A 55,683-nucleotide genomic window follows, 5' to 3' on the forward strand; every position below is an offset into this window, starting at 1 on the left:
ATCACGCCACGCGCAGGCTGCGGTCGCTTGGCCGCGCCGAATGGCTGCAGTTCACCCGCAACCGGCTGCTTGTGTGCACCGGCCTCGTCTTCCCGCTGCTCTTGCCGCTTTTCCTGTGGCTGGTAGGGGACCAGTCGGTCGGCTCGACCGCGGCGGCGTCTGAAGTGTTTGTGCTGTTCGCGCTGAGCTTTGGTGTGTTCTACCCCGCGCTTTCCATGGCGGTCACCAGGCGCGATGAGGGCGTGTTGAAGCGCTTGCGCACTGGGGAGTCCCGCGACTGGGAGGTGCTGACCGCCATCTGCCTCCCGCTTGCCGCGCTCACGCTTGCGCTGATGGTCATTGTGGTGGTGGCGTTTTCCACCATGTCTATGGTGCTCCCGGTCGATCCGCCGGTGTCGCATGTGTGGCCGAAGAACCCGTTGATCATGGTGCCTGCGATGCTGCTTGGCATCGCCACCTCCCACGGGCTGGCCATGCTGACCAGTCGATTTACCGAAAACGCGGAGAGCGCGCAGATCACGTCCATGCCGGTGCTGATGCTCGTGATTTTTTCGCAGACCGGGATCCGTGAGCATCTGCCGGAGGGCATCGCAGGCATCATCGACCGCACACCGTTTGCGCTGACAAGCGACGTCTTCCGCGATGGGTGGGTCGGCGAGGGCTCCTTTGGCTCGCTGTTGGCAGATGCGGCAACGCCGCTACTTCTGCTCACGGTGTGGGCCGCGGTACTGCTCGCGGCGGGGTATCAGCGCACGCGTTGGGACACGCACCGCTAGTGGTGCAAGCGCTGCTACCCTCGGAGCACACTATGACGCACACGCAGCCCCTTCCCGCGGCGAGGAGTTCGGAGTCGGACTACTCGTCGCGGTTCCTCAAGCTCAACCGGTGGTCGCTCATCGGGATGCTGTGGCTTTTCGTTGTGGCATTTTCCTCCATTGTGTTCAAGCGCGCAGGAGGGGTCGGCGCAGAGACTTTCATGGGCGTGGCCGTCGCGGTCGCGGCGTGCCTTGTCGGGGCGATGGTGCTGGAGACCAGGCCGGAGCTTCGTCTTGAGGCGAGCGCCCACGGCGGCCGCTGGCTGCAGTGGGGGCTATCTGCGCACCTTCTCACTTTGGCGGTGTGCGTCGTCGCGTTCCTGTTTGCCCCGGCCCAGTGGAAGGCGGCGTCGGCAATCGCGCTCGGGGCTGTCTTCTTCAGCGTGTTGATTGCTTTCCTGCCGTTCTTGGCCAAGAAGTGGGTGTGGACTGGGCTTGCGCTCGCGGCTGTGTTCGCGCTTGTGAGCGCGTTCGGCTCGGTGGAGACCGCTGCGGTCCTGCTGGCCTATAGCGTCGCGTGCGCGGTGACGGTGCCCTTTACCAAGTGGTTTTCCCGCGCGATGATTGAAACGGAGCGCGCCCGCCGCCTCGAGTCGCAGCTCACCGCCGCGCAGGAGCGTTTGCGCATGTCGCAGGATCTCCACGACACGATGGGGCAGCACCTCGCGGCCCTGACGATCAAGTCACAGCTCGCGCTCGCCCTCGCCGAGCGCGAGGATCCGCGCGTGCCCCAAGAGCTGCGCGAGTTGCACGAGCTCACGCAGCGCGCGGCCTCCGATATGCGCAGCGTGGTCAATAACTACCGCACTCCCGACCTGGCCACCGAGCTGGAGAGCGCGAAGCAGGTGCTCGCCGGTGCTGGTGCTGAAGTTACGGTGACGGGCACCAGCGAGGACGTGCACCCACAGTTGCGCGAGACCGCCGCCTGGTTCGTACGCGAGACCACGACGAATATCCTGCGCCATTCTCAGGCGACGGCCGTGTCGTTCGAGTTCCAACCGCGCACGGTCACGGTGACCAACGACAACCCCCGGCCCGGGGAGGGCGGAGGCACGGGGCTCGAGGGGCTGCGGCGTCGGGCGGCCGAGCACGGGGCGTCGATGAGCGTGGAGCGCAGCGCTGCACGCTTTCGCGTGCGGCTTAAGGTGGACGCATGATTCGGGTCGCATTGGTTGATGACGAAACGCTGGTCGCCGATTCCCTCGCCACGCTCATCGGCCTAGAGGAGGACATCGACGTGGTGCACGTCGCCTACTCGGGCGCAGACTTGCTCGCGTGGTGGGAGGCGCTGCCAGCCGCTGCGCGCCCGGATGTCGTGGTGACCGACCTGCAGCTCGGGGCAGAGCAGTCGGATGGCATCGATCTTGCCTCGCTTATCGACGCCCACGTGGTCGTCGTCACCAGTCACGCAAGGCCCAACGCCGTTCGAAGGGCCCTGGACTCCAAGGTGCTCGGCATGCTGCCCAAGACGGCTGCGGCAGGCGAGCTCGCGGCTGCGGTGCGGGCGGCGTACGCGGGCAAGCGCTACGTCGACCCCGAGCTGGCGGCCGCCACGATTGCCGCCGGCGAATCGCCCTTGACCACGCGCGAGGCCGAGGTGCTCGAGCTCGTGGGCAAGGGCGGCTCGATCGAGGCCATTGCCGCGGCGGCGCACCTGGCGGCCGGCACGACGCGGAACTACATTTCCTCCGCAATTGCGAAAACCGGGGCGGCAAACCGCTTCGAGGCCTACACCATCGCCCGCGAGCGCGGCTGGCTGTAGCTCCTACCGCGGCACGTTGCGCAGCGTCTTGTCCTTGGCATCCACCACGGTGACGCCGTGGATGGAGCGGCCGATGACGAAGGAGCCGACGGAGCCGATGATCCACACGCCCGCGATCGCGAGGATGGCGCGGATGAAATCGTTGATGACGAAGCCGTCGGTCGACCAGCTCATCAGCAGGTTCGCCACGATCAGCAGAGGAAACGCCAGGCAGACGAGCGGGCCGAGCAGGTTCGCTCGCGTCAGCGCGTCCGGGGCACGCAGCTGGAGGGAGGCGGTGGCCACCACGAAGACAGTGGAAATGACCACTAGGACAGCGACGATGATTTCGATGATGCTCATTAGCGACGTCCTCTCGAGATGATGCGGGCCATGGAGATGGTGGGGATCGCGCCGCAGACGAGCGCGGCCAAAATAGCGATCTCGTAGGTGATCATGCTGGGGGTAAACAGCGTCCACACCAGGTAGATGGCGGCCATGGAGTAGAAGATGAGGTCTGCGAGCACAGAGCGCGACAGCTCATCCTTGGTCACAATCAACTTGACCAAACCGGCGAGCAGGCTCACCGCCATGACGACGATGCAGACGGTCATGATGGTCTGAAACATGGGCTAGTCCATCCTTTCGGCAGCGGGCAGGTTCTCCGCGTGCGCGTGATCCAGGTCTGGGTGGAGGTGTTTATATGGTTTCCACAGGACCTTGGAGGCGTCGATAGGCGTGTCCTTGAGCTCGGGCCTTAAGCGCTCCTCCATATCGGCGAGGTCCTCGATCACCTCGAGTGGGTCGTCGCCAAACGCGGCCTGCACGATGAGCAGGTCGCTGCCGTCTTCCGACGCTGCGTGCCGAAAGCCCAGCGAAAGGGTGCCCGGGGTGGCGGTAATCGAGGTAGAAAACCAGAAGCGGTCCCAGTCGGTGCGTACCCGCAGCGGGTAGAAGATCACGCAGGGTCGCATGCCGGTATCCGGCTTGAACGCGGCGATGGTGGCGTCGATGCCTGCGGCGTAGATTTCCTTGATCAGCCAGGCGCTGTAGCCGATGGCGTGGCCGATGCTTGAGAGTGCAGATTGCTTTGCCATGTTAGTTGCGGCCTCCCTGCAGCGAGTCGAGGTCGGGGATGCCGATCGGGTCGGTGCCCAATACGGCGGTGGTGTAGGCGTCGACGTCAAGCAGGCTGTCGACGGCCGAGGTGGAGATGCCCCACAGCTGGCCCGCGAAGATGAACATGAGCAGCGAGCACACCATCAGCGCGGCCGAGGGCAGCAGGAACTTCCAGCGCACGTTGAGCGCGTCCGGGTACTGCTGCATCGGGCGGCCCCAGAAGACTTCCCTCCACACACGCATCATGGACAGCAGCGCACCGAAGGAGGCGACGATGATGGTGGCGATGACCACCCAGGCGCGCCAGTCGTTCGCGCTGGCGGCCGCCATGACGATGGTGACCTTGCCAAAGAGACCGGAAAACGGCGGGAAGCCGACGATGGAGAACGCGCCCGCGGCGAACACGGTCGCCGTGAACGGGTCGCGCCGGGCCAGCCCGGACAGCCGTGCGATAGTGCCCGTGCCGTAGGTTTCCTCGATCGCGCCGGAGTTGAGCACGAGCGCGCCGACGGTAATCATGTGGTGCAGCGTGTAGATCAGGCCCGCGGCCAGGGCGTAGCGCGCATCCGCGCCCGCGTTGGTAAACGCGAGCATGATGAGGATGAACGGCATGCCGTTGACCATCTGGTAGGCCAGCACGCGGCGGATGGTGTACTCGCCCAGGCCGGCGAAGCCGCCGATGAGCATGGAGATCACCATGACCACGATGATCAACGTGTTCCAGCGCGGGTCCATGTCGAAGATGACCACCCAGATGCGGAAGAGCATGTAGACGGCCACCTTGGTGTGCAGGCCCGAGAACAGGCCCATCACGGCGGCGCTGGAGGCCGGGTAGGTCCGCGGCAGCCAGGTGTGCACGGGGAACACGCCGGCCTTGGCAGCAATGGCGATAATGACCAAGCCCATGGCCACGGTCACCGGCCCGTTGCCGGCGGCGGCGCCGCGCAGGGCGGCGATGTTGACGGCGCCCGCAATGCCGTAGAGGTAGCCCACGCCCATCACCAGCAGCGTGGACGCGGCGAGGTTGACCAGCACGAAGGAGCGCGCGGAACGCAAGCGGTTGCGGGTACCCGTCATGGCGATCAGCCCGTAGGAGGGCAGCAGCATGACCTCGATCATGACGAAGAAGTTGAACAGGTCGGCGGTTAACAGCGCGCCCGAGACGCCGGTGATGAGCACCAGCGTCAGCGGCGTGTAGAAGCGAGCCTGCGTCTCGCCTGCGGCGATGGCGAACCAGTTGGCGGTCAGCGCCACGATCATCGTGGTCACGATCATCACGGCCGAGAACTGGTCGGCGGCAAAGGAGATACCCACCCCGCCCTGGTACAGGCCGATGACGTGGGAGATCGTGCCGTGGGTGGCGGTGTAGGTAAACAGCCACACGCCGAGGCCTAGGTTGATGGCCGGGATGAGGATCGCCAGGGCGTCGTTCAGCTTCTTGGCTGGGTTCAGCGCGGTCACTGCCGCGACGATGAGTGGGAGGGCGACAAAAACGGGAAGGATCGCATCAACTGTCATCGGTTCTTCGCCTCCAACTTCTTCGGGTTCAGGCGGGAATTACGCCCGGCAGTGGACAGGGCAGAGGGAGAGAGGTAGTTCGGGTCGAACTTCTCGCCCTTGTGGGACTTGCCCACCTTGCTCGGCACGTCAAAGGTGTCGTCGTTCTTGCCCAGCGAGGCCAGCATGAGCAGGATCGTGGTGGTGGCCATCGCAATCACGATGGCGGTCAGCACGAACGCCTGCGGCAGCGGGTCCGAGAGCTCCTCGTACGGGGTGCGCGAGGGGAAGGCCTCGCCGCGCCACGCGCCCACGCCCGCGGCCAAGAGCGTGAGGTTGGAGGCGTGGCCGAACAGTGACATTCCGAAGACCACGCGCACCATGCCGCGCTGCATCACCAGGTAGACAGCGCCGGCCATCAGTACTGCGATAGTAAGTGCCATGACCATGGGTTACAGCTCCTTTTCCAGCATGTGCTGGGGGTTGTCTGCCGGGTTGAGCGGTGCCGGGTGCGCATCCACGGCGTCCTCCGGCTCCTCCGGGGCGGGCACATTCGGCAGCGGGTTTTCCGGGCCGCTGCGGGTGTAGTCCAGGTTGTCCAGCTCCGTGCCGGGGCGCAGGTAGCCGCCCAGGGCGTTGATGGCCTGGGTGACCATGCCGAGCACGGCGAGGTAGATGCCGAAGTCGAAGATCAGCGAGGTCGTCATGTGCTCCCCGGCGATCTCGCCGTGGATGGCGTACATGAAGCCGCCCTCCAAGAAACCGAGGAAGCCGGAGCCAATCGCGATGATGATGCCCCAGCCCGTCAGCGCGATAGGAGTGAACGGCTTGACCACCTCGGTATCCGCACCGCGGGAGAGGTAGTTCAGGCCGAAGGCCGTGGCCATGACCAGGGCTGCGACGAAGCCGCCGCCCGGTGCGGTGTGGCCGCGGAAGAAGATGAGGACGGACAGCACGACCAAGATCGGCACGACCAGGGCCGCGCCCTTGCGCAGCGGCAGCGAGTTGAACTGCGACTGGCCGAACGGGCGGGGGCGGGTGCCGGCCTCGAACATGTGGCGCGGCATGGACTGGGTTACCGCGGCGATGACCACGGCTGCCATGCCCAGCACGGAGAGCTCGCCGAGGGTATCAAAGCCACGGAACTCGACGATAATCACGGCGACGATGTTGTCGGCGCTGGTCATCTCGCCGCCCTCGGTGAGGTACCACAGGGCCAGGTCGGAACGGTCGTGGCGGCCGAGCAGGCCGTAGACGCCGAAGAAGGTAACGATGCCGGCCAGGACCGCGAAGATACCAGCAAGCGTCTTGCGGCGCGTCGAGGTCTTGGGGAACATGCGCGGCTGGTAGCGCAGCACCACCATGATCACGATCACGGTGAGCGCTTCCACCAGGAACTGGGTGAGCGCCACATCCGGCGCGCCCAGCATGAGCATCTGCAGCGTCATGCCCACACCCACGGTGCCCAAGAGGATGGCGGATGCCAAACGGGAGCGGGTGCATACCATGCCCACCACAGAGCAGGCGATGATGGCGAACGGGATGAGGTCCCACCACACGTCGATACCCTCGGCGCGCGGCGCGAGCGGCATACCGTCGACGCCCTCGGTGCCCAAAAGCGTAGTCAGGCCCAGCGCCACCACGAGGACGAGGACCGGCAAAAGGTGACGCGAGGGGTTGAAGGAGTTGGCCATCTGGCCCATGCCCTTGCCCGCGGTACCGAATCCGGCGACCATGCCCGCCAGCAGGTCGTTGCCGTTGGTGGGCAGCAGCTGCTTGTTCTCCACGGAACCAAAAACGTTGCGGCGCGCGAGTACGACGATGACTGCGCCGAGCACCAGCACGCTCAGCGAGACGATGAGCGGGGCGGTCACGCCGTGCCACAGCGCGAGGTGCGAGTGGTAGCTGGTGTCGCCGGTGATCGTGTGGACGGCGGCGTCGAGCGGGCCGTCAACCGAGCCGAGCACGAAGGGCACGACGAGCGACATCAGACCAGGTACCGCGGCCGGCAGCCAGAGGCTGACGGGGGCTTCGTGGACGTCGCTCATGTCCTTCGGGCCGTCGACAAACGCTCCGAAGACGATCTTGGCGGAGTAAAGGAAGGTCAACAGTGCCGCGAAACCGGCGACGAGCAGTAGCACAGTGCTGTACTCGGTCTCCGCGAAGGCGCCGAGGATGGACTCCTTCGACACGAAGCCGAACAGCGGCGGGATCGCGGCCATCGAGGCAGCCGCGATGAGGGTGGAGGCGAAGGTAAACGGCATCTTGTCCCACAGCTTGCCCAGGCGGCGGATATCGCGCGAGCCCGCCTCGTGGTCGACCACGCCGATGAGCATGAACAGCGAAGACTTAAACAGCGCGTGCGCGAGCGTGTGTGTCAGCGCCGCGGCCAAAGCGAGCGGGGTGCCGATGCCGATAGCGGCCACGATCCAGCCCAGGTGGGAGACCGTGGAGTACGCCGTGAGGTGCTTGAGGTCCGTCTTCGTGATGGCGAACAGCGCACTCATGATCGCCGTGCCAAGCCCCACGACGACCAGCAGCCAGTTCCACGCCGCGACGTCGGCAAAGATCGTGGAGAAGCGCAGCAGCAGGTACACGCCGGCCTTCACCACGGCGGCGGCGTGCAGGAAGGCGGAGACCGGGGTCGCCGCGGCCATCGCCTCGGGCAGCCAGAAGTGGAAGGGGAACTGGGCGGCCTTGGTGAACCCGGAGACCGCCACAAGGATGGCAACGGTGGTGGTCAGGCTGGGGTTTTCCCGCCAGATGTCGGCCGCCAGGACGTCGGTCAAGCGCGTGGAGCCCGCGCTTATCGACGCCACCGCCAACGCCGCCAGCAGCGTCAACCCACCAAAGAACGTGAGGATGAGCGTGCGGTAGGACCCAGCCTCGCCGCCGGAACCCGAGCGCGCGATGAGCATGAAGGAGGCGATGGAGACGAGCTCCCACCCGATGAACAGTAGGACCGTATCGTTGGCCAGCACGAGCAGCAGGACCGACAGCGTAAAGGCCGTCATGATGGTGTAGAAGCTCGTGTTGCCCTGCTTCTTAGGCAGGTAGGCCGCCGAGTATGTCATGACCACTGCGCCGATGACCAGGGCGAGCAGCGCGAAGAAGATGCTGAGTCCGTCGGCGCGGAGCGCGAAGGCGACGGCGCTGCCTTCCCCAAGGATGTCGCGTGCCCAGGTCACCTCCCATTCCAAGGGCGTGCCGTCGGCAATGCCTGGGAACTCTTTCCCGAGCACGATGGCGGCAGCGGCGAGGATGAGCGCGATCGGCAGACCTGCTTTGCGGTCCATGACTCGCACGAGAATGGGCGACAAGATCACTGTCGCCGCAACGAGTGCGAGCACGACAGGGAGTGTCATGGTGAACCCTCTCCAAGTATGTAGGTAGCCAAGTATTCGAAAATCACCTGCCGTGAAAGGCCGCCCCAATCCGGTGCACGTTGGCGCGCCGCTGCCCGCAATTCGTGCGCGCATGCGGTATAGCCCCACAAGACAGCAACAGGTAAAACGGTACCAGGGCTTTTTAAACAACCTGCAACGTGGCGTAAAGGCGCTGGGCTTGCGGTGTGCCTTCACCAGTCACACCAGTTACTTCAGTTACATTATGTTGCATGAATTGGCGATTGACTCGGCTGTGTTGCGCCGCCCTCGTACTCATCTGTGGCGTGTTCCTCCCCCTTGCCCCCGCAAGCACCTGGACCCGCGCCGGCGAAGAGACTACGGGTGCGCCCGCCGTCGCGCCTGGCCCCGACGGGTTGGTCCAGGCCCGCAAGGCCGCCGGTGAGGCCGGGGCGCAAGCCGGCTTCCTCACTCAAGGCACCGGACAGCTTGTCGACGGCGTCTCGCAGCTCGATTCCTCCTCCCAGGAGCTCATCAACGCGATCGCCGCCGCCCAGGCCGGATCGCAGGAGCTGTCCAACGGGATGGTCGAGCTGCAGGCGGGCACGGGGCAATTGGCCAACGGCGCAACCCAGGTCGCGGACGCGATCGGCAGCGTCGCCGAGCAGGTTACTGGCTTCGATGCGGTGCGCGGCCAGGTGGTCTCCACCATCGACCGCACCCTGGAATCCACCAAGGGGTCGAAAGACCCGGACGTCAAAGAGGCTCGCGAGGCACTCCAGGGGCTGCGCGGCCAGGCGGAGACCGCGCAGCTGCCGCCCGAGATGCTCGGCCAGCTCGAAGAGCTGCGTAAGGGCTCGCGCGATGTAGCCAACCAGCTTGCCGTGCCCGGCTACGCTTACCACGACGGTATCTACTCTGCTACCAATGGCGCTGCGGAGCTTGCCAACGGGCTGACCACCTTAAACGAGCAGGCGTCCGGTGCCACGGATGGCGTGACCCAACTGCAGGACGGGGCGGCCAAGATCGACGACATGGCGAACAAGACCTCGGACCAGATCGCCGCCATCCGCAAGGCGCTCCCGGCCGCTACCAATACAGGGAGTGTGCAGCAGGCGGGACAACAGGCGCAGCCGTCTGCCACGTTGGCCCCGGTCGCGGCCATGCTCATTGCGGCACTGGTGCTGCTCGGCGGCACCGCAACGGGGGCAGCCGCGCGACTGAGTCCCTCGCGGCGCTGGTGGATACACGGGTTCGGCGGGCTCTTCGTCGTCGCTGCCGGCGGCGCGCTCGTCGCCGTATTGGGAAGCGGCCTGAGCGCAGCGGTGTACGGGCTGCTTGCCCTCGCACTTGTGGCTGGGGTAGCCGCAAGCGCCGGGCTTGCTGACGTGCTCGGCGGCACCCTCGGCCCGAAGATCGGACTGCCGATCGCGGGCGTGCTGGCGGTCGCCCAAATCGGGCTGGTGGGCTGGCTGTGGCGCACCGCCTCGACCGCGCCGGTGGGCAAGGCGTGGGAGTATGCCGCCGGGGCAACACCGATGCACTGGACGACGGCGAGCTTGTCCGCAGCCGGCAATGGTGGGTCCGTCTCCGCGCTCTGGGCGGGCATTGGCGCAGGTATCGCACTCGCGTTGGTCTGCCTCGCGGGGACGAAGCAGCGCGGCTAAACACTTTCGTACAACGTGTGTTAGGATTTTCTCGCTCATTCCAAGTAATAGGGGCTTGGAAATGAGTGGTCTCCTTTCGCCCCACTGGGGTGAAATGGGTTAGGGATGGGATGGACCCCGCCCGGACGCTTCGCGCGACCGGCGGGGTCCTCTTTTACTTTGCTTCTGCCGAAACAGCGCAAGTTGGAGCTCGATTATCACCGAAAATCCGGGATAAACGATGTCCAACTTGCGCTATCTACGTGGAACGACCGCAAATGTCGAGACCGGGTTGTCGAGTGCCCGTGCAAAAACCAATGAATTCGACCTGCCGGTCTCGACATCTAGCGCGGCCGCGGTCAAGCAGCCCGGCCCGCCCACGCGGACCCCGCAGGCAAACGCAAAACCCCGCCCTGCTGGGCGGGGTTCTACGGAAAGTGGTCGGGATAACAGGATTTGAACCTGCGACCTCCTCGTCCCGAACGAGGCGCGCTACCAAGCTGCGCCATATCCCGGTTGTATCTGCTCTGTTGAGCGGTACCTGGGATACTTTAGCCTAGCGCTTCTGTTTGGCCAAAACGCCTGGCTGGGGCGTTATGCCGCCCGCTCGGTCACCCGCAGCAGCGCGGCGGAAGGCGGGCAGAAGAGACGCACGGGCGCGTACTTGGAGGTGCCCAGCCCGTTGGAGACCTCCATCCACATCTTCCCGTAGCGGTGCAGGCCGGAGGCGCGTGTTCTGTCGATGTCCGCATTGGTGACGATGGCTCGCTCGCCAGGCAGGCAGATCTGCCCGCCGTGGGTGTGGCCGGCCAACGCCAGGTCGTACCCGTCGGCTTCGAATTGGTCGAGGACGCGTCGATAAGGCGCGTGCAGCAGGCCGATGGAGATGTCCGCATCGGGGTTGGGGGCACCCGCGATTTCCTCGTAGCGGTCGAGGTCGTGGTGGGGGTCGTCGACGCCGGCGAGGGCGAGGCGGACGTCGCCAACTTTGAACTCGAGGCGCTGGTGGGTCGCGTCGCGCCATCCGCGCTCGATAAACGCGGCGCGCATGCCCTCCCAGGGCAGGTCGACGTAGGAGGGCTCGCGCTTCTGGTCGAGCAGGTACTTGAAAGGGTTGACCGGCTTCGGTGCCCAGTAGTCGTTGGTGCCGAAGACGAAGGCCCCCGGGCGGTTGAGCAGCGGGCCGAGCGCGTCGAGGACCCAAGGCACACCGCGCAGGTCGGAGAGGTTGTCGCCGGTGTTGATCACCAGGTCCGGCTCGAGCGCGTCGAGGGAGGACACGAACTTAACCTTGCGCTTCGCGCCCGGGATCATGTGCAGGTCGGCGATGTGCAGGATGTCGAAGGAATCCTTCGCGCGCAGCGTGCCGGGGGCGAGTAGTGGTAGCTCGTACTCCTTGAGCTGGAAGTTCGTGGTCTGGGTCGCGCCGTAGGCCAGGGTGCCCAGGCCTGCGGTGCCGAGCCCACCGATGGTCGAGGCAAGTTTCTTCATCGTGTTCACCTGCCTCACCTTAGTGCGCGGCCGCAGGATGGTGGGTGTCTCGCGTATCGTTTGAAGGCATGAGTGCATTGAAAGAACAGATTCGCGCGGACCTGAAGGAAGCCATGAAGGCGAAGGAAAAGGAGCGCACATCCACCATCCGAATGCTGCTGGCCGCGATCCAGACCGCGGAGACCGAGGGGGCGAAGCATGAGGTCACCGACGAGGACATTCAGAAGATCATCGCCCGCGAGGTAAAGAAGCGTCGCGAGTCGGCGGAGATCTACGCGCAGAACGGCCGCGAGGACCTCGCCGAAAACGAGCTCGCGGAAGCGGAAATCCTGAGCGGCTACCAGCCGAAGCAGTTGGATGATGCGGAGCTCGCCGAGCTTGTCGACGCCGCGGTGGAGGCCACCGGCGCCAGCTCCATGGCGCAGATGGGCCAGGTGATGAAGGAAGCCACGGCGAAGGCCGCGGGCCGCGCCGACGGCAAGCGTCTGTCTGAGGCGGTCAAGGCGCGCCTGAGCCAGTAGGGCAAGCGCTAGTTGCCGCCGAGCATGCTGGTGAGGCTGTCGGCGGCGTCGCTCAGCTGGCGCTCAATATCGCCGAGGTCCACCGGGGCCTGCTGGCTCTGCGTCGCGGGCGCTGAGCTGGCGGCGCTGGAGGAGGGGGCGGCTGGCTCGCCGGCGGTCGGCGCGGCTGGGGCACCGGAGCCGTCGGAGGCGTTGAGCGTAATCAGGCTGCCTGGGGGCAGGTTCGGATCCGCAGGAACTGCGGAGACCACGCTGTTGAAGGGGGCACCTCCGCCGGCAACCATTGAGACGGTAACCGTGTACCCCTGGCTCTGGAGGCGGGCGCGGGCGGTGTTGGCGTCTAACCCCACCACCTCGTCAATCGCGGCGCGCTTGGTGCCCCGGTCGAAGCTGCGCGAGGGAGACGGGATGCCCGCTGCTGCCGCTCCGGGTACGCCGTGGGCGGCTTGGAACCACGTGTTTGCCGCCTCATTGCCGCCGAAGAGGTTGCCGTAGCCGCACTGGCGCACAGGCGCGCTGCACAGCGGGGTGGTCTGCGTGCCGTCGTTGAAGATGTAGCTGGCTGCGGCCATGCCGTTGGTAAACCCGAGGAAGGCCGAGGACTGGTGCGATTCGGTCGTGCCAGTCTTCGCGGCCACTGGCGCGGTCCAGCCGTTGGCGGCCGCCGCGTCCTTGGCGGTGCCGCTCTTGGTGTCGTGCGACATGCCCTGGGCAAGTGCGCCCGCGACCTCCGGGTCGATGGCCTGCTCGCAGGCAGGGCGCTCGATGTAGACCTCTTGGCCGTGCTTGTCGCGCACTGACTTAATCGGGTTCGGCTCGCACCAGCGCCCGTTGGACGCCAGCGAGGCGCCCACGTTGGACAACTCGAGCGCGTTGACGGCAGTCGGGCCGAGGACGAAGGCACCCATGTTGTCGTCCTTGGCGGCCTGCGCGATCGAGCGGCCGTCCCCGAAGGAGTTCTCGTCGAGGTAGGAACGCAACCCCAGGCGCACCGCGATATCGACGGTGCGGGGCACGCCTACCTGCTGCACCAGTTCGATGAAAGTGGTGTTGGGGGACTGCGCCAGCGCGTCGCGAAGCGAGAGGCGCGGCTTGTACACGCCCGCGTTTTCCACGCAGTAGGCATCCGGCGGGCAGTTCGCGGCGCCGCCCTTGCCCATGCCGTACACCACGGAGCGGGTCGGGGTTTCAAGCATCGTGTCGAGACCGTAGCCCTGCTCGAGCGCGGCGGCGGCGGTGAAGATCTTGAACACGGAGCCGGCACCGTTGCCCACCATGGATGTCGGCTGCGGCATGATCGTCTGGCTCTGCTCCAGCTCGAGGCCGTAGTAGCGCGAGGACGCCATCGCGAGGATGTCGCGCGAGTCGGTGCCGGGCTTAATCACGTTGATGACCTCGGCCACCCCGTCGGTGTAGGGGCTGACGTTGTTGCGGGCCGCGTTGACCGTTGCCGCCTGCACCTCTGGGTCGAGGGTGGTGGTGATGGTGTACGAGCCGCGCTCGAGCTCTTCCTGCGGAAGCCCCTTGTCTGCGAGGTAGCGCAGGGCGTAGTCGCACATGAATCCGCTGTCCTCGGCGGAGAGGCAGCCGTCGGGAAGGATGCGCGGTGTGTCCACGATGCCCAGGGGTGTGCCGGCCAAACGGTCGGCTTCGGCTTGCTCGAGGTGGCCCTCGGCCGCCATGTTGTTCAAGACGGTGTTGCGGCGCTCAGTGGCCCCTTCCGGGTTGGTGTAGGGGTTCAAGTACTCCACCGACTGAAGAATTCCGATGAGTAACGCGGCCTGCTCCGGCGCGAGCTTTGCCGCCGAAGTGTCGAAGTAGGTGCGGGCCGCGGCCTCAATGCCGTAGGCATGGTTACCAAAGGACACCAGGTTGAGGTAGCGGGTCAGGATCTCGTCCTTCTCCAGCGTCTTGTCCAAGTCGGAGGCCATGCGCATCTCGCGCAGCTTGCGGGGGATGGACTGCTCCGTGGCGGCGCGGGCGGCGTCTTCGTCCTGCGCCTCGACGAGCCACAGGTAGTTCTTCACATACTGCTGGTCAATGGTGGACGCGCCCTGTTCCACGCCGCCGGCGAGCAGGTTGGTCACCATCGCGCGGGCAAAGCCCTGCATGTCCACGCCCTCGTGCTGGTAGAAGCGGCGGTCCTCGGTGGAGACCAGGGCGTTTTTGGCGTGCTGCGAGATCTTTTCGCTGGGCACCTCGTAGCGGCGCTGGTTGTAGATCCATGCCATGGGTGTGCCGTGCGTGTCCGTAATAGTGGTCACGCCGGGTACGTCGCCGCCGGACATGTCGGAGAGGTTTGACTGCATGGTCTCGTCGGTGCGGGCGATGGCCATGCCGCCGAGGCCGGCGATGGGGGCCAGGCACAGCGCGATTGCGATGCCGGCCGCGACGAGCGCGGCAAGCAGCTTTCCGAAGGAACTCAGTGCAGACACGCCTATACCTTAAATGATTGCTTTGCCTCAGGGGAATGAATATCTCCCCCCAAATATGTGATGCATTCGACACGGTTGGGGGTGTGTGAATACACTTACAGGTGCAAAATGCATACAGGGTTTGCAAAGCTTGCTCGGTTATTTGCGCGGCGCGCTTCCGGAAGTGGCTGCATATAAAGGGTGGGCAAATGTGGATCCGCGTGGCGTGCGCGGTATTATAACTTGCACGTCGATGAGAATTATGCACGAACGCTCTCCCGAAAGGAGCCCGATAATGACGACGACACTTGGACGCACCGGCTTGCACAGTGGGATCCGTGCAGCCTCTACGACCTCGCGAAAGAGTGACGCCGCGGGCAACCTTGAGTTTGACCGCGGGGAGTGGGTCACCCAGGCGCACTGCCGCAACGGGGACCCGGACGCGCTGTTTGTCCGCGGTGCGGAACAGCGCAAGGCCGCAGTGATCTGCCGTCGCTGCCCGGTCCAGATGGAGTGCTGCGCTGACGCGCTGGACAACAAGGTCGAGTTCGGCGTGTGGGGTGGCCTCACCGAGCGGCAGCGCCGCGCGGTGCTGCGCAAGAACCCGCACGTGACGGACTGGGCAGAGTACCTGTCCTCCGGAAAGGAAATCGAAGGGCTCTAACGCCCGTACGTCTTGCGGCCCCGCTCAGCTTTCTGAGCGGGGCCGCACTCTTTTCACGGCTTCTCCCGACGGGTGGAAGTGGGGGCGTAAAGAAAACGTAAAAGTTTGGCAGGTGGGGTGTAAATATCGCGCAAAGAACATGCGGAAGCGACGCTGACTAGCCATAACGTGAGTTGTGGCAGGTGCAATCGCACCGGCGCCTGATTCGCAGCACGTATCGGGCAATCGCTTCAACACATGTTCACATGGAGGACTCTTCCTGATGCTGGACCTTTTCGTCATTGTGGTCGTGTTCCTTACGCTCGGCTGCCCCTCCCTGGTTAATGAGATCAGGAGAGGAAAATGATGAGTACCGTAACCGCGACAGTCGGGCTCATCGTTGTCGCACTCCTCGTGGTCTACCTTGTCATTTCGCTCATTGATCCGGAGCGATTCGCATGATGCACGCAATAGCGGCGGTACTGCCGCAATTCCTCGTCCTTGTAGCGCTGCTGGTGCTCGCGTACGTTCCCCTGGGCAATTGGATGGCGCGCAGCTACACATCCGAGCGGGATTGGGCGGTAGAGCGCGGTATTTACGCAATCCTGCGCGTCGACCCCAGCCGGGGGCACAGCAGTAAAAACTATGCGCGTGCACTCCTCGGATTCAGCCTCGCTTCCGTGCTCGCGCTCTACTTAGTCCAGCGGTTGCAAACGGTGCTGCCGAGTTTCGGCAACGCTCGCGACACGGCGGTCGAGCCGTGGATGGCCTTCAACACCGCGGCATCGTTTGTGTCAAACACGAACTGGCAGTCCTACTCCGGCGAAGACACGCTGACCAACGCAACGCAGATGCTTGGCCTGACGGTACAGAACTTCGCCTCCGCAGCCGTTGGCATGTCTGTGGCTGCCGCGCTCATCCGCGGCATTGGCCACCTCGGGTATAGCCGCGACACGGTGGCTGAGCAGTCCGGCCAGCAGCTGATCGGAAACTTCTGGGTGGATTTAACGCGCAGCCTTGTCCGCATCCTGCTGCCGCTATCACTGGTCATTTCCACTGTGCTCATCCTGGGCGGCACGATGCAAACCTTCGGGTCCAATCTGGTGAGCGCGTCCGGCGTCGATATTTCGCGTGCGCCGGTGGCAAGCCAGGAAGCAATCAAGCTTCTCGGCACTAACGGCGGCGGTATCTTTGGTGCGAACTCTGCGCACCCGTTTGAAAACCCCACGGGCTTTACCAACATGGTGGAGATCTTCGCACTGCTCGTGATCTCCTTCAGCTTCATCCGCGCCTACGGTGTCATGCTCAAATCCCACAAGCACGCCTATACCCTCCTTGGGGTGGCCGGTGGTCTGTGGGCAGTGATGGTCATGCTGGTGGCGTGGGCGCAGCACACCGTGGTGGGAGGTGCCGCCACTGCGGCCGGAAGCAACATGGAGGGCATTGAGCAGCGCCTCGGCATCGATGCGTCCGCGCTCTTTGCGGTCTCGACGACAGGGACGTCCACGGGTGCAGTCGACTCGATGCATGACAGTTACTCACCGCTCGGCGGCGGCCTGCTCATCCTCAACATGCTGTTGGGAGAAATCGCGCCGGGTGGCGTCGGTACCGGCCTATACGGCCTGGTGATTGTCGCTGTGCTCGCAGTGTTCATCGGCGGGCTACTGGTCGGCCGCACTCCAGAGTTTATGGGCAACAAGATTGGTCGCCAGGAGATTTCCGCGGTGAGCTTGTACATCCTGACGATGCCGGTACTGGTGCTGGTCGGCGTCGGTGCGTCGGTTGCGCAGCGTGCGCTGGTTGAAGCGTCCGCGACGAACTTTGGCGCGCCGGGCACGCCTGACAACGCCCACGCGCTCTCTGAAGTGCTGTACGCCTTCACCTCGGCGGCAAACAACAACGGCTCCGCCTTCGCAGGGCTGACGGTGACCGAACCGTGGTGGCAGATCTCGCTTGGCGTGGTCATGCTGCTTGGCCGGTTCTTGCCCATCGTGTTCGCGCTGTCGCTGGCCGGCAGCCTTGCGGGGCAGCGTGCCCAAGCAACCACCGCGGGGAGCTTGCCCACGGCTGGCATCACCTTCGCCTTGCTCACGGTTGGCGTCATCGTGCTGGTCGCAGCGCTGACGTTCTTCCCCGTTCTCACCCTGGGTCCCATTTCGGAGGCACTCTCATGACTACCCAAACTTTGACACCCCAAAAGAAGCAGCGCAACGACAACAGCAGTCTCGTGGGACCGGCGTTGCAGGCGCTGCCCCGGAAGATGTCGCCGCTGGAGCAGGCCCGGAACCCGGTGATGTTCGTCGTCTGGGTCGGCGCTGCGCTGACCACGATGTGGTCCATCGCTGCGCCGAGTGTCTACGGCTGGGTGATCACGATTTGGCTGTGGTTTACCATCGCGTTCGCGGCGTTTGCGGAAGCCTACGCCGAGGGGCGCGGCAAGGCCCAGGCTGACAGTTTGCGCTCGGTGCGTGACGACGCCACCGCGAACCTCGTGACCGACAACGGCATCGAAGTCGTCCCGGCGTCGGAGCTAACAAGAGGCGCGATTGTCCGGGTTGAAGCGGGGGAGACCATCCCCGGCGACGGTGATGTGATCGAGGGCGCGGCCACTGTCGATGAATCTGCGATCACTGGTGAGTCTGCCCCGGTTGTGCGCGAGGCGGGCGGCGATCGCTGTGCAGTGACGGGCGGCACCGTCGTGTTGTCCGACTCCATCGTTGTCATGATCACCTCCGAGCCCGGCTCGACCTTCGTGGATACCATGATCGCGCTGGTGGAGGGGGCTGAGCGCAGGAAAACACCCAACGAGATCGCGTTGAGCATCCTGTTGTCTACGCTGACGATCCTTTTCCTCATCGCCGTCACCGCCCTTGCCCCAATGGGTGTTTTTACTGGCGCTGAACTGTCCCCACTCTCACTGATCGCGCTGCTGGTGTGCCTGATCCCCACGACGATTGCGGCACTGCTTTCTGCGGTGGGCATCGCAGGGATGAACCGCCTGGTTCGCCACAACGTGCTCGCCACCTCGGGCCGCGCGGTGGAAGCCGCCGGTGACGTGGCGACCCTGCTGCTAGATAAGACGGGCACCATCACCTACGGAAACCGTCAGGCAACGGGCCTGATCGTGGCGGAAGGCGTCGATGAACTCGAGGCAGCGAACGTCGCGCGCGTGGCTTCGGTCGCAGATGAAACGCCCGAGGGGCGCTCGATTGTCGCATGGCTGACCGAGCACTACGACCTGCCCTCCGGGGCAGGCGAGGAAGAACGCACCGCCGAGGTCATCCCGTTCAGTGCTTCGACTCGCATGTCCGGCCTGGACCTTGCCGGGCGCAAACTGCGCAAGGGTGCAGGAGACGCGGTGCGCCGCTGGGTCACCGAGGCCGGTGGCCAGTGGCCGCAAGAGATTGAGGCGGCAATCACCCAGATCGCGCAGGAAGGCGGGACCCCGTTGCCTGTTGCCGTGGAAGAGGCGGACGAGACTCGGCGGGTGCTGGCAGTGGTGCGCTTGAGCGACGTCGTGAAGCCGGGCATGGCGGAGCGCTTCGCGGAACTGCGCGCAATGGGCATTAAAACGGTGATGGTCACCGGCGATAACCCGCTCACGGCTGCCGCGATCGCACAAGAGGCCGGCGTGGACGACTACATTGCCGAGGCTACCCCGGAGGATAAACTCGCCCGCATTCGGGAAGAGCAGGCACAAGGGCGCATGGTCGCGATGACCGGCGATGGCACGAACGACGCACCGGCGCTCGCGCAGGCCGATGTCGGCGTGGCGATGAATACTGGCACCTCCGCGGCCAAGGAGGCCGCGAACATGGTCGATCTGGATTCGGACCCGACAAAGCTCATCGACGTCGTGCGCATCGGCAAGCAGCTGCTTATCACCCGCGGCGCGCTGACCACCTTCTCTCTGGCCAACGACCTGGCGAAGTACTTCGCCATTCTGCCTGCGCTGTTCTCCGCGCAGCTGCCGCACCTCGAACAGCTCAACGTGATGCACCTGCATTCACCGCAGTCGGCCATCGTCTCTGCAGTGGTGTTTAACGCGCTGATTATCGTCGCGCTGATCCCGCTCGCCTTGAAGGGTGTGTCGTACACCCCCGCTTCAGCGTCCTCGTTACTTCGCCGCAACCTCGGAATCTGGGGGCTGGGCGGCGTGCTCACACCATTCATCGGGATCTGGCTCATTGACCAGGTCGTCGCACTCCTCCCGGGATTGCAGTAGGAAAGGAATAGTCATGCGTATCTATATGCGTAACCTCATCGCCGGTTTTGTGGCAGTACTGCTGTGTACCTTCGCCCTCGGTTTGGCGTACCCGGCGGCGGTGTGGGGAATTTCCCGCATCAAGGCGGATTCGGCGGAGGGGAGCCTGCTCTACCAGGGTGAATGTCTGGCGGGCTCAGCCAAACTTCAAGATGGCGTGAGCGAAGGCCCGTACTTCTTCCCTCGCGCCGAGGGCATGAGCAACTACGGCGCGAGTAGTGCGGTGCTGCAGGAAGAGATAGGCAAGCGTCGGCAAGCAATTGCTCAGCGGGAAGGGGTCGCGGAGGGCGAGGTACCGAGCGACGCGGTGACCGGCTCTGGTTCCGGCGTCGACCCTGGGATCAGCCCCGCGTACGCCGCGCTCCAAGCACCTCGAGTCGCGCGGGAGCAGGGTATGAGTGTCGCGGAGGTCGAGGAGCTGATTGCCACCCACACTGACCTCGCTAGCCTGGGGATTCTTGGCCAGGATGCTGTCAATGTGACCACGCTGAACATGGCGTTGCCCACGCCACCGCCCTGCGCATAAGAGAATTGCCTTATGTCCACGCACTCCACACCCCAGACTCCTAAGCGGGGTCGGCTCAAAATCTATCTTGGCGCTGCGCCCGGCTCGGGCAAGACCTGCGCAATGCTGAGTGAGGCGCACACACTGCTGCGGGGCGGCACTGATGTAGTCGTCGGCATTGTTGAAGATCACGGCCGTGCCTATACGAAGTCGCTGTGCGAGGGCCTCGAGGTCATCCCGCGGCGGCACGTTGGCGCGATCGCCACCGGTGAGTTGGATACCGAGGCAGTGCTTCGGAGGCGACCGAGCATCGCGCTTATCGACGAGTTCGCGCACTCCAATCCCCGCGGCGAAACGCACGCGAAGCGCTGGGAGGATGTGGAGGAGATCTTGGATGCGGGAATCGACGTGATTTCCACCTTGAACATCCAGCACGTAGAAAGCCTCAACGACGTCATCACGCAGATCACGGGCATCGCGCCGCAGGAAACGGTGCCCGATGAGGTGGTTCGCGCCGCCGACGAGATCGAGCTGATTGACGTCTCCCCGCAACTGTTGCGCACGCGCTTGAGCGACGGCCAGGTCTACCACGAGGCGCGCATCGCACCGGCACTAAATAACTACTTTCGCGTCGGTAACCTCACCGCGCTCCGCGAGCTCGCCCTGCTTTGGCTGGCAGATCAGGTCGACGAAGCCCTGGCGGCCTACCGTGCCGAGCAGGAGATCACGGAGACGTGGGAGGCGCGGGAGCGGGTTGTCGTGGCTGTGCAGAATGTTGCGCACGCCGAGCTGCTCATCCGGCGCGGGCGTCGTATTGCCACGAAGTCTTCTGCGGAGCTACACGTGGTGCACGTGGTCTTTGGGGACTCTTTCGCATCCGGTACCTTGTCCGTAGCGGGGTCGGCGCAGCAACTGGCAAAGCTGCAAGCACTGGCCCAGGACGTCGGCGCGCGATTGCACCAGGTCACCGGCGACTCGGTGCCAGAAGCCTTGCTGAATTTTGCACGGAGTGTCAATGCAACGCAGCTGGTGCTGGGGGTCTCCCCCAGGGGACGGTTTGAGCTGCACGGCCCCAGCTCTGTGGTGGATGCGGTGGTGCGCCAGTCCGGCAAGATTGACTGCCACATTGTGAACCTGCCTCCCAAACGAACGCGCAGGGTCACTCAGCTCTTTCGCCCACTGCGCTCGGTTCCGCGCCGCGCGGTGTCGTTGGTGGTGGCGGCTCTTGCCTTCGTCGCGTTGACCGCGCTTCTTGTCGCGGCAGATGGCCAGGCGTTGGGCACCGGCACCTGCGCCGCGTTCTATTTTGCACTCATCCTCCTGGTCAGCCTCGCTGCAGACTTGCTCTCCGCAGTGCTGGTGGCGGTAGCGTCGGGACTGGCGGTGAACTGGTACTTCACCCCGCCCATACATACTTTTGACATTGCAGATCCGGCGAACGCGGTGATCGCCGCTGTCATGGTTGCCACCGCGTTGGCCGTGGGGATCTTGGTTCGGAAGGCCAAGGGGGAGCGCCACAATGCGCTCGTAGCTGCCCGCGACGCGGAGCTCCTCACCGTCTTCTCCCGCGCAGTACTCAACCGCAACGCCGACGTGGCACCAATCGACGCGGTGATGCGGAAAGTCGGTGAAGCGTTTGGGTGCCACCGCGCCGAACTTGTCGACGCCTCAGGCGACAGCCTCGCTGTGTGGTACTCCTCGTCTGCGGCACGGGGATCTCAGAGCACTGGCAGCGGGGAGCGAAAACACACTCGTCTCCCTATTCCGCGTTCGGCCCCGGGTAAAAACATCGAGACGGTCGTTCACAGTGAGGACCAGACTGTCGAGCTGGCTCTGAAGGGCCCGGCGTTGTCGGCGCGCGACCGGACCCTGGTCGCAGTCGTCGCTGGGTATCTCGCGGGTGTGGTGCGCGAGGAACAACTGAGCCAGGAGGCCGCGCGCGTGAACGCGGTGGCGGCGGCAGATGAGCTGCGCCGCGCGCTGTTGTCGAGCGTGAGCCACGATCTGCGCACCCCACTGGCTACGGCGAAGCTCGCGGTCTCTTCGCTGCGTAACTCGGAGGTGGAATTCAGCCCGGAGGATAGGGAGGAGCTGTTGGCGGAAACCGCTGCGAGTATTGACCAGCTCACGCTTCTGGTGACGAACCTGTTGGACCACTCGCGTCTGAGCGCTGGTGCGGTGACGGCTCGTCGTGAAGCGGTGGAGCTCTACGAGGTGGCGCACCGCGCGATTGCTTCTTGCGCGTTTGGACATTCGCGGGCGCAGACGCAGCGCTTTGTGCTCGATGAAAGCTTGCGGGGCATGACCTGCTGCGCCGATGCCGCCCTGCTCGAGCGGGTGCTGGCGAACCTGTTCGATAACGCGCTGCGCTACGCGCCAACGGGGGAGATTCTCCTGAGCGCGGCAGTTGTGGACGATCGAGTAGAGCTGACTTTGTCGGACGAGGGGCCGGGGATTCCGCCCGAGAAACAAAAGGACATGTTCGCGGCGTTCCAGCGCCTCGGCGATACCAACAACGACAGCGGCGTAGGTCTTGGTTTGTCAGTAGTTCGCGGGTTTGTCGAGGCAATGCGCGGTACGATCACCGTCGAAGCCACCCCGGGGGCAACGTTTACCCTAAGTTTCCCGCAGCGGGAGGGAGAAAGCGATGACGAATAGGAAAGTGCGTATTGCGATCGTGGACGATGACCCGCGTCTGCTCAACGCGCTGCGGATCAACTTTAAAGCGCGCGGCTACGAGGTCTTTGTCGCGGGCACTGGCGCAGAGGGGCTGCAGGTCGTCTCGCGCAACGAGCCGGACGTGGTCATCTTGGACATGGGCTTGCCAGACATGGACGGCTCCGTGGTGCTGGACGGGATCCGCGGCTGGTCCGCGGTACCCGTGGTGATCCTGACGGCCCGCGCTGATCCCTTCTTAAGCGCCGCGGCGCTGGACCAAGGTGCCGATGATTACGTGACCAAGCCCTTTTCCATGGAAGAGTTGCTTGCCCGTGTCCGCGTCGCGTTGCGGCACGGTGCGCCGCAGCAGTCCCCCGTGCACCAGAACACCGGGGTCATTCGCGCGGGGGATCTGCGCATTGATATTCCGCAGCACAGCGTGACCAAAGCCGGTGAGGTCCTCCACCTGACCCCGACGGAGTGGGGTGTGCTCACCACGCTGCTCCGCGCGCACGGCGGGCTCGTGCGCAAGGAGGATTTGCTAGAGGAGATCTGGGGTCCGGGTTTTGAAGGGCAGGGTCACTACCTGCGTGTGTATGCCTCCCAGCTGCGGCGCAAGCTGGAAGATGACCCGGCGAACCCACAGTTTCTCCTCACTGAGCCGGGGCTGGGGTACCGCTTCGTCGTGCCTGAGCCGACACGAGAATAGAAGCCCCGCTGTCGGGCGGCGCGGCACGGTAGGGTGGGCGCCATGAAGAAATGGGAATACGCCACTGTGCCGCTACTTACTCACGCCACGAAGCAGATCCTGGATACCTGGGGCGAGGACGGGTGGGAGCTCGTCTCCGTCACCCCGGGCCCGAATCCGGACAATGTTGTCGCATACCTGAAGCGAGAGGTGGAGTAACACAATGACTACTACGTGGACCGCAAAACTGTCCGAGCTCGGCATCGAGCTGCCCAACGTCGCCGCCCCGGTGGCCGCCTACGTACCCGCCACCAAGGTGGGCAACCAGGTATGGACGTCGGGACAGCTCCCGCTTATCGACGGGGCGTTGCCTGCCACTGGCAAAGTCGGTGGTGCGGTCAGCGAAGAGGATGCCTACGGCTACGCCCGTCAGGCGGCGTTGAACGCGATCGCCGCGGTGGACGCGCTCGTGGGCGTGGACAATATCGCCCGCGTGCTGAAGATCGTTGGCTTTGTTGCCTCCGAGCCGTCCTTTACGGGGCAGCCCGCCGTGATCAACGGTGCCTCCGACCTGATGAAGGAGGTCTTCGGGGAGGCCGGCGAGCACGCCCGCTCCGCTGTGGGCGTTGCCGTGCTGCCGATGGATACCCCGGTTGAGGTGGAACTCGTCGTGGAGCTGAAGGAAGGCGCCTAAACGGGGTAGGGTTGAGGGCATGAAGCACCCCGCTTACAGTCAGTTGCGCCCTGTCACGACTTCCGCCGCTGTCGTTTTGGCGCCCAACCCCAGCTACGCGGCGCTTGAAGGTACGAACTCTTGGGTCATCCGTGACCCGGAGGACGAGTACAGCATCGTGGTGGATCCGGGCCCGGCAGATGAGGGTCACCTGAACGTGCTGCAGGCGAAGGCCGACAAGGTTGCGCTCATCCTGCTGACCCACCGCCACCACGATCACGCCGATGGTGCGGAGCGTTTCCGTCAGCTGACCGGCGCGCCGATCCGCTCTTTCGACCCGCAGTACAGCAATGGTGCGGAAGCGCTCGAGGACGGCGAGGTGATTTCGGTGGACGGCGTAACCCCGAAGGTGCAGGTCGTGCACACCCCAGGCCACACGAAGGACTCCGTGTGCTTCTTCGTCTACACCAACGAGGTGGAAGAGGGCGAGCTTGAGGGCATCATTACCGGCGACACCATTGCGGGCCGCCACACCACCATGATCTCTGAGACCGACGGCGACGTGGGCGAGTACCTGGACACGCTGGAGATGCTGGAGACTCGCGGCAAGGACATCACGCTGCTGCCGGGCCACGGCCCGGAGAACGAGGACCTGTCGCAGTTTGCGCGCAAGTACATCGACCGCCGCAACCAGCGCCTCGAGCAGATCCAGCAGGCGCTGAAGGAACACGGCGCGGACGCAGACATCAATACCCTGGTGGACGCGATCTACGACGATGTTGATCCGGTGCTGCGCGGCGCGGCCGAGCAGTCCACTCGCGTGGCGCTGCGTTACCTGCAGAACCAGAAGTAAGCGCCTCTTTTTAAGAAGGCCAAGAAAACTGCCCCGGTTCCGATTGGAGCCGGGGCAGTGTTTGTGTGTCTGGGCCGCTAGCGCGCGCGGCGGGCGAGGTGCTCAGTGTTGACGATGAGGACGGACTTGCCCTCCAGCTTGATCCACTCGCGGTGGGCGAAGGTGGCGAGCGCCTTGTTGACGGTCTCGCGGGAGGCGCCGACAAGCTGCGCGATCTCTTCCTGGGTGAGGTCGTGGTTGACGCGCAGTGCGCCGCCTTCCTGCACGCCGAAACGGTTGGCCAGCTGCAGGAGGGTCTTTGCGACGCGGCCCGGCACGTCGGTAAAGATGAGGTCGGCCAGCGAGGCGTTGGTGCGGCGCAGGCGGCGTGCCAGCACACGCAGCAGCTGCTGGGAGATCTCCGGGTGCTGGGCGATCCAGTCCTTGAGCATCTCGGAGTCCATCGTCGCTGCAGTGACATCGGTGACGCAGACCGCGGAGGAGGTGCGCGGGCCCGGATCGAAGATGGACAGCTCGCCGAACATATCGGACGGACCCATCACAGACAGGAGGTTCTCGCGACCATCCGGTGCGTGGCGGGCCAGCTTCACCTTGCCCTGGACGATGATGTAGAGCCTGTCACCCGGCTCGCCTTCATCAAAAATGGTCGTCCCACGCGCGAACGTGACAGTTTCCATCTCGTTGATCAGGGTATCCACCGCGTCGGCGTCAACGCCCTGAAAAATGCCGGCCTTGGCTAGCGTATCCTGAATGCCTTCCATAGATCCTCCTCGAAAATGGTGATGAGGTCCTCGCCCTCGTGGTTTGAGTCACCTACGTCAAAAATTTTGGGCGCGGTCACAATGCAGACTCTACCAGTCGTTGCCATCCGTGGGGGCATAAGGGAGGACTTTTTCAGAGATCCGCCGCAGTCGTTAGGATTTCCTGCTACACGCTGGGGGCTTGCGGGTTGACGGCGACTGCTTCGAGGCGTTCCATGCCCATGGTGAACAGGCCGAGGGCGAGCGGGAGCGCAGCGACGAGGATAACAACCATAAGGCTATGGTACGTGTGCGATAGCATGGCGTGCATGTCGCGTACCTCCGCTTCCTCCTCCAGCTCAGCCCTGCCCACCCCGCAGCGGCGGCGTCGGCCGGGTACCCACCCGGCGGCGAAGGGGAGGGAAACGCCCCTGGGTCGCACGCGCCGAGCGCGTCGGATCAACCGGACCCTTGCGCTGGTGTTCCCCGACGCCCGCGCGGAACTGGACTTTTCCAACCCGCTGGAGCTGCTCGTGGCCACCGTGCTCTCCGCGCAGACGACGGACGTGCGCGTCAACCAGGTCACTCCGGCGCTGTTCGCGGCCTACCCCACAGCTACGGACTACGCCACTGCCAACGTGGCGGAGGTTGAGGAGTTGATCCGCCCGACCGGGTTTTACCGCGCCAAAGCAGCGAACTTGGTCAACCTGGGCCAAAAGCTGGTGACCGACTTTGGGGGCGAGGTGCCAGAGGCGCTCGAAGACCTCGTCAGCTTGCCAGGGGTGGGGCGAAAAACGGCGCACGTGGTGCGGGGCAACGCCTTTGGCAAACCGGGCCTGACCGTTGATACCCACTTCCAGCGGCTGGTGGGGCGACTGGCGCTGAGTGCGCAGAAAGACCCGGTGAAGATCGAGCGGGACATTGCGCAGCTTATCCCGGAGAAAGAGTGGACGATGTTTTCACACCGGCTCATCTTCCACGGCCGACGAATCTGTCACGCGCGCACGCCCGCGTGCGGGGCATGCCCCCTCGCTTTCGATTGCCCCTCCTTTGGTGCGGGCCCGACCGACCCGGAGGAGGCCGAGGCACGGGTGACCGGGCCGGAGCGCGAGCACATCCTTGCACTCATCCACGAGGGAGGAGACGAGTGAAGAAGACGGTGTGGGCCAGCGTGATCGGCGCGGTCGTGGTGGCGTGTGCGCTTATCGCTGGTGCACTGTTCCTGCTGCGGCCGGCGGAGTCAGGTGGGGAGAACGTGGCGTCGACAAGCGAAGAGGCTCCCGTGGCCGAACGACCCGACTGCGTGGCGGGCGGCGTAGGCGGCGTGGAACTGCCCTGCCTGGGTGGGCGAGACGTGCCCGGCGAGCGCAAGCGCGTGACGGTGGTAAACGTCTGGGCCTGGTGGTGCGAGCCGTGCCGGGCGGAACTGCCCGTGCTCGAGCGCTACGCCGCACATCACCCTGACTACGAGGTGGTGGGCGTTCACGCGGATGCGAACGCGGCCAACGGCGCGGCCTTCCTCAACGACGTGGGCGTCTCACTGCCGAGCTACCAGGACGACGACAACGCCTTTGCCGGGGCCCTTGGGCTGCCCGGGGTCGTGCCAGTTACGGTCGTGTTCCGTGACGGGCAGCAGGTCGGTACGCTCGCGCAAGCCTTCGAATCGGAGGAGGCGCTGGCGCTCGCGGTCGAGGAGGTGCTGGCAGGTGACGCGTGACGACGTCGCGCTCCAGCCGGAGCGGGCGCCACGCTGGCTCAAACCGTTAGTGGAGAAGCTCCAGCGTGAAGAGCACCGCTCATGCGCGCGCCGCCTGCTTGGCCAACGCGTGCCGCAGGGGAGCCCGGATGCGCCCGATGAGGCTGCTGTGCTCATCCTTTTCACCGGCGACGCGCACGCGGCCGCGGTGCCTGATGACGCGCACGTGCTGATTACGCACCGCACGCCCCGGATGCGCAGCCACTCCGGCCAGATGGCGTTTCCTGGCGGGCACATTGACGCGGGCGATCGTGGGCCGATCGACGCCGCGCTGCGCGAGGCTTGGGAGGAGACGGGGCTGGATCGCAGTCGCGTGGTGCCGCTCGCCACGCTGTCTACCGTGACCACCGGCGGCAGCGGGCGGCGCGTGCGCCCGGTGCTGGCGTATGCGGCGCGGCCCGGTGAGACCTATGTGGCCAGCCCCTTCGAAACCGATGACGTGTTTTTCATGGCGGTGCGCGACCTCGTCGACCCGGCGAACCGCCTGCAGGTGGGGCGCGGGCGCTATGCCGGGCCCGCGTTCCGCGCCGGCTGCTACGTGGTGTGGGGCTTTACCGCCGCGCTGCTCGCCGTCCTCTTGGAGCAAGCGGGCTGGGCGCGCGCGTGGGATCGCACGCTCCACGATTTGGACGCAGTCCTGGCGCGTTCCTGTAACGGGGAGCAGCATACGGCGCGCTAGACTGCAACGAGCGACGCGGCCCTGCGGGGCGCATTTGGGATGGACGAAGGAGTACGCAGCAGGTGACAGGGCACGTGATCGTTGACGTGGTGGCTGCGGTGCTCATTCTTGCCGCAGTGGTCAACGGCTGGCGGCAGGGGCTGATTGCGGCGGTCTTTACCGCGCTCGGCAGTGTCGCCGGACTCGTCGCCGGGTACTTCGCCGCGCTCTTTGCGGTGAACTACGTCGATGGCCAGGGCATGCGCACCATCGTCTTCTTGTCGGTGGTCGTGGTGTTCGTGGGCCTGGGCAACCTCGCCGGCTCCTACGCCGGCGACACGCTGCGCCCCTCCGCTCGGTGGGCACCCGCCAGGGCGGTGGATGCTGTCGCCGGGGCGGCGCTGCAGGCGCTCGCGGCCTCGCTGGCGTTGTGGATCATCTCCGTCCCGCTGATCAGTGGCCTGCCCGAGCAGCCGAGTGAGGCGCTGCGTCAATCGCGCGTGCTTTCGCTTATCGACGCCCGCGTGCCCGAATCCTTCGTCCAACTCCCCGCGAAGATGGCCTCCCTACTGCACGAGACAGGGATGCCGCCGCTGGTCTCGCCGTTTCGGACGGACGCGGCGAACGAGGTCGACGCCCCGGACCCGGAGGTCGTGACCGAGCACCTCGTTACGGCGACCCGCCCGAGCGTGGTGCACGTGGTGGGTGATTCGCAAACCTGCCACCACCGGCTCATGGGCAGCGGTTTCGTCATCGCTGAAGACTATGTGCTGACCAACGCGCACGTAGTGGCGGGCACGCAGTCAGTGTCACTGGACACCGTGGTGGGGGTCAAGCCTGCCGATGTGGTCTTCTACGACCCGGAGGTCGACATTGCGCTCCTGCACGCCACGGAGCTGGGCCTGCCGGAGCTTGACTGGGCCGAGCGCGAGCTGCGCCACGGCAGCGACGCGGTGGTAATGGGCTTCCCGGACTCCGGGCCCTTCGCGGCCACGGCGGCGCGAGTGCGCAGTAAGCTCGAGCTCAGCGGGCCGGATATCTACACCACCGGCAGGATTGAGCGCGGGGCCTACACCATCCGCGGCGACGTGCGTCAAGGCAACTCCGGGGGCCCGCTGCTGGACGCGGACGGCCAGGTTGCGGGCATGATTTTCGGCACGGCGACCGACGTGGAGGAAACAGGCTACGCGCTCACCGCCGAGCAGATCCGCGAACGGGTGGGCGAGGTTGGTCAGCTGAGCGCACTGACCGAGCCGGTGGATACGCGCTCGTGCGTGGTGGGCTAGCGAGTACAGCTAGTACACGGAATTGAGGCGGCGGTGGGCAGCAGCCACGAACGCCTCTGGGGTCGCCACGTGTGCCAGCGCGCCGAGGCCGAGCGCCTCGCCACCAAGCACCTGGCGTCCGCGCAGGCGGTGTGTGGCCATGATGTGCGGCAGCGCGTTGTCGATACGGCGGGCGGAAAGCCGCAGCGCGAGTGCCTCTTCTGCGTCGACGGTGCTGGGGCCCGTGAAGGCAAGCGCCCGTGCAAAGCCGCTGCGCCACGCGCGATCGAGCCGGCTGTGGCTGCGCGGGAGCCGTCGTATGAGGCCTGCGGGAAGGCGGCGGAGAGGAAGCGGTAGTGGGGGCTCGGCGGGAAGCGTGAGTGTGGCTCGGACAAGGTGCGGGGCAGCCTGCGCGAGTCCGTCAGCGAGCACCGCGCCGGTGTCAGCGGCGATGAGCGTGGCCTCGGCGTGCCCAAGCGTGGCGATGGCGCCCTTGATATCGCCGCGCAGGAGGTGGAGCGGGTCGCTACCGCGCGGGGCGGGTTTATCGGACAGGCCAAAGCCCCGCTGGTCCAGCGCAGCAACGTGGAAGCCCAAGCGGGCCAGCGGGGCGATTGTGTAGCGGAAGTCGAACCAGCCGCCGTACGCGCCATGCAGGAGCACGATGAGCGGATCTGTGGGCGCGCCTGCGACCGCGGCGTGCAGGCGCACGCCGCGGGTGTGCAGCATCCGGTGCCGAAAATCCCCCGGAAGGTCGACGACAGACGGTGGCGTGGGGCGGGGACGCTGCATGCCTCGTCCTGGTTCGTGCCTTGTGGAAGGCTACTTCTCTACGGAGGTGTACAGGCCGGCGGAGTCCTTGGACAGGTTCTTCTGTGCCTGGCCAGGGCGAAGGTTCTTCAGCTCGCCGACGGACTCAATGGTCTTCTCCGGCGCCTTGATCTTCTTCACCTTCTTGAACCCGATGAGCGCCAAAAGGCCCGCCAGGGCGATCATGATGAGGAAGACGATGAGGAAGGCCCAGCCGCGGTGCATCCAGGAAGCCAGCATCTCCGCCAGCGCGAAGAAGGCGAAGAAGGAGGAGTACAGGGCGATCACGCCAGCCACGGCAAACAGCCCACCGCCGACAGCACCCTTCTTGACCTCGCCGACAACCTCGGTCTTGGCCAGCTCGATCTCGCCGCGCACGAGCGTAGAAATCTGCTCTGTGGCGTTAGAAACCAGGGTGCCAATGGAATCGTGGCCCGGCTGGGTCGTATCGGTATCGCGCAGCGGAATCGAGTTCACCTTGGCGGAAACTGCCGTGGAACCGCTGGTGTACAGACCGTCGTTGCTCACTGTTGTGTCACCTTCCTGCATGTCGCGCCGGGCGGGGCGGTAATCGGGCCCGCGCTCGGCGCGCGTGAAGCGTATCTGTGTAAGTATTGTCTCCAACGACTTTAGCTATAGTCACTCGTTCGTGCCTGTATTGGGGCCGAACGCGCGCGTGTGGAGTTGTGTGAGCCCGGGGGCTGGAACACGAGTTTTGGTAGGGTGGCGCGCAATGAGAGCGCTGAAAGTAATTGGCAAAATCCTCCTCGCCCTGGTGGCGGCGCTGGTTGTGCTCGCGCTCGTGGTGATGGGGCTGCGCGCCTATAACCACCACACCTACCCGGTGCTGTCGGAGGGGACCGGTGGAGGATCGGGGGCGGACGAGTCGGCGTCGATAAGCACTGCCCCCATCACAGGCGAGGGCATGAACGGCATGCACCTGACGCCGGAGGAAAAGACGCACCCCGGCGTGGTGGTGCTCTACGGCGGCTCCGAGGGCGGGCGCGATACAACGCGCGCAGCGTGGCTGGCCGACGAGGGCTTCGAGGTGCTGAGCATGCACTTCTTTGGCCAAGACAATCAGGAGCCGCTGCTGGCGAACGTGCCGCTCGAGCAGTTCGACGAGGTGAGTGACTACATTGCGCAGCACGCGGATGGCGGGCCGGTGACTGTCATTGGCACGTCGAAGGGCGCGGAATTCGTGGAGCTTTTGGCCGAGCGGGACTTCGCGGCGGATAACGTGGTGGCGTTCGTGCCCGCGCACTACAGCTATTCCGGGCTGGGCAAACAGGGCCGCTACGAAGCACCCAGCTTTACCTACCAGGGTGAGGCGGTGCCCTTTGCGTCCTTCCGTACCGGGTCGGTGGCGGTCGGCCTGAAACTGGCGTGGGACATGGCCACCGGCTACCCGCCGTCGTACCGGGCGACCTACGAAAACGCTGCCGAGCATGCCGCAGAGGCGGCGAAGATCGACCTATCTGGGTTTGCCGGCAATGTTCTGCTCTTCGCCGGTGGCGACGACCAGATGTGGCAATCCGACGTGGCCGCCCGCGAGCTCGAGCAACAGGGCGAGCACATTGAGGCGCACGTCTACCCGGACGCGGGGCATATCTTCTTCGAAGACTCGGAACGGGTGCCGCACGGCTGGCAGATCATGTTCGGCGGCACCCCGGAGGGCAATCGGGTGGCGTACCACGAATCGCGTGCGGTGCTGCTCGACCGCCTCGCGCAGTGGCACGGCACCCAGTAGGGCGTCTTACGCGGAGCGGTTCTCGCGGATGACGGCGCGGGTGACCAGCGTACCGACGACGGCGAGGGCGGTCAGGCCCGCGATCACGCCTGCGCCGATGCCAACCTCGCGCGCGTTTGGCATCTGGATGAGCGGCTCCGGGTTCTTAAAGGTGCGCAGCTGCCAGCCCTGGGACATCGCGTGCTTGCGCAGCGCGCGGTCGGGGTTGACGGCGACCGGATTGCCCACCGCGGCGAGCATCGGGATATCGGTGGCGGAGTCGGAGTAGGCGTAGCTGCGCGCGAGGTCGTAGCCGTGCTCGCGGGCGAACTGCTGCACCGCCTCGGCCTTCGCGTCGCCTTTGAGGTAGCGCAGAATCTTGCCGGTGAGCTTGCCGTCGACAGCCTCGAGGGCGGTGGCGACGACGGTGTCCACGCCCAGCTCGGCGGCAATCGGCTCGACCAGGATGTCGGCGGAGGCGGAGATGATGATCACCTCGTGGCCTGCTGCGCGGTGCTCCTCGATGAGCTGGCGGGCCTCGCTGTAGATTGCGGGGGCCACGACGTGGTGCATCGTGTTGGTGGTGATGCGGGTGACCTCGTCGACGTCCCAGCCCTTGATGAGCTGGGTGAGGTGGTCGCGGGAGGCGTCCATTTGGTTGCTGGAGTGTCCGACCAGCATGTAGCTCGCTTTGGAGAGGTAGAGGTCGAGCGCGTCTTGGCGGGTGATCAGCCCGTTGTTGAAAAACTCTTTGCCGAAGGCATAGGCAGACGAGGTTGCGATGATCGTCTTGTCCAAGTCGAAGAATGCCGCCACCGGTTTGCGAGTTGCCATAGGGGCAAGTCTAGCCCTGAAACCTCCCTAGGGCCTCCCCGCAGCCGCAACGGCATCTGCACGCTGCATGTAAAAGCTGGGACGTATGCGCCCTGTGCGCACAATGGGTCGAAGTTATCCACAATGAGCGAATTTCGGATGCGCGAAATGCCCGAGTTATACACAGATTTGTCCAGGGCCTTGCGATCGCGGGTTTCGCATGAAATTCTTGTGTTATGACTCAAGTAAAAGAAACGAATCGCAATTGGGGGCGCACCATCATCGTCGCGGTCGATGACCCCCTCCTCCACCCTGAAGCCACCCACCTCGCCGCCGCTGCTGGCTACGCCGTCCTGGACATCACCGATCCCGCCACGATCGCCCCCTACGCGGAGAAAGCCTTTGCCGTGCTTATCGACGCCGCGTGGGCACCCCGGCTCGCACAGCACGCGCGCCAGCGCAATGTGTTTGTGCTCGCCGGAAGCCTCGCCGCTACCGAGGCCTACCCAGCCGCGTTCGTCTTGCCCGCGCAGGCCGGCGAGCTGCTCATCGCCTTAGGTGAGCTCCACCGCAGCCCGGAACGCGCAGCCGAATCCGGGGAAACCATCGCCGTGCTCGGCGCTGGCGGCGGGGTAGGGGCCTCCGTGCTCGCCTGCGCGCTGGCCCGCAGTCGCGCCGAGAGCGCCACGCTTATCGACGGGCACCGCCTCTCCGGGGGACTCGACCTCCTCTTGGGCATCGAGGAGCACCCGGGCGCGCGCTGGGGTGAAATCGCGCTCGGCGAAGGCGCGGTGGAACGCACCGATGTGCGCCGCGCCCTGCCTGCCACCCGGGATGGGTGCGCGGTGCTGACGTTTGCCCGCAGCACCGTTGCCGACCCGTTCCGGCTCACGCCCGGCGAGCTCGACCGGGTCTGCGCCGCCGTGGGCACGGCGGGGCTGACCGTCCTCGACGTCCCGGTCGACCTGCTGCCTGCACGGTGCGACCTCGCCGTCATCGTGGTCACCCCGACGGTGCGCTCCGTCTGCGCCGCCTCGCAGCTCGCGCTGGAGTGCAACGCGGCCGGCGTGCCCCACACGCTGGTGCTGCGTGAAGGGCCTTGGCAGGGCGTGGATGCCGCCGGCATTGCTCGCGCGACTGGCTCGCGCATCTGCCAGCGCGTGCCCACGTTGCGCCGCCTGCCGCGCGCGGTGGACACCGCCGGCCTGCCCGCGCGTTTGCCGGCGTCGCTGCGCCGCGCCGCCGATGCAGTACTTGCCGAACTAGCAGGGGCGGCCTGATGGAAACGGCAGAGATCCTTGCGCGCGTCCAGCGCCGGCTTGCCGACGAGCAGACGCACCCGAGCCCCGACCGCCTCGCCGCACTGATCCGCGAAGAAGCGGTGGTGATCAGCGACCTCGACGTCCTTGGCCTTATGCGCAAACTGCGCGACGACACCACCGGCGCCGGGCCGCTCGAACCGTTGCTCGCAGCGGGAGACGTCACCGACATCTGCGTCAACGGCCCCGACCAGGTTTTCGCCGACCGCGGCAGTGGCCTTGAGCGCTGCGAGATCACCTTCGATTCGGAGGAAGCCGTGCGCGCGCTGGCCACCCGTCTTGCGCTCAGCTGTGGGCGCCGGCTTGACGACGCCCAGCCGTACTGCGACGGCCACCTCACCCGCGACGACGGCACCTTGCTGCGCTTCCACGCGATTTTGAGCCCGACCGCGAAGGTGGGCACCTGCCTGTCGCTGCGCGTGCTGCGCACCGCCACCGCATCCCTCGACGAGTTGGTAGCGCGCGGCTCTATCGCGGAGGAGGTAGCGGAGGTGCTGCGCGCGATGGTGGCACGCCGCAGTGCTTTCCTCGTTGTCGGCGGCACCGGCTCCGGCAAAACCACGCTGCTTTCCGCCCTGCTCGCCGAGGCCGGTCAGGAAGAGCGGATCATCGCCATCGAAGACACGCTTGAACTCACCCCGCACCACCCGCACGTGCTCAACCTCACCACGCGCGCGCCAAACGCGGAAGGCGCGGGTGCCATCTCGATCGCCGACCTGGTGCGCCAGGCGCTGCGCATGCGGCCGGATCGCATCGTCGTCGGCGAGATTCGTGGCGCTGAGGTGGTTGACCTGCTCGCCGCGCTCAACACCGGCCACGACGGGGGCGCGGGTACCCTGCACGCCAACTCCATTCACGAGGTGCCCGCCAGGCTGGAAGCGCTCGCCGCCCTGGGCGGGCTCGATCGCGCCGGGCTGCACTCGCAGCTCGCCGCCGCAGTCGATGCAGTCGTAGTGGTCAAACGCAGCCCCGACGGCAAGCGCTTCGTGCACCAGCTCGGTGTGCTGGAGGGCCAGCCCGTCACCACGCGCGTGGTGTGGGATAGCCAGACCGGCCGCGCCGCAGGATTCGAGGAGTTGTGTCAATGAGTCCACTGTGTATCCTCGCCGCTGCGGCGGTGCTGCACGCCCCGCCGCCACTTGGCCGACTTGGCGCTTTGGGTGGGCAGGCCCGAGTGCGCGGGTGGCGCACGGCCCGCGCGCAGGCCTGGGCGCTGAGTGGGGCCGCTGTAGTCGCGTTCGGTCTCATTGCAGCCGAGCGCATCACGGTGGTCATCGCCGTGGCACTCGCCGGCGCTACCGCCGTGGACGCGGTGCTGCGACGTCGGCAGCGGCGTGTAGGCGCGCGCGGGGCGCGGGTGACCGCTGATTTCTTGGGGCACGTGGTGTCCAACCTGGACGCAGGTGCGCCCTTGGAACGCGCCTGCATCACCGCGGCGGAGCGCCTGCCGGATGACGCCCCAGCGCAGCTTGCGCACGACATCCATCGTCTTCACCGGCACATTCGCCTCGGCCAGCCGGTCGGCACTGCGGTGGAGGGCGCGCAACCCGAACTGCGGCGTCTCGTCACCCTGTGGCAGTTGGCGCAACGACGCGGCGTGCCGGTAGCTCACCTCCTGCGCGCGGCTCGCGACGAACTCGATCGCGCCCAGCGCCACCATGCGGCCACCACCGCCGCGCTCGCCGGGCCGCGCACCACCGCCACAGTGCTTGCCGCGCTGCCCTTGGCCGGTATTGGCATGGGTGCGGCGATGGGGGCGAACCCGATCGGATTGCTCACTTCCGGCGGGCTCGGCGGCATCTTGCTTGTCGTTGGCGTTGGCCTGGTGTGTGCCGGAGTGTGGCTGTCTCGATACATCATTGAAGGGGCGGCACAATGACCTACCTCGCAGCGTTCCTCCCGCCCTTTTCACTGACCACCACGCTTTTCCTTGCGGCTGCGCTTGCCCTGCCGCCGGTGCCGCCCGCCATGCGCGTGGGGTACTCAGACGGCGACGGGCCGAAGACCCCGCGAGATGGACCCCGCGGGGCCGCACCGCCCGTGAACGCACACCGCGCGGCGGCGGACATCACCCTGTTCGCCGCCTGCTGTGAAGCAGGGCTTCCACTTGCCACCGCTGCCGCAGCCGTCGCCGACACTTACGAAGAGGCCGACGGGGAATCTGGCAGTGCGTGGCACACGGTCGCCGCGCTGACGGCGCTTGGGGTACACCCCGAGCGCGCCTGGTCCGAGCTCCACCCACTCCCGGGCGGTGCGGAGCTCGCCGGGCTCGTGGCCTTATCCAACGCCTCCGGCTCCGCGATCGTCGCGGGGTGTTCGCGCATCGTCGAACGCCTGCAGGCGGAAGCGGCGGACGAAGCGAAGGCGAGAGCAGAACGCGCCGGGGTGCTTATTGCGCTTCCGCTTACTGCGTGCTTTCTCCCGGCGTTCTTCGTCCTCGGGCTCGCGCCCGCCGTGATCAGCTTGGGCAGCGCCATGCTGCACTAGGCCGAAATACCAACACGTGACACTCAACACTTGACACCAACATACGACACAGTAAAGGAACAGATGTACCATGCAAACACTCACTCTCTCTGCCCTGAAAGTATCCCACTCAATCCGCCTGTATGCTGCAAGAAAAGCGGACAAACTTCATGATGATACTGGGATGTCAACCATCGAATATGCATTCGGGAGCTTAGCGGCTGCTGCCTTGGCCGGCGTGCTCTACCTCGTGGTCAACGGGGACGGGGTCACCTCCGCGATCGAGGGCGTGATCACCGACGCGCTGACCAACACCCCGACGTAGATGACAAGCGTTGAAACCGCGCTCTCGCTCTCCGCCCTGGTCACGGTCGCGGCGGCAATCGTTGCCGGTATCGCCACGGTGGCTACCTACATCGCGGCAGTCGATACCGCCGGCGCCGCGGCGCGTGCCCACGCCATCGGCGTGGACTACGAGCCGGTGCGCGGCCATATCGATGTCACCGAAGCCGGCGGGGTAGTCACCGTCACTGCGAACGTGCCCGCAGCGCTTGGACATATGCGGGCGACGGCGCGCTACCCGGTCGAATACGCCGCCGGAGGTGCCAAATGAAGGTTGCGCGCCGTATCGCAGATGAGTCAGGTTCCGCGACGGTGGTTGCTATCGGCATCATTACCGCCGTTGTCGCGCTGGCGCTTGCCGTCATCGCGATTGGGGCTCGGGCCGCCGATCAGCACCGGGTACGCACTGCCGCCGACCTGGCCGCAGTGGCCGGGGCGACGGCGCTGTATACCGGTAGCGCAGCATGTACGGCTGCAGAAGAGACCGCCCGGCTCAACGCGGCGGCAACGCAGGCCTGCGAGATCGACGGCGGCGACGTCACCGTGGAAGTCAACATGGCTGGGGCGCGCGCCACCGCCAAGGCAGGGCCACTCGAAGAAGGAAGGTGAGATGGGATTATGTGCTGGGCGTCGCAAAGCTGGTGTCTGCAGTCATCGTGGCGAGCGCGCCGAGCAGCTTCAGCGCGGCGTGCTTGTTGAGCGGCTGGTTGCCGTTGCCGCACTTCGGCGATTGCACGCACGAGGGGCACCCGTCTTCGCACGGGCAGGACCGCACGGCCTCGAAGGTTGCGGTGATCCACTCGCCGAAGCGGGCGTAGCCGGCGTCGGCAAAACCCGCCCCGCCGGGGTGGCCGTCGTAGACGAACACCGTCGGCAGCATCGTGTCCGGGTGCAGCGCCGTCGACACCCCGCCGATGTCCCACCGATCGCACGTCGCGAGCAGGGGCAGCAGCCCGATCGCGGCGTGCTCTGCGGCGTGCAGTGCCCCGGGGATCTCCCCGGCCGGGATACCCAGTTCCGCGAGCACGAGCGGGTCGATCGTGTAGGCCACCGCGCGGGTGCGTAGCGTGTGCTCGGGGAGGTCGAGCGGGATGTGTTCGGACACGGTGCCGTCGGCAAGCCGCACGACGTAGCCGGTGACCCGGTCGGTGACCTCCACGTCGACCCTTGCCACCCAGAGCCCCGGCGATGGGTTGCTGCGGGCCGTGGCCTCGCCGAGGATCGCGATGTCAGTGGTCGAGCGGGCCTGGGTGGTGTAGTCGGGTGAGTCCGGCTCCACCAGCGCCACGTAGTTATCTAAGTCCAGTTGTTGGACCACGAAGGACTCGCCCTGGTGCAGGTAGACCGCACCGTCGTGGACCTGGGTCGCGGCGCGCGCGGCATCGACGGTGCCAAGCAGCCGCCCATCGGTGGCGTCGACGATCATCACCTCTTCGCCTGCGCCGCCGCGCAGCGACACTGCGGCGTGGGCGGTCTCCGGGGTGAGTTCGCCTTTGAGAGGCGGGGTGGCGAACCAGCCACGGGGCCGGCGTCTGAGAAAGCCCTCCTCGGTGAGCCCATCGATGACGTCGCGCGCACCAAAGGCCTCCACATCTGCCTCCGTGAGCGGGCGCTCCACCGCAGCGCAGTACATATGCCCGCGCAGAATGTAGGGGTTACGAGGGTTGAACACCGAGGACTCCACCGGCGTGCCCAGCAGCGCTTGGGGGTGGTGAACCAGGTAGGTATCCATCGGCTCGTCGCGCGCCACCATGACCACTACCGACGCCTGCCCGCGCCGGCCCGCACGCCCCGCCTGCTGGCGGAAGGACGCGACCGTGCCAGGGAAGCCGGCCATCACCACCGCGTCGAGCCCACCGACGTCGATGCCCAGCTCCAAGGCATTCGTCGTGGCCAGCCCCAACAGGTCACCGCTATCGAGCGCGCGCTCCAACTTCCGACGATCCTCCGCCAAATACCCCGCACGATAAGAGGCCACCCTGCCCGCCATGTCGGCGCGGCCCGCCACCACAAGGTCCTCCTGAGCACGCAGCGCCACGGTTTCTGCGGCGCGCCGGGAGCGCACAAAGGTGAGGGTGCGCGCGCCCTCTTTGACCAGCGTGGCCATGATCGACGCGGCCTCCGTCGAGGCGGCGTAGCGCACCGGGGCACCGTGCTCGCCTTCTGCGCCCTCGATGAATCCGGGCTCCCACAGGGCGATGGTGCGCGTGCCGGTCGGGGCGGTGTCGCGGGTGATTGCGGTCACGTGGCGTCCGCACAGCCGCGTCGCGTGTGCCGCCGGGTCCGCCGACGTTGCGGAGGCAAACACCACAACCGGGTGCGCGCCGTATGCGGCCGCGATGCGCAGCAGGCGCCGTAGCACCAACGAGACGTTCGCCCCGAAGACACCGCGGTAGGTGTGGCACTCATCGACCACGATAAAACGCAGATGACGCAGGAAACGCGCCCACCGCGGGTGTGCGGCGAGGATACCCGCGTGGAGCATGTCCGGGTTGGAAAAGACGAAGCGGGAGGCCTCGCGGATACCGGCGCGAGCCTCGGTCGGCGTATCCCCGTCGTAGGGGGCCGGGTGGACCCCGGACAGCTCGTCGATGTGTGAAGTCATGCGCGCCGTCGCCTGCAACTGGTCCGAGCCGAGCGCCTTGGTGGGGGTGAGGTAGAGCGCGCACGCCGTCGGATCTTTAGCCAGCGCGGTGAGGATGGGCAGCTGGTAGCCCAGGGACTTGCCCGAGGACGTGCCGGTGGCGAGCACCGTGTCCTTGCCCTCCCACACCGACTGCGCGCATTGGGCTTGGTGGGCGTAGGGGGCGGTGATGGCGGCGTCGATAAGCAATTGCTTGAGCGGGTCGAGCACCCACTCGGGCCACGCGGCGTACTGTGCGGGGGTGGCTACGCACTCCTCAACGTGCGTGATGGTGGAGGTGCCAAAACGCTCGCGGAGCTGGGCAATGAGCTCCTGGCCGAGCGAGTCGGGCGGGGGAGTGGGGTGGTGATCAGTCATGGCACCGAAAAGTATGCCACTTTGCTATGCCAAACCCCCGAACTCATGGCAGACTGGTGCGTGGTCAGAAGATTTTGTGTGCGCCCTTGAAAAGGTGCTCGCGAGGTTCGTTGACGCGGGCACCAGGCACTTCGAGATGGTCCTGGTGGACGACCAAACACATCTCACCCAAGTTTTTAAAGTGAAAGGTTTCACCATGGCTACCGGAACTGTGAAGTGGTTCAACGCAGAAAAGGGCTTCGGCTTCATCGCGCCGGACGACGGGTCCTCCGACGTCTTCGTGCACTACTCCGAGATCCAGGGTTCGGGCTTCCGCACCCTGGAGGAGAATCAGCAGGTCGAGTTCGAGGTGGGCGAGGGCGCGAAGGGTCCGCAGGCCCAGCAGGTGCGCGCGCTGTAAGACGTTGCGCTTGAGCCCCGTCGCCGGTTTGTCCGGTGGCGGGGTTCTTTTTGTGGTTTTGGCGGAACGCGTGACAAATTCGACCGGATTGGGGCGACTTTTGCGTTTCCCCAGGTCGGTGAATGGTGGTATGTAGAATTTGTCACGGGCTCACGGGCTCACGGGCTCACGGGCTCACGCGTCCGCACCACAAACCCCTACAACGTCGACTGCCCCCGCCGCTCGTCGCGCCAATCGAAGAACTTGCCCTGCAATTTCTGAATGCCGAGTCCGACAAGCGAGCCGAGTAGGACGCCGACCACCATGCCCAGCAGCGGGAAGTCGGAAAACAGTGCGCCGCCGGCATACCCGATGGTCACGGAGAGGATCGCCCAGATGACCACGCCAATGGTGTCGTAGATAAAAAACGCGAACCAGTTGTAGCGCACCGAGCCCAGCACGATCGTGGCCACCCACCGTGCCCAGGGCAAAAAGCGGGCGACGATGATGGTGGGGCCAGCGCCCCGGTGCATATTGCGCCGCACCCACAATATGGCCTGCCCGGCCTTCGACTCGGAGTCGAGCTTTTCCACAAACCCGATCAGGCGGGCGCCAAGCGCGAAGCAGATGTTGTCGCCGATGATGCCGCCGATGATCGCGGCGGCGATGACCGCCTTCACGCTCGGCACGCCCTGGGAGGCGGCAAACGCGCCGGCGAGGTTGAGTACCGTTTCCGAGGGGACGATGGGGGCGAGCGCATCAGCGACGATGAGGAGGGTGACCAGGGGGTAGAACAATGGGGTGCCCATGAGCATGTGCAAAAACTCGATGAATGGGTCAAACATCTCCATGGGGACCTCCTCTCAAATGCCTGCTCACAGCGTCGCGGCGCGAGACGCGTCGAGTCTACGATACGCCCCTCGCACAAGGCTGCACAGCTTCTGTGCAGCATCGCGTCTGCTACAAATGTTGATGTTTGCAATCCGGCTTTCGTACGTGCCGGCCGGGTGTGTGCATATACTGCGTGGAAGCGCATGTATCGCAGCGGTACATATATATAGGTGCGAATCGAGTTTAGAGCGAGGTGTCACGCAGCGTGACGGGAAACGGCAAGACGCTGGTCATCGTGGAGTCGGCCACGAAGGCGAAGAAGATCCAGAAATACCTGGGCGACGAGTTCATCGTCGAGGCCTCTGTCGGCCACATTCGTGACCTGCCGGGCCGCGCCGCGGACATCCCCGCCAAGTACAAGAAGGAACCGTGGGCCAAGCTGGGCGTAAACCCGGAGGCCGGCTTCGCGCCGATCTACGTGGTCAGCCCCGACAAGAAGAAGAAGGTCTCGGACCTGCGCGCCAAGCTCAAGGAGTGCGACAGGCTCCTGCTCGCCACAGACCCGGACCGCGAGGGCGAGGCGATCGCGTGGCACCTGCTTGAGACACTGAAGCCGAAGGTGCCGGTGGAGCGCATGGTCTTCAACGAGATCACCGAATCCGCGATCCGCGAGGCCGCCGAAAATACCCGCGAGCTGGACATGGACCTCGTCGAGGCGCAGGAGACCCGCCGCATCCTGGACCGCCTCTACGGCTACGAGGTTTCGCCGGTGCTGTGGAAGAAGGTCATGCCGCGCCTGTCCGCGGGCCGCGTGCAGTCCGTAGCCACCCGCGTGATCGTGGAGCGCGAGCGCGAGCGCATGGCGTTCATCGCCGCAGAGTATTGGGACATTACCGCCTCGCTGCTGCCGCAGCAGGGTGAGAAGACCGAGTTCGACGCGAAGCTGGCCACGCTCGACGGGAAGCGCGTGGCGCAGGGCCGCGATTTTGATGATCGGGGGCGGCTGAAGGGGGAGGCGGTGGTCGTCGATAAGCAGAAGGCCCACTCGCTTGCCGACGGCCTGCAGGGCCGCCCCATGCACGTCACCGCAGTGGAGGAAAAGCCCTACACCCGGCGCCCGCACGCGCCGTTTATGACCTCGACCCTGCAGCAGGAGGCGGGCCGCAAGCTGCACTTCACCTCCGCGCGCACGATGCGCATTGCGCAGCGCCTGTACGAGAACGGCCACATTACGTATATGCGTACGGACTCGACCTCCCTGTCGAAGCAGGGCCTTATGGCCGCGCGCTCGGCCGCCACCGAGCTCTACGGTGACAGCTTCGTGTCCAAGTCCCCGCGCACCTACGACCGGAAGGTGAAGAACTCGCAGGAGGCGCACGAGGCGATCCGCCCCGCCGGCGAGCGTTTCGCTACCCCGGGACAGCTGGGCAGCGCGCTGGACGCGGAGGAGTTCAAGCTCTACGAGCTGATCTGGCAGCGCACCGTCGCCTCGCAGATGGCGGACGCGCGCGGCAACTCCACCAAGGTCACCGTGGCGGGCGAGGCGGAAAGCGGCGAGCGCGCCGAGTTCACCGCCACCGGCCGCACCATCACCTTCCCGGGCTGGCTGCGCGCGTACTCCGATACGAACGACAAGGAGACGCACCTGCCGCAGTTAGCCGAGGGCGATGCGCTGGACGCAACGAAGCTCAGCGCCGACGAGCACACCACCAACCCGCCTTCGCGCTACAACGAGGCCAGCCTGGTCAAGAAGATGGAAGACCTGGGTATTGGCCGCCCGTCGACCTACGCCAGCATCATCAAGACGATCCAGGACCGCGGCTACGTGGTCACCCGCGGCAACGCGCTCGTGCCCAGCTGGGTCGCGTTTTCGGTCATCGGTCTGTTGGAGAACAACTTCGACGCGCTCGTGGACTACGACTTCACCTCGTCCATGGAAGACGAGCTGGACGAAATCGCACACGGCAACGAGGACCGCACCGAGTGGCTCACCGGCTTCTACTTCGGTGACGCAGACGCGGACGAGAACATGGCCGAGGCCGTGGCGCGCCGCGGCGGGCTCAAGCACATCATCGAGGCCAACCTGGAGAGCATCGACGCACGCCAGGTCAACTCGCTCAAGCTCTTCGAGGACGCCGAGGGTCGCGACATCAACGTGCGCGTCGGCCGCTACGGGCCCTACATCGAGCGCCAGGTGGGCGTGACCGAAGAGGGCGAGCCGGAGTACCAGCGCGCCAACCTGCCGGAATCCTCCACCCCGGACGGCATCACCTTAGAGCTGGCGGAGAAGCTCTTCGCCACCCCGCAGTCCGGCCGCGAACTTGGCGAGAACCCGGCGAACGGGCGCACGGTGGTGGCCAAGGAGGGCCGCTACGGCCCGTACGTCACCGAGCTCGTCCGCGACGACGAGCGATCCACCGCCGAGGCGCACGCCGAAGAAGTCATCGCTGCCGAGCGCGCCGAGGAGGACAAACAGCGCGCCGAGGAGGGCAAGCGCAAGAAGAACTGGGAGACGAAGACGGCGGCGAAGCAGAAGGAGAAGCGCCTGGAGGAGCTGGTCAACGAGCAGCTCAAGCCGGCGACTGCCTCCCTGTTCAAGTCGATGGAGCCGTCCTCGGTCACCCTCGAGGAGGCGCTGAAGCTTTTGAGCCTGCCGCGCGAGGTGGGCACCGACCCGGCCGACGGCGAGGTTATCACCGCGCAGAACGGCCGTTACGGCCCGTACCTGAAGAAGGGCACGGATTCGCGCTCGCTGGCCAGCGAGGATCAGATCTTCAACATCACGCTGGAGGAGGCCCGCCGCATCTACGCGGAGCCGAAGCGCCGTGGCCGCGCCGCCGCGAAGCCGCCGCTAAAGATGCTGGGCGACAACGACGTCTCGGGCAAGCCGATGAGCATCAAGGACGGTCGCTTCGGCCCGTACGTCACCGATGGTGAGACCAACGCGTCGCTGCAGCGCGGCGACACCCCGGAGACGGTCACCGACGAGCGCGCGAACGAGCTGCTCTCCGCCCGCCGCGCCCGCGAGGCCGAAGAGGGCCCGAAGAAGGCAACCAAGAAGAAGGCCACAAAGAAGAAGGCGACCAAGAAGAAGGCCACCAAGAAGCGCGCCAAGAAGACGGTGAAGAAGCCCGCGCAGACCACCAAGCGCGTGATCAAGGCCGGCTCGAGGAGGAAGTAAATGCTCACCCGCACCCGCCGCGGTGTCGCCGCGCTTATCGACGCCCTGCTGCCCCACAACACCCTCACCCCGGAACGCGCCACGTGGGCGGTCTGCGCGGATGCAGCCGGTATCGCCCACTGCGCCGGGTGGGACAAGGCCACGCTGGTGGCCGAGCCGCTCACGCGGGTCGCACTCGCCGCCGTGCCGCTGCGGGTGACGCGCAGCGAGGCGGAGCGCGCCGGTGACTCCACCGTCGCCCCTGATTCCGCCCCGGACGCGGACCCGGTGCTGACCTGCTCGGTGCTCGCCTCCGCCGTGGCCGCCTTCGAACAACAACGCGTGCCGCACGCCCCGTCCGCGCTGGGCGTGGTGTCTCTGGTTGGCGCGCAGGCCGGCTACCTCACGCGCCTCGTGCAGCGCGGCGCCGCGGTGGGCCGGGTGAGCCTTGTCACCGGTGCGGGCGTCGTGGCCGCAGGCGTTGCGGTCGCCGCGTGGGCGGATCGCCGCCTTGTGCCCGCCACCCTGATCGGCGGGGCGGCCGTCGCCGCGACCGCGGCCGCGGCAAACGACCCGATCTTCCGCGCCGATACGAAGGACCCGGCCCGCGAGGGCTTAAGCCACGGCGCGAACCTCCTCCTTGGCGCCGAGGGTCTGCGCATGCTGAACAATGCGGGCCTCGTCGGCAAGGCGTGCGACGCGATCGGACTGCCCGCCTGGGTGGGGGAGCGCGGCGCGCGTGCGGCGGTGTCCTGGGCCGGCTCGATCGGCCAGCTGCTGCTGGTCCACGGGCTGAGCGCCCCGGCAGCCGTGCGCGACTAGGAGCGATCCGCCAGGGTAGAGCGCACCGGGCGGGCCAGCTGCGTCATCTTGCTGCGTCCGCGCAGCTCCACGGACTTCATCAGCGTCCAGCGCTGCTGCTCGACTTCGTTTGCCGCGCGCAGCGTCGCGGCGTTGGTGAGCACGCGCCCGGGTACGCCCTTGGCCAGCTCGGTCAGGCGCGCTGCGGCGTTGACGGCGTCGCCGATGACGGTGTACTCGAAGCGGTCGTGCCCGCCGATATGGCCGGCAACGACGTGGCCGGAGGCCACGCCAACACCGGCTTCGAGCTCCAGCCCGTTGAGTTCTTGGCGGAGTTCGCGGGCGGCTTGGAGGGCGTGCGAGGCCGCGTCGTGAAGCGAGACGGGGGCCCCGAAGACGGCGAGCGCGGCGTCGCCCTGGAACTTATTGATCACGCCCTTGTTGCGGTGCACGACCTCGACGACCACCTCGAAGAAGTCGTTGAGCGCGGCCACGACCTCCTCGGGCGTGTGGTTGACGGCAAAGGTGGTGGAGCCGACGACGTCGACGAACACGACGGCGACCTTGCGGTCCTCGCCGCCGAGCTCCGGCTTCTCCTCTAGCGCCTTCTGTGCGACCTCGCTGCCGACGTAGCGGCCGAAGATGTCGCGCACGCGCTGGCGTTCGCGCAGGCCCCGCATCATCTCGTTGAAGCCCGCCTGGAGCACGCCGATCTCCGAGCCGTCGTAGATGTCGACCTGCGTGTTGGTCTCGCCGCGGCGCACGCGGTTGATGGCGTCCTGGAGCTCCTTGATGGGGTCGACCACGCTCATGATGACAAAGGCGGTACCGAACGCACCGGTGGCCATCGCAGACAGCGCCAGCACGAACACGGCCGGCTGGAGCTCGCCCGGGGTGTTGGTGAAGTAGCCGCGGGACTGGGCGAGGAACAGCAGCACGATGCCCAGCATGGGCACAGCCGAGGTGGTGAACCACGTCATGTAGAGGCGCTGCTTGATCGGCGGCTCCAGCGTGGCGTCCTCGAAGCGGCGCGCGAGTGCCGCCGCCGCGATCGGGCGCACCAGCCGCTCGGCCTGCAGGTAGGTCAGCACGGCGGTGACGAAACAGGCCATGGAGGTCGCGACGAAAATGACCACCGCGAAGCGCCCGCTTGTGCGCGCGGTGAGCACGGTGAGGATCGTGATGCCGATGAGCCACACCACCACCACGATCATCGTCTGTAACACGGGCAGGCGCAGCACCAGGCGCCGCACCATGTTCGGGTCGTGGTCTTGCGGCCGATGCTGCCACTCCAGCACCGGCCGGAAGAGGAAGAAGGTGACCACAACGCCCAGCACCACGGCACACGCGACGTACGCGAGCCCGATGAGCCCGAGCGTGGAGTTGTGCAGCGCCAGCTGTTCGGTCTCCGGCATGGGGATGAAGAAACGAATGAACGCCATGATGGCGGCGGCACCAAGCAGGTTCGTTCCCAGCACGCTTGCGGCGTAGAGGGGCCAGGAGGTCCCCCACACCCAACGCAAGCCGTGCCAGAATCTGTTCATGGTGTATTACCTTAGCGAACGAGTACGCTAGGGCGCTGTGAACCTGCCCCAGTTTCGAAGTGTTGCCGAGCGCCTTGCGGATGCGCCCAATGTCCGCGAGGTCATCCTCGCCGCGGCCAGTGCGGCAAGGGAGCAATCGCTTATCGACGGCACCCGCCAGGACTACGCAATGACCCACTCCTGGCTCTTTACCGGCCCACCCGGCTCGGGCCGTTCGCAAGCCGCGCTGGCCTTCGCTGCCGCCCTAGTCTGCACCGACCCGCACGAGGTTGGGTGCGGGCGGTGCAAGGGCTGCCGTGACGCGCTCGCGGGCCAGCACACTGACATCGTGCACGTGGTGCCGAAGGAACTGATTATCAAGACGGATTACATCCGCGAGATCGTCGCCCAGGCAGCACGGATGCCGACGGTTGCGCCCTACCGGGTACTGATCATCGAAAACGCGGACCGCCTCCACCCGGCCGCAGCGGACGCGCTGCTGAAGACGGTGGAGGAGCCGCCGGAGCGCACCGTGATCATCTTGCTCGCGCCGTCGACAGACCCGGAAGACTTCTCGCAGACGCTGCGCTCGCGCTGCCGACACCTCTATATCCCCTCGCCGTCCGAGGCGGAGCTGGTGAACATCCTCATGCAGGAGGAGGGCGCCACGGAGCACGACGCCCGCCTCGCTGCGGCGACCTCGCTGCGCCACGTCGGCCGCGCGCGCCTCTTGGTGCGCAGCCCCGAGATCCAGCAGCGCCGCGCGCAGGCCATCAACATGGCCGAGCTGATTTTCCAGGGCGCCTACGCCTTCCAGGCCGTCGGCTCGCTGATTAAGGCGACCGAGAAGGAAGCAGTCGACTCCTACGCCGACGAGGATGCCGCGGAGCGCGCCAAACTCGAGCAGGCCCTCGGCATGGGCGCGAAGGGCAAGGGCGCGGCGAAGGCGCTGCGCGGGGCCGCGAGCTCCCTGAAGGAACTCGAAGCCAAGCAGAAGGCGCGCAGCACGAGGCGCAAGCGCGACGTCTTCGACCTGGTCCTGGTGGATCTTGCCGGCGTATACCGCGATGCGCTGGTGGTGCAGGCGGGTGCCGACGTCCCGCTGACCCACCCCGATTTCGAACCGCTCGCCCGCGAGCTCGCCGAGCGCGTCCCCGCCTCTGGCTTGGTTGCCTGCCTCGACGCGATCGCGCAGTGCCGTGCGCGCCTGCACCAGTCGGTGACGCCGGCCGTGGCGTTCAACGGCATGATCGGGCATCTGCGCGTCGCCTGCGGCGTGCGCTGACCTGCCGGTTTATTGTTCTGCTGATTCTGCATTACAATCGTTTTCCGGTACAACGTCGCTATGCGCGTTGTCCGGCCGCCTTAGCTCAGTCGGCAGAGCGTTTCACTCGTAATGAAAAGGTCGCGAGTTCGATTCTCGCAGGCGGCTCAAAGAAACACCCCCTTACCAGCGCAAACAACGCGCAACGGTAAGGGGGTGTTCACGTTAGATCGCTGACTCGCCACTTTTTCTTTCAGAACCGATGTAGTCCAACACCTCACCGGTACCCCGAACCTCCGGCGAGGCGGTTGTAATATTGGTCTGTAAAGGCAGCGCTAGAGTGGCCCGCCGCAAGCGAAGCGTGTCATATCTAGGGACTAACCGCTGTGGCTGGAGGGATAGCTTGGCTTGGTGCTGTTGGGCAACGGGGTGTAGCAGGTATTGGCCCATGTAAACACGACAAATTCCAAGAACGCGTCGGGTGAGGGAAATAGGAGGCAGATCACATGAGTGGACGATTCATCCTTTTAATTCTGGCGACGGCGTTGGCTTCTCTTTTGTTCATCTGGATGGTGCAAAGTTCGGAAACCCAAATTTCCGGTTTCATCAGTGGAGCGATAGCGGTATTTCTTGCATTTCTTGCGGTACGTGAGTGGAAATCCAATAACTCTCATCCGCATTAAAACGGCTATCCAGATGCCCCAGGTATGGTTCGGGGCGTAGAAGTGACGCTACCCTGCTTCAGTGTGACTTACACCGTGTACGAGGACAATTACATCATTCTTGAGGCTTCTGCCTCAGCCGCTGTGGAAGTAGACGTAGACCTACTTTTTGATCGCTTTAGGTGGGCGGAGTTATCGCTTGGCTTCGCCAGCACCGGGAGTTCCTTGGACGAGGAAGTCTCTTCGGGGCTCTGGGAACTCAATGACGTCACACGCAACATGAACAAAGAGCTACAAGCTATCCAAGTACATGTGAATGTCCGCTCTGCGGAGGGCCGACTGCCCCTTCGGCAGCTCTTCGCTGTGTGGGACTTGGCGCTCCCGGTAGCTATGATTTCGAGCCTTCGGTCGGTCGCCATGAAGAGAATTTCACGTCCTGGAATCTCTCCTGTACAGCGGGATCCCTTCCCTGATTTCTATTCGCGGCACTGCCTTGCAGATATGGATAAGGAATCCTGGGCAAGCGCTGTAGCGCTCGTCGATCATGTTGTAGTTCGACACCACACAACTGAGCAAGGGAAAATCGCGTTGAAGGTCGGGGGAGAGAAGACCAAAGAAGCAATGTTCTATGCAGAAGGATTCCGCCCCGCGATAATCTCCCGCGATTTTGAATCGATCTTGGGTGATCTTCCCCTAGAAGAAGAATGGTCTATCGCAGCTATCCGGATATGAGCAGGGCATTGATTGCAGCCCTCAGCGACGGGATCGACGCACTCGAACCCGCGAGGCTGCATTGACCAAACGGAGCAGGCTCCATTTGGACCAAGGCGGTGCACAAACCCCAGCTAGAACACCGTTTTAGCTGGGGTTTCTTCGTTGGTTTTGTGGGTCGAGTTGCCGCAGGAAATCCGGGGTGAGAAGTGGGTCACCCCACCGAATCTATAGGCCCTTGAAGCGATACTCAGACCGAGTAAGGGCGACCGTAGTTAATGTTTTCGTTACTACTTTCAGTAAACGGTGACAGCAAGTAGCGACTCTGCCATGGGCATGGGACCCGCCACAGGTACGTGTTATCGCCTAAATAACCGTCTTCGTTTTGTGTTCCTTCTCGTTCAGGTTGGGGGCGCACGATTCCAAGGAAATTATCTGGGACGCGGGCTTTACGTCCTACCGGATTCGACCATTGGAGATCCTGATTATAGTAGTCCTCGTCCATAAATGGGCCGGTAAAATGGATGAGGATTTCACGCGGTGCAGCACTGGGATGAGGGAGATTATCAATGGGAATGTCCTCGTACCAGATATCATGGTTTATCTGTTTCCCCTCTTCGATCCAGTTGAGGACGGTTGTTTCGTCGAAACTAGCACCTGCCAAGACTTGTAAAGATTTGCGAGAATTGTCTAGGTAGAAGCGTTTCACATACGCCAGATAGATACGTGGTGGGGGAACGACCCGGGGAGCATTGTCAGTCATTGCCTGGAATCTTACAACCTACGCGGGTTGGTTTGCTATCGCAGCAGCCATCCGGATATGAGCAGGGCATTGATTGCAGGCCTCAGCGACGAGATCATCACACTCGAACCCTCGAGGCTGCATTGTCCAAACGGAGCTAGCTCCATTTACACCCGACCGCCCCATAAAATCCCAGGTCGCGCATCGCCGCATTGTCCAAACGGAGCTAGCTCCATCTGGGACGTCACACCCACGACGCCGCACACCCAGAAACCTCAATCCCCAACAACTCCGCGCACCAGGTACCCGCGCCGAATCTGCGCGCTGCGGATGAGCGCGGAGCACGCGGCCAGCACGGCGAACACCGCAAACGGCAGACTCGGCCCGACGCGCGGCGTGATCCACGCGATCAGCGGCGAGATCCCGAACCCGATGTATGTCGCCACGTAGTACAGCCCGATGACGCGGCCGCGTTTCTCGGGCGGGGTGTACTCGTCGACGTCGAGAAGCCCCTCGCGCAGGCACAGCCCGTACGCCAGCCCGAGCAGCGCGGTGGCAGCCAGGAACACGGCGGCAGATGGCCGCGCCCCGCCTACCGCGATGAGCGCCATGCCGCCGGTCGCGCCGAGCGCACCGACCACGCCTGCACGCGGCCCCCACTGCCCGCGCCGCGCGAGCGCCTGCACGGCCAGCGCGACGCTAAAGCCCAGCACAGCGGCCACGCCGGGCATAAACGCCGCGCCGATGGCGAAGTCGGTGCGCCCGGCCAGCACCACCATCGCCGTCGTGATTGAGGCGAACACCCAAATCCCCATCGGCACGGCAGTCGCAAGCGCCTTGGCCTCGCTGTGCGCGGGGCGAGCCTCAGCAGTCTGCGTCACTGCAGGTGCGCCGTCGTCGCGCATGCTTATCGACGCCACCATCACCCCCACAGCCATCACAATCGGCACCACGAACGGGACCTTCACCGCGTCCGCGGCCAGGTGGGCGACTATGCCGGAGGAGACCGGACCAAGCATGAAACCGGTGGTCAGGGCGATGCCCGCGGCGGTGGCGCCACTAGCGCCGCGGAGCCTGCCGGCCCAAGCGGTGCCGGCGCTGACGACCAGGCCTACCCCAAGGCCGACGACGAAACGGCCGAGGAGCAACCCATGCCCGGGGATACCCAGCATGAGGTAGGCGTTGCCCGCGGCTGCGATCACGGTGCCCGCGATGACGGCGGGGCGCGACCCGAAGCGGTCGGCGACCCACCCGCCGATGAGCAGACTGGGGAAGAGCCCGAGCGCGTAGATGCCGTAGGCGCTGTTGGCCAACACGGCGGAGACGTCGTGGTCGCGGCGTAGCAGCACGAGTACCGACGCGAAGTGGTTCGCTGACCACCCGGCGGTGATGAGAAACGCCAGGGTGAGCGCGTACGTGGCGCGCGTCACTAGTCCTCCCGGCGGCTTTCCGGCAGCAGGCGTGGTACGACCTTGCCCGTCGCGTTGCGCGGGAGCTTGTCGATGAAGTTCACATCGCGGGGGATGGAGTGGTCGGCCAGGTTGGCGCGGACCCAGTCGCGCACGGCCTGGGCTGTCAGGCGCTTGCCTGCCTCGGAGCGCTCCGGCACGACCCAGACGGCGATGCGCTTGAAGGTGTCGGGGTCGTCCACGCCGCCGGAGTGCAGCTCGTCGACGCCGGGCATGCGCTCGAGGACCTCGGTGACGGACTGGGGGTGGACGTTTTCGCCGCCGACGATGATCATGTCGTCATTGCGGCTCAAAACATGCAGGTAGCCGTGCTCGTCGAAGTAGCCGAGGTCGCCCATCTCCACCAGCCCGTCGATGGTCACCAGCGGGGTCTCCGGGTTGGTGTAGCCGCGAAGTGCCGTTTCGTTGTTAAGGAAGATGCGGCCGACTTCGCCTTGGGGGACTTCGTTGTCGTTGTCGTCGTAAAGCTTGAGCACAGTGCCCGGCGGGACGCGGCCGGCGACGGAGGCGTCGCTCGCCAGGAGTGCGGGGTCGGCGGCGGCGGCAAGCGCGAGCTCGGTGGAACCGTAAATGTTGGCCAGGGTAGGACCGAATCGCTCGTGCATGCGCTCGACGATCGCCGGGGTCAGCGCGTTGCCGGCGGAGCCGATGAACTTGAGATTGGAGGTGTCGAATCGCTCGTTGTCGGGGATGTCCAGCATCTGCTTGAAGAAGATGGGGGAGGACATCAACCCGTCGCAGCGGTACTGCTGCAGCTGGCGAAAGACGTTCTCGGGGTCGAAGACCCGCTGGGTAACCACAGTGCCGCGCACGCCAAGCGTGATGTTGAGCGCGGACCAGCCCCAGGTGTGGAAGATGGACGCCGTCATCTGGATGGTGTGGCCGGAGCGAAACGGCATGGCCTCGAGGTAGCCGGCGACCACGAGCGGCATCTTCGGTTCCGGGCGCAGGATGCCCTTGGGGATGCCGGTGGTGCCGGAAGACATGAGCACCATGTCGCCGTGCTTGGGAAACAGTGGCAGTTTCGGCAGGTTGTTGTCGCCGCGGGCGATGATGCCCGCCTGGGTCAGCTCGTCGCCGTGGTCGCGGGTGGTGTGCGCCCACACGCGCGTGACGTGTTCGATGCCTTCGGGGATGCGGTCGGCGAACTCGTCGTCGATGAACAGGATGTCGATGCTGTTTTCCGCGATGATGCCGGCGAGCTGCTCGGGGGACGAGCCGATGTTGAGCAGGAAGATCGTGCCGCCGGTGTAGCCCTTCGCGGCGAGCGGCAGGATGATGCCGCGGCCGTTGCGCGCCATGACACCGATGCGTAGGGCGTCGAGGTCCTTGTCCTGCTGGACTTGAAGGAGCCAGCGGCCGAGCGTGCGTGATTGATCGCGGAGTTGGCGGTAGGAGAGGAGCCCGTCGTCGTCGATAAGCGCAGTGCGCTCGGGCACTGCTGCAGCGCCCTGCTCGACCTCGCGGGCGGTGGTGAAGTGGTAGCGCGCGAGGTTGGGTGCGAGGGCGAGCATGGCTTTCGGGCCGCCCTCGCCGCTGATGAGGCCGGCGCGGTGGGCGGCGCGCAGGAAGCGCACGGTGGAGCGCGCGGTGAATGCGACGCGGGAGGGGGTCAGTGCGGGGTAGTGCATGACTGCAGTCCTTCTTTCCCGAAATTTGCATGCAGGCGTTCAGTGTAGCTTTTTAGTATTGCAAAAACGTTCCGCAATGTGACAGTTGTTGACTCGTGTTAACTTGTGTTGTGAAGAGAGTATGGCACGGGTAACGTTTTGCTGCGACCTAGGGATGATTACTCTGTACAAAATTCTTTCGCTACCGGGAGTACACGCACAATGACGAGCACACGCTTACGCACAACACTTGCCGCCATCTGCGCGGCCGTCCTCGCCGCCCTTGGGGTCATCGCTGCGCCGAACGCGGGGGCGCAGCAGCGCAACCTGGTGATCTTCGGTGACTCCGTCATCGCGGACCCGAGCGGCCCGCAGTGGGCGGCCGGCAAGCTCGGCCTCGACCCGCGCGGCTCCTCGTCGGTAACCACCTGGTGCCCGACCTCGCCGACCAGCTGGGGCAAGCAGGCGGCGGCCCGCCTTGGTCTGCCGGCCTGGGACTACTCCTGCACCGGTACCGTCTCCATCCAGAAGGGCCCGCAGTTTGCCTCGCAGGTCACGCGCGCCGTGCGCGACCGCGGGCTCAACCGCAACACCGCCCGCGTGATCATCTCCACCGGGTTCAACGACACCTACCACAATGACGGCCGCAATCGCGCCGCTTTCCGACGCGACTTTGTCGCCGCCATGGTGCCGCAGATCAACCGCATCCGCGCCGCCGCTCCGAACGCGCGCATTCAGATCGTGGGCTACCCCAAGATCACCTCGGGCGATAAGGTCTGCCTCTTCCACGTCGCGCCGAACGTGTCGGACTACACGCCCTTCGCCGCGGTGCAGGAGTGGGAGGACTCCGCGCAGTGGGCCCAGGTGGACTTGGCACGCGCAACCGGCGTTGAGTTCCTGGATTTGAAGCCCTCGACCTGGCACAACAACATGTGCGCGCCCGACAATAAGCGCATGTGGGCCGGTCTGGTGGACTTCTACGGCGGGCCGGGCAACCTGCCTATCCACGTCAACCAGCGTGGCCACGCCCACGTTGCTCGCGTTATCGCCGCATCCTAATTACGGACATGACCACCGCTGCGGCCGAGCACACCGCAGCGAAGCCGAAGAGGTAGACGGCGGTCATATTTGGCCCGCCTTCGCTGAACCAATTCAAGCCCGCATTAGCGAGGACGATCAAGAACAAACCCGCGTTGATGCGGGCTGTGCGCTGGAGCCTGCGTTTCGGCCGCGCCGGGAGGCTGTGCGCGTAACGCTTCGGATCGCCGAATTCCTCCTCCACCGTCGTGCCGTTTTCCTCAGCGAAAGCGTGGGCCTCCGCGATGGTCTCGCGGATCTCGCGCTCGTGGTACTCGCCGCGGGCCCGCAGCTCACCCGCGACCGTGGTATCCCAGTCACCACGGGGCGCGTGTTCTTCCGGGCCCTGTTGCTTCCACGGTAGGAAGAACGCCGCGGCCGCAAAGATAAGCGCGAGGATGAGGCCCCACCCATTGCCAAATGGCAGGTCGATGGCGTCCAGCGCCATGATGGCCCACGCGCCGAGCAGGCTGATCACCACGAGCGGGATAGCGGAGACGGTGCCGGCCTTCCACTTCGCCATGCGGGTGTAGAGGTTCCAATAGGTGGCCAGCGTGGCGCTCAACCCGAGGGCGAGGATCGCTGGGGTGATGACCATACCGAGGGAGACATCGTCATTCCAGGTGGCAACGGTGAGCCCGATGGCGAAGCCGGCCGTGGCGACGAAAAAGATCCAAACGAGGCGTGGCGGGCGCGCCCTCTCTTCGCCCACGAATGGGTCTGTGCCCCCGTGCGCGAGCTCGTCGCGTACTTCGGCGGCGTGTTGCTCAGCCCATTCGTCGGCTGTGCCGAAGGCGGCCTCGGGGGTCAGTCCGTCGGCGTGCGCGTGCGTTTCGGCGTCACCTGCGGCACGTTCCGCGGCGTCGCGGGAAAAGCCGTGGTTGAGGGTTAGTACGAGGGTTGCGCGGTCGGTCCAACGGCTCATTGTGCGTCCTTTCTGGTGGTGGGGGTGGCAACAAGTGAAGCCCGGAGCTGGTCGAGCTGTTCGCTGTGGGTAGCGAGCTCGGCCTCGCCCTCGGCGGTGATGGCGTAGGTTTTTCGGCCGGGGCCGCTCTCGCTTTGGGTCCAGTGGGCCTGGATGAGCTCGGCATCCTCGAGCTTGCCGAGCACGGGGTAGAGGGATCCGCCCTTCGGTCTACCGAAACCGAGCGACTCGAGCGATTGCGCGATGGCGTAGCCGTGCGCGGGGCCGTCGCGAAGGCAGCGCAGTACCGCGGTGGGCATAAAGGCGCGGATCCACGGTTGGGGGAAGACCATGTACCTAAGTATGAAACGTACCTAGGTACGCGTCAAGTGTTGGTACGGTGGGGGAGTATGACTGCACAAAAAGTTCAAGGAGTAATCGCCCGCGAGAAGGGCGCAGACGTCGAGGTCACCACCATCGTCATCCCCGAGCCGGGGCCGAACGATGTGGTGGTGAAAGTCCAGGCCACCGGCGTATGCCACACCGACCTGGCCTACCGCGACGGCGATATCGAGGATGCGTACCCCTTCCTGCTCGGCCACGAAACGGCCGGCGTGGTCGACTCGGTCGGCGCGGACGTCACCCACGTCGCCCCCGGCGACTTCGTCGTGCTGAACTGGCGCGCGGTGTGCGGCGAGTGCCGCGCCTGCCGCAAGGGCGATACGAAGAACTGCTTTAACACCTTTAATGCGTCCAAGGGCATGACCCTGGAGGACGGC

General features: G+C 65.5%; 55 protein-coding genes and 2 tRNA genes (1 of these 57 only partly in view). 36 read left to right on the forward strand and 21 right to left on the reverse strand.

The genetic code is table 11. From position 1 onward, the window contains the following. The 3 genes from M3G14_RS08015 to M3G14_RS08025 form a co-directional block, all read left to right on the forward strand. The coding region (locus tag M3G14_RS08015) for an ABC transporter permease (protein WP_259926015.1) at window positions 1-776 on the forward strand (776 nt) is incomplete at its 5' end. Window positions 777-808: 32 nt separating this feature from the next. After that, window positions 809-1,972, forward strand: a complete 1,164-nt coding sequence (locus M3G14_RS08020) for a sensor histidine kinase (RefSeq protein WP_259926016.1) — start codon at window positions 809-811, stop codon at window positions 1,970-1,972. Then, entirely contained in the window at window positions 1,969-2,577 is a 609-nt protein-coding gene (locus M3G14_RS08025; RefSeq protein WP_259926017.1) for a response regulator transcription factor, read from the forward strand. Before M3G14_RS08020 ends, M3G14_RS08025 begins: the two co-directional genes overlap by 4 nt. Before the next feature lie 3 nt (window positions 2,578-2,580). Here M3G14_RS08025 and M3G14_RS08030 read toward each other — a convergent pair whose 3' ends face one another. The 6 genes from M3G14_RS08030 to M3G14_RS08055 are packed head-to-tail and all read right to left on the reverse strand — an operon-like array spanning window position 2,581 to window position 8,537. Next, entirely contained in the window at window positions 2,581-2,919 is a 339-nt protein-coding gene (locus tag M3G14_RS08030; protein WP_259926018.1) for a Na+/H+ antiporter subunit G, read from the reverse strand. Beyond that, window positions 2,919-3,185 carry a cation:proton antiporter gene (locus M3G14_RS08035; RefSeq protein ID WP_259926019.1) on the reverse strand — a complete coding sequence of 89 codons (267 nt, stop codon included), beginning with the start codon at window positions 3,183-3,185 and terminating at the stop codon, window positions 2,919-2,921. Before M3G14_RS08035 ends, M3G14_RS08030 begins: the two co-directional genes overlap by 1 nt. A 3-nt stretch (window positions 3,186-3,188) precedes the next feature. Beyond that, window positions 3,189-3,653 (reverse strand): monovalent cation/H+ antiporter subunit E, encoded by a 465-nt coding sequence (locus M3G14_RS08040; protein ID WP_259926020.1) that lies wholly within the window; start codon window positions 3,651-3,653, stop codon window positions 3,189-3,191. 1 nt (window position 3,654) lies between these two features. Further along, complete coding sequence (locus M3G14_RS08045; RefSeq protein ID WP_259926021.1) at window positions 3,655-5,193, reverse strand: monovalent cation/H+ antiporter subunit D family protein; 1,539 nt, start codon at window positions 5,191-5,193, stop codon at window positions 3,655-3,657. Further along, window positions 5,190-5,621 (reverse strand): cation:proton antiporter subunit C, encoded by a 432-nt coding sequence (locus M3G14_RS08050; protein WP_259926023.1) that lies wholly within the window; start codon window positions 5,619-5,621, stop codon window positions 5,190-5,192. Before M3G14_RS08050 ends, M3G14_RS08045 begins: the two co-directional genes overlap by 4 nt. Before the next feature lie 3 nt (window positions 5,622-5,624). Next, on the reverse strand, window positions 5,625-8,537 hold the full coding sequence (locus M3G14_RS08055; protein ID WP_259926024.1) for a DUF4040 family protein: 2,913 nt from the start codon (window positions 8,535-8,537) through the stop codon (window positions 5,625-5,627). 251 nt (window positions 8,538-8,788) lie between these two features. Between M3G14_RS08055 and M3G14_RS08060 the strand changes: the two genes are divergently transcribed. Beyond that, entirely contained in the window at window positions 8,789-10,183 is a 1,395-nt protein-coding gene (locus tag M3G14_RS08060; protein ID WP_259926025.1) for a hypothetical protein, read from the forward strand. A gap of 417 nt (window positions 10,184-10,600) precedes the next feature. On the opposite strand, the gene M3G14_RS08065 is transcribed toward M3G14_RS08060, so the two are convergent. Then, window positions 10,601-10,677: transfer RNA gene (locus M3G14_RS08065), tRNA-Pro, on the reverse strand. Window positions 10,678-10,756: 79 nt separating this feature from the next. Beyond that, the gene (locus M3G14_RS08070; protein WP_259926133.1) at window positions 10,757-11,653 is read right to left on the reverse strand and encodes a metallophosphoesterase; all 897 of its coding nucleotides are present in this window, start codon (window positions 11,651-11,653) and stop codon (window positions 10,757-10,759) included. A 68-nt stretch (window positions 11,654-11,721) separates the two neighbouring features. Between M3G14_RS08070 and M3G14_RS08075 the strand changes: the two genes are divergently transcribed. After that, complete coding sequence (locus M3G14_RS08075) at window positions 11,722-12,174, forward strand: GatB/YqeY domain-containing protein (protein ID WP_259926026.1); 453 nt, start codon at window positions 11,722-11,724, stop codon at window positions 12,172-12,174. An 8-nt stretch (window positions 12,175-12,182) separates the two neighbouring features. On the opposite strand, the gene M3G14_RS08080 is transcribed toward M3G14_RS08075, so the two are convergent. Continuing rightward, window positions 12,183-14,609: a transglycosylase domain-containing protein gene (locus M3G14_RS08080; protein WP_259926027.1), complete on the reverse strand. Its 2,427-nt coding sequence runs from the start codon at window positions 14,607-14,609 to the stop codon at window positions 12,183-12,185. A gap of 274 nt (window positions 14,610-14,883) precedes the next feature. On the opposite strand from M3G14_RS08080, the gene M3G14_RS08085 reads away from it, so the two are divergent. From M3G14_RS08085 to M3G14_RS08130, 10 genes are all read left to right on the forward strand, one after another. Beyond that, the gene (locus M3G14_RS08085; RefSeq protein ID WP_259926028.1) at window positions 14,884-15,252 is read left to right on the forward strand and encodes a WhiB family transcriptional regulator; all 369 of its coding nucleotides are present in this window, start codon (window positions 14,884-14,886) and stop codon (window positions 15,250-15,252) included. Window positions 15,253-15,597: 345 nt separating this feature from the next. After that, entirely contained in the window at window positions 15,598-15,693 is a 96-nt protein-coding gene (kdpF, locus tag M3G14_RS08090) for a K(+)-transporting ATPase subunit F (RefSeq protein WP_233125659.1), read from the forward strand. Further along, a complete protein-coding gene (gene kdpA / locus M3G14_RS08095; protein ID WP_259926029.1) occupies window positions 15,690-17,405 on the forward strand; it encodes a potassium-transporting ATPase subunit KdpA in 1,716 nt (571 codons plus the stop codon). The genes kdpF and kdpA overlap by 4 nt, the downstream gene beginning before the upstream one ends. Beyond that, a complete protein-coding gene (kdpB, locus tag M3G14_RS08100) occupies window positions 17,402-19,456 on the forward strand; it encodes a potassium-transporting ATPase subunit KdpB (RefSeq protein WP_259926031.1) in 2,055 nt (684 codons plus the stop codon). Before kdpA ends, kdpB begins: the two co-directional genes overlap by 4 nt. A gap of 13 nt (window positions 19,457-19,469) precedes the next feature. After that, a complete protein-coding gene (locus M3G14_RS08105; protein ID WP_259926032.1) occupies window positions 19,470-20,021 on the forward strand; it encodes a potassium-transporting ATPase subunit C in 552 nt (183 codons plus the stop codon). A gap of 12 nt (window positions 20,022-20,033) precedes the next feature. Further along, window positions 20,034-22,658: an ATP-binding protein gene (locus tag M3G14_RS08110; protein ID WP_259926033.1), complete on the forward strand. Its 2,625-nt coding sequence runs from the start codon at window positions 20,034-20,036 to the stop codon at window positions 22,656-22,658. Then, entirely contained in the window at window positions 22,648-23,367 is a 720-nt protein-coding gene (locus M3G14_RS08115) for a response regulator (protein ID WP_259926034.1), read from the forward strand. The genes M3G14_RS08110 and M3G14_RS08115 overlap by 11 nt, the downstream gene beginning before the upstream one ends. 42 nt (window positions 23,368-23,409) lie before the next feature. Further along, the gene (locus tag M3G14_RS08120) at window positions 23,410-23,565 is read left to right on the forward strand and encodes a DUF4177 domain-containing protein (RefSeq protein ID WP_095066741.1); all 156 of its coding nucleotides are present in this window, start codon (window positions 23,410-23,412) and stop codon (window positions 23,563-23,565) included. A 4-nt stretch (window positions 23,566-23,569) separates the two neighbouring features. Continuing rightward, window positions 23,570-24,040, forward strand: coding sequence for a RidA family protein (locus tag M3G14_RS08125; RefSeq protein ID WP_259926035.1), 471 nt, complete (start codon window positions 23,570-23,572; stop codon window positions 24,038-24,040). Window positions 24,041-24,059: 19 nt separating this feature from the next. Beyond that, complete coding sequence (locus M3G14_RS08130) at window positions 24,060-24,872, forward strand: MBL fold metallo-hydrolase (protein WP_259926036.1); 813 nt, start codon at window positions 24,060-24,062, stop codon at window positions 24,870-24,872. A gap of 77 nt (window positions 24,873-24,949) precedes the next feature. Here M3G14_RS08130 and glxR read toward each other — a convergent pair whose 3' ends face one another. After that, window positions 24,950-25,633 carry a CRP-like cAMP-activated global transcriptional regulator GlxR gene (glxR, locus tag M3G14_RS08135; RefSeq protein WP_259926037.1) on the reverse strand — a complete coding sequence of 228 codons (684 nt, stop codon included), beginning with the start codon at window positions 25,631-25,633 and terminating at the stop codon, window positions 24,950-24,952. A gap of 308 nt (window positions 25,634-25,941) precedes the next feature. Here glxR and nth point away from each other — a divergent pair, with 308 nt between their 5' ends. The 4 genes from nth to M3G14_RS08155 all read left to right on the forward strand — a co-directional run bounded on the left by nth (window position 25,942) and on the right by M3G14_RS08155 (window position 29,312). Beyond that, window positions 25,942-26,763, forward strand: coding sequence for an endonuclease III (gene nth / locus M3G14_RS08140; RefSeq protein ID WP_259926038.1), 822 nt, complete (start codon window positions 25,942-25,944; stop codon window positions 26,761-26,763). Next, entirely contained in the window at window positions 26,760-27,329 is a 570-nt protein-coding gene (locus M3G14_RS08145; RefSeq protein ID WP_259926039.1) for a TlpA disulfide reductase family protein, read from the forward strand. Before nth ends, M3G14_RS08145 begins: the two co-directional genes overlap by 4 nt. Continuing rightward, a complete protein-coding gene (locus tag M3G14_RS08150) occupies window positions 27,319-28,047 on the forward strand; it encodes a CoA pyrophosphatase (protein ID WP_259926040.1) in 729 nt (242 codons plus the stop codon). The genes M3G14_RS08145 and M3G14_RS08150 overlap by 11 nt, the downstream gene beginning before the upstream one ends. A gap of 62 nt (window positions 28,048-28,109) precedes the next feature. Further along, window positions 28,110-29,312 (forward strand): MarP family serine protease, encoded by a 1,203-nt coding sequence (locus M3G14_RS08155; RefSeq protein ID WP_259926041.1) that lies wholly within the window; start codon window positions 28,110-28,112, stop codon window positions 29,310-29,312. Window positions 29,313-29,321: 9 nt separating this feature from the next. On the opposite strand, the gene M3G14_RS08160 is transcribed toward M3G14_RS08155, so the two are convergent. Further along, the gene (locus M3G14_RS08160; RefSeq protein WP_259926042.1) at window positions 29,322-30,083 is read right to left on the reverse strand and encodes an alpha/beta fold hydrolase; all 762 of its coding nucleotides are present in this window, start codon (window positions 30,081-30,083) and stop codon (window positions 29,322-29,324) included. Window positions 30,084-30,113: 30 nt separating this feature from the next. Next, window positions 30,114-30,629, reverse strand: coding sequence for a phage holin family protein (locus tag M3G14_RS08165; RefSeq protein ID WP_259926043.1), 516 nt, complete (start codon window positions 30,627-30,629; stop codon window positions 30,114-30,116). Between the two features lie 205 nt (window positions 30,630-30,834). Between M3G14_RS08165 and M3G14_RS08170 the strand changes: the two genes are divergently transcribed. After that, complete coding sequence (locus tag M3G14_RS08170; protein WP_259926044.1) at window positions 30,835-31,851, forward strand: acyl-CoA thioester hydrolase/BAAT C-terminal domain-containing protein; 1,017 nt, start codon at window positions 30,835-30,837, stop codon at window positions 31,849-31,851. Between the two features lie 6 nt (window positions 31,852-31,857). On the opposite strand, the gene M3G14_RS08175 is transcribed toward M3G14_RS08170, so the two are convergent. Then, a complete protein-coding gene (locus tag M3G14_RS08175) occupies window positions 31,858-32,664 on the reverse strand; it encodes an HAD family phosphatase (RefSeq protein WP_259926045.1) in 807 nt (268 codons plus the stop codon). Between the two features lie 215 nt (window positions 32,665-32,879). On the opposite strand from M3G14_RS08175, the gene ssd reads away from it, so the two are divergent. From ssd to M3G14_RS08210, 7 genes are all read left to right on the forward strand, one after another. After that, a complete protein-coding gene (gene ssd, locus M3G14_RS08180) occupies window positions 32,880-33,923 on the forward strand; it encodes a septum site-determining protein Ssd (protein ID WP_259926046.1) in 1,044 nt (347 codons plus the stop codon). Beyond that, window positions 33,923-35,050 (forward strand): TadA family conjugal transfer-associated ATPase, encoded by a 1,128-nt coding sequence (locus M3G14_RS08185; RefSeq protein WP_259926047.1) that lies wholly within the window; start codon window positions 33,923-33,925, stop codon window positions 35,048-35,050. The genes ssd and M3G14_RS08185 overlap by 1 nt, the downstream gene beginning before the upstream one ends. After that, a complete protein-coding gene (locus M3G14_RS08190) occupies window positions 35,047-35,841 on the forward strand; it encodes a type II secretion system F family protein (RefSeq protein ID WP_259926048.1) in 795 nt (264 codons plus the stop codon). The genes M3G14_RS08185 and M3G14_RS08190 overlap by 4 nt, the downstream gene beginning before the upstream one ends. Continuing rightward, window positions 35,838-36,449, forward strand: a complete 612-nt coding sequence (locus tag M3G14_RS08195) for a type II secretion system F family protein (protein WP_259926049.1) — start codon at window positions 35,838-35,840, stop codon at window positions 36,447-36,449. Before M3G14_RS08190 ends, M3G14_RS08195 begins: the two co-directional genes overlap by 4 nt. Before the next feature lie 70 nt (window positions 36,450-36,519). Next, a complete protein-coding gene (locus M3G14_RS08200) occupies window positions 36,520-36,753 on the forward strand; it encodes a DUF4244 domain-containing protein (protein ID WP_396122218.1) in 234 nt (77 codons plus the stop codon). Then, the gene (locus M3G14_RS08205) at window positions 36,754-37,041 is read left to right on the forward strand and encodes a hypothetical protein (protein ID WP_259926050.1); all 288 of its coding nucleotides are present in this window, start codon (window positions 36,754-36,756) and stop codon (window positions 37,039-37,041) included. Further along, the gene (locus tag M3G14_RS08210) at window positions 37,038-37,379 is read left to right on the forward strand and encodes an Rv3654c family TadE-like protein (RefSeq protein WP_259926051.1); all 342 of its coding nucleotides are present in this window, start codon (window positions 37,038-37,040) and stop codon (window positions 37,377-37,379) included. The genes M3G14_RS08205 and M3G14_RS08210 overlap by 4 nt, the downstream gene beginning before the upstream one ends. A gap of 7 nt (window positions 37,380-37,386) precedes the next feature. On the opposite strand, the gene M3G14_RS08215 is transcribed toward M3G14_RS08210, so the two are convergent. After that, window positions 37,387-39,771, reverse strand: a complete 2,385-nt coding sequence (locus tag M3G14_RS08215; protein WP_259926052.1) for a DEAD/DEAH box helicase — start codon at window positions 39,769-39,771, stop codon at window positions 37,387-37,389. Between the two features lie 196 nt (window positions 39,772-39,967). On the opposite strand from M3G14_RS08215, the gene M3G14_RS08220 reads away from it, so the two are divergent. Next, window positions 39,968-40,171: a cold-shock protein gene (locus tag M3G14_RS08220; RefSeq protein WP_034996968.1), complete on the forward strand. Its 204-nt coding sequence runs from the start codon at window positions 39,968-39,970 to the stop codon at window positions 40,169-40,171. A 197-nt stretch (window positions 40,172-40,368) separates the two neighbouring features. Here the strand turns inward: M3G14_RS08220 and M3G14_RS08225 are convergent, their stop codons facing one another. Next, complete coding sequence (locus M3G14_RS08225; protein ID WP_311201360.1) at window positions 40,369-41,001, reverse strand: VTT domain-containing protein; 633 nt, start codon at window positions 40,999-41,001, stop codon at window positions 40,369-40,371. Window positions 41,002-41,246: 245 nt separating this feature from the next. Between M3G14_RS08225 and topA the strand changes: the two genes are divergently transcribed. Both topA and M3G14_RS08235 read left to right on the forward strand, forming a co-directional pair. Then, window positions 41,247-44,162, forward strand: coding sequence for a type I DNA topoisomerase (gene topA / locus M3G14_RS08230; RefSeq protein ID WP_259926053.1), 2,916 nt, complete (start codon window positions 41,247-41,249; stop codon window positions 44,160-44,162). Then, the gene (locus M3G14_RS08235) at window positions 44,163-44,963 is read left to right on the forward strand and encodes a hypothetical protein (RefSeq protein WP_259926054.1); all 801 of its coding nucleotides are present in this window, start codon (window positions 44,163-44,165) and stop codon (window positions 44,961-44,963) included. On the opposite strand, the gene M3G14_RS08240 is transcribed toward M3G14_RS08235, so the two are convergent. Continuing rightward, entirely contained in the window at window positions 44,960-46,486 is a 1,527-nt protein-coding gene (locus M3G14_RS08240) for an adenylate/guanylate cyclase domain-containing protein (protein ID WP_259926055.1), read from the reverse strand. The two genes, M3G14_RS08235 and M3G14_RS08240, sit on opposite strands and share 4 nt — an antisense overlap. A gap of 37 nt (window positions 46,487-46,523) precedes the next feature. On the opposite strand from M3G14_RS08240, the gene M3G14_RS08245 reads away from it, so the two are divergent. The 4 genes from M3G14_RS08245 to M3G14_RS08260 all read left to right on the forward strand — a co-directional run bounded on the left by M3G14_RS08245 (window position 46,524) and on the right by M3G14_RS08260 (window position 49,123). Next, window positions 46,524-47,750, forward strand: a complete 1,227-nt coding sequence (locus M3G14_RS08245) for a DNA polymerase III subunit delta' (RefSeq protein WP_259926056.1) — start codon at window positions 46,524-46,526, stop codon at window positions 47,748-47,750. Between the two features lie 74 nt (window positions 47,751-47,824). Further along, window positions 47,825-47,897: transfer RNA gene (locus tag M3G14_RS08250), tRNA-Thr, on the forward strand. A gap of 338 nt (window positions 47,898-48,235) precedes the next feature. Beyond that, window positions 48,236-48,412, forward strand: coding sequence for a hypothetical protein (locus M3G14_RS08255; RefSeq protein WP_259926057.1), 177 nt, complete (start codon window positions 48,236-48,238; stop codon window positions 48,410-48,412). Between the two features lie 63 nt (window positions 48,413-48,475). Beyond that, window positions 48,476-49,123, forward strand: a complete 648-nt coding sequence (locus M3G14_RS08260; protein ID WP_259926058.1) for a hypothetical protein — start codon at window positions 48,476-48,478, stop codon at window positions 49,121-49,123. Window positions 49,124-49,352: 229 nt separating this feature from the next. Here M3G14_RS08260 and M3G14_RS08265 read toward each other — a convergent pair whose 3' ends face one another. From M3G14_RS08265 to M3G14_RS08275, 3 genes are all read right to left on the reverse strand, one after another. Further along, window positions 49,353-49,865 carry a hypothetical protein gene (locus tag M3G14_RS08265; protein WP_259926059.1) on the reverse strand — a complete coding sequence of 171 codons (513 nt, stop codon included), beginning with the start codon at window positions 49,863-49,865 and terminating at the stop codon, window positions 49,353-49,355. A 254-nt stretch (window positions 49,866-50,119) separates the two neighbouring features. Then, window positions 50,120-51,274, reverse strand: a complete 1,155-nt coding sequence (locus M3G14_RS08270) for an MFS transporter (protein ID WP_259926060.1) — start codon at window positions 51,272-51,274, stop codon at window positions 50,120-50,122. Further along, window positions 51,274-52,944: an AMP-binding protein gene (locus tag M3G14_RS08275; RefSeq protein WP_259926061.1), complete on the reverse strand. Its 1,671-nt coding sequence runs from the start codon at window positions 52,942-52,944 to the stop codon at window positions 51,274-51,276. Before M3G14_RS08275 ends, M3G14_RS08270 begins: the two co-directional genes overlap by 1 nt. Before the next feature lie 201 nt (window positions 52,945-53,145). Here M3G14_RS08275 and M3G14_RS08280 point away from each other — a divergent pair, with 201 nt between their 5' ends. Beyond that, the gene (locus M3G14_RS08280; protein WP_259926062.1) at window positions 53,146-53,982 is read left to right on the forward strand and encodes a GDSL-type esterase/lipase family protein; all 837 of its coding nucleotides are present in this window, start codon (window positions 53,146-53,148) and stop codon (window positions 53,980-53,982) included. On the opposite strand, the gene M3G14_RS08285 is transcribed toward M3G14_RS08280, so the two are convergent. Beyond that, the gene (locus M3G14_RS08285) at window positions 53,966-54,925 is read right to left on the reverse strand and encodes a hypothetical protein (RefSeq protein WP_259926063.1); all 960 of its coding nucleotides are present in this window, start codon (window positions 54,923-54,925) and stop codon (window positions 53,966-53,968) included. The two genes, M3G14_RS08280 and M3G14_RS08285, sit on opposite strands and share 17 nt — an antisense overlap. Then, window positions 54,922-55,257 (reverse strand): PadR family transcriptional regulator, encoded by a 336-nt coding sequence (locus M3G14_RS08290; RefSeq protein ID WP_259926064.1) that lies wholly within the window; start codon window positions 55,255-55,257, stop codon window positions 54,922-54,924. The genes M3G14_RS08285 and M3G14_RS08290 overlap by 4 nt, the downstream gene beginning before the upstream one ends. Window positions 55,258-55,314: 57 nt before the next feature. Here M3G14_RS08290 and M3G14_RS08295 point away from each other — a divergent pair, with 57 nt between their 5' ends. Beyond that, window positions 55,315-55,683, forward strand: the start of a protein-coding gene (locus M3G14_RS08295; RefSeq protein WP_259926065.1) for an S-(hydroxymethyl)mycothiol dehydrogenase. It continues 732 nt past the right edge of the window; 369 of the gene's 1,101 nt are visible here — the first part of the coding sequence; its start codon is at window positions 55,315-55,317; its stop codon lies beyond the right edge, outside the window.

The organism is Corynebacterium sp. p3-SID1056 (assembly GCF_025152525.1).
Taxonomy (GTDB): domain Bacteria; phylum Actinomycetota; class Actinomycetes; order Mycobacteriales; family Mycobacteriaceae; genus Corynebacterium.

Bases quoted from the DNA above. Each gene is read 5' to 3' on its own strand.
- M3G14_RS08225 (WP_311201360.1), bottom strand. From the start codon at position 41,001: ATGGAGATGTTTGACCCATTCATCGAGTTTTTGCACATGCTCATGGGC.
- M3G14_RS08160 (WP_259926042.1), bottom strand. From the start codon at position 30,083: ATGCAGCGTCCCCGCCCCACGCCACCGTCTGTCGTCGACCTTCCGGGG.
- M3G14_RS08235 (WP_259926054.1), top strand. From the start codon at position 44,163: ATGCTCACCCGCACCCGCCGCGGTGTCGCCGCGCTTATCGACGCCCTG.
- M3G14_RS08205 (WP_259926050.1), top strand. From the start codon at position 36,754: ATGACAAGCGTTGAAACCGCGCTCTCGCTCTCCGCCCTGGTCACGGTC.
- M3G14_RS08215 (WP_259926052.1), bottom strand. From the start codon at position 39,771: ATGACTGATCACCACCCCACTCCCCCGCCCGACTCGCTCGGCCAGGAG.
- M3G14_RS08125 (WP_259926035.1), top strand. From the start codon at position 23,570: ATGACTACTACGTGGACCGCAAAACTGTCCGAGCTCGGCATCGAGCTG.
- M3G14_RS08175 (WP_259926045.1), bottom strand. From the start codon at position 32,664: ATGGCAACTCGCAAACCGGTGGCGGCATTCTTCGACTTGGACAAGACG.
- M3G14_RS08050 (WP_259926023.1), bottom strand. From the start codon at position 5,621: ATGGTCATGGCACTTACTATCGCAGTACTGATGGCCGGCGCTGTCTAC.
- M3G14_RS08030 (WP_259926018.1), bottom strand. From the start codon at position 2,919: ATGAGCATCATCGAAATCATCGTCGCTGTCCTAGTGGTCATTTCCACT.
- M3G14_RS08085 (WP_259926028.1), top strand. From the start codon at position 14,884: ATGACGACGACACTTGGACGCACCGGCTTGCACAGTGGGATCCGTGCA.
- ssd (WP_259926046.1), top strand. From the start codon at position 32,880: ATGACTCAAGTAAAAGAAACGAATCGCAATTGGGGGCGCACCATCATC.
- M3G14_RS08055 (WP_259926024.1), bottom strand. From the start codon at position 8,537: ATGACACTCCCTGTCGTGCTCGCACTCGTTGCGGCGACAGTGATCTTG.
- kdpA (WP_259926029.1), top strand. From the start codon at position 15,690: ATGATGCACGCAATAGCGGCGGTACTGCCGCAATTCCTCGTCCTTGTA.
- M3G14_RS08285 (WP_259926063.1), bottom strand. From the start codon at position 54,925: ATGAGCCGTTGGACCGACCGCGCAACCCTCGTACTAACCCTCAACCAC.
- M3G14_RS08035 (WP_259926019.1), bottom strand. From the start codon at position 3,185: ATGTTTCAGACCATCATGACCGTCTGCATCGTCGTCATGGCGGTGAGC.
- M3G14_RS08070 (WP_259926133.1), bottom strand. From the start codon at position 11,653: ATGAAGAAACTTGCCTCGACCATCGGTGGGCTCGGCACCGCAGGCCTG.
- M3G14_RS08190 (WP_259926048.1), top strand. From the start codon at position 35,047: ATGAGTCCACTGTGTATCCTCGCCGCTGCGGCGGTGCTGCACGCCCCG.
- M3G14_RS08275 (WP_259926061.1), bottom strand. From the start codon at position 52,944: ATGCACTACCCCGCACTGACCCCCTCCCGCGTCGCATTCACCGCGCGC.
- M3G14_RS08240 (WP_259926055.1), bottom strand. From the start codon at position 46,486: ATGAACAGATTCTGGCACGGCTTGCGTTGGGTGTGGGGGACCTCCTGG.
- M3G14_RS08200 (WP_396122218.1), top strand. From the start codon at position 36,520: ATGCAAACACTCACTCTCTCTGCCCTGAAAGTATCCCACTCAATCCGC.
- glxR (WP_259926037.1), bottom strand. From the start codon at position 25,633: ATGGAAGGCATTCAGGATACGCTAGCCAAGGCCGGCATTTTTCAGGGC.
- M3G14_RS08110 (WP_259926033.1), top strand. From the start codon at position 20,034: ATGTCCACGCACTCCACACCCCAGACTCCTAAGCGGGGTCGGCTCAAA.
- kdpB (WP_259926031.1), top strand. From the start codon at position 17,402: ATGACTACCCAAACTTTGACACCCCAAAAGAAGCAGCGCAACGACAAC.
- M3G14_RS08105 (WP_259926032.1), top strand. From the start codon at position 19,470: ATGCGTATCTATATGCGTAACCTCATCGCCGGTTTTGTGGCAGTACTG.
- M3G14_RS08220 (WP_034996968.1), top strand. From the start codon at position 39,968: ATGGCTACCGGAACTGTGAAGTGGTTCAACGCAGAAAAGGGCTTCGGC.
- M3G14_RS08075 (WP_259926026.1), top strand. From the start codon at position 11,722: ATGAGTGCATTGAAAGAACAGATTCGCGCGGACCTGAAGGAAGCCATG.
- M3G14_RS08170 (WP_259926044.1), top strand. From the start codon at position 30,835: ATGAGAGCGCTGAAAGTAATTGGCAAAATCCTCCTCGCCCTGGTGGCG.
- kdpF (WP_233125659.1), top strand. From the start codon at position 15,598: ATGAGTACCGTAACCGCGACAGTCGGGCTCATCGTTGTCGCACTCCTC.
- M3G14_RS08280 (WP_259926062.1), top strand. From the start codon at position 53,146: ATGACGAGCACACGCTTACGCACAACACTTGCCGCCATCTGCGCGGCC.
- M3G14_RS08210 (WP_259926051.1), top strand. From the start codon at position 37,038: ATGAAGGTTGCGCGCCGTATCGCAGATGAGTCAGGTTCCGCGACGGTG.
- M3G14_RS08020 (WP_259926016.1), top strand. From the start codon at position 809: ATGACGCACACGCAGCCCCTTCCCGCGGCGAGGAGTTCGGAGTCGGAC.
- M3G14_RS08265 (WP_259926059.1), bottom strand. From the start codon at position 49,865: ATGACTGACAATGCTCCCCGGGTCGTTCCCCCACCACGTATCTATCTG.
- M3G14_RS08130 (WP_259926036.1), top strand. From the start codon at position 24,060: ATGAAGCACCCCGCTTACAGTCAGTTGCGCCCTGTCACGACTTCCGCC.
- M3G14_RS08185 (WP_259926047.1), top strand. From the start codon at position 33,923: ATGGAAACGGCAGAGATCCTTGCGCGCGTCCAGCGCCGGCTTGCCGAC.
- M3G14_RS08120 (WP_095066741.1), top strand. From the start codon at position 23,410: ATGAAGAAATGGGAATACGCCACTGTGCCGCTACTTACTCACGCCACG.
- M3G14_RS08060 (WP_259926025.1), top strand. From the start codon at position 8,789: ATGAATTGGCGATTGACTCGGCTGTGTTGCGCCGCCCTCGTACTCATC.
- M3G14_RS08290 (WP_259926064.1), bottom strand. From the start codon at position 55,257: ATGGTCTTCCCCCAACCGTGGATCCGCGCCTTTATGCCCACCGCGGTA.
- M3G14_RS08115 (WP_259926034.1), top strand. From the start codon at position 22,648: ATGACGAATAGGAAAGTGCGTATTGCGATCGTGGACGATGACCCGCGT.
- M3G14_RS08040 (WP_259926020.1), bottom strand. From the start codon at position 3,653: ATGGCAAAGCAATCTGCACTCTCAAGCATCGGCCACGCCATCGGCTAC.
- nth (WP_259926038.1), top strand. From the start codon at position 25,942: ATGTCGCGTACCTCCGCTTCCTCCTCCAGCTCAGCCCTGCCCACCCCG.
- M3G14_RS08195 (WP_259926049.1), top strand. From the start codon at position 35,838: ATGACCTACCTCGCAGCGTTCCTCCCGCCCTTTTCACTGACCACCACG.
- M3G14_RS08045 (WP_259926021.1), bottom strand. From the start codon at position 5,193: ATGACAGTTGATGCGATCCTTCCCGTTTTTGTCGCCCTCCCACTCATC.
- M3G14_RS08025 (WP_259926017.1), top strand. From the start codon at position 1,969: ATGATTCGGGTCGCATTGGTTGATGACGAAACGCTGGTCGCCGATTCC.
- M3G14_RS08255 (WP_259926057.1), top strand. From the start codon at position 48,236: ATGAGTGGACGATTCATCCTTTTAATTCTGGCGACGGCGTTGGCTTCT.